The organism is Saccharothrix sp. NRRL B-16348, from assembly GCF_001280085.1.
In the GTDB taxonomy this organism is placed as follows: domain Bacteria; phylum Actinomycetota; class Actinomycetes; order Mycobacteriales; family Pseudonocardiaceae; genus Actinosynnema.
The window spans coordinates 57,672-106,928 of the sequence record NZ_LGED01000180.1; the positions used below are offsets into that span (position 1 = coordinate 57,672).

52 protein-coding genes, 3 tRNA genes, 1 rRNA gene and 1 other RNA gene (1 of these 57 cut by a window edge) are annotated in these 49,257 nt (G+C 70.8%); 19 read left to right on the forward strand and 38 right to left on the reverse strand.

Annotated elements, in window-relative coordinates:
- From ADK67_RS16810 to ADK67_RS16835, 6 genes are all read right to left on the reverse strand, one after another.
- A protein-coding gene (locus tag ADK67_RS16810) for an AAA family ATPase (protein WP_053717377.1) crosses the window boundary here: on the reverse strand, positions 1–555 show its 5' portion. It extends 195 nt beyond the left edge of the window; the window shows 555 of its 750 coding nt (coding positions 1–555); the start codon lies at positions 553–555; the stop codon falls past the left edge of the window.
- Between the two features lie 437 nt (positions 556–992).
- Positions 993–1,065 (reverse strand) — tRNA-Ala (locus tag ADK67_RS16815).
- A gap of 128 nt (positions 1,066–1,193) precedes the next feature.
- Positions 1,194–1,961, reverse strand: a complete 768-nt coding sequence (locus ADK67_RS16820) for a DsbA family protein (RefSeq protein WP_053717378.1) — start codon at positions 1,959–1,961, stop codon at positions 1,194–1,196.
- A gap of 67 nt (positions 1,962–2,028) precedes the next feature.
- The gene (locus tag ADK67_RS16825) at positions 2,029–3,345 is read right to left on the reverse strand and encodes an MFS transporter (protein ID WP_053717379.1); all 1,317 of its coding nucleotides are present in this window, start codon (positions 3,343–3,345) and stop codon (positions 2,029–2,031) included.
- Between the two features lie 61 nt (positions 3,346–3,406).
- The gene (locus ADK67_RS16830; protein WP_053717380.1) at positions 3,407–4,219 is read right to left on the reverse strand and encodes a GNAT family N-acetyltransferase; all 813 of its coding nucleotides are present in this window, start codon (positions 4,217–4,219) and stop codon (positions 3,407–3,409) included.
- Positions 4,220–4,223: 4 nt separating this feature from the next.
- The gene (locus tag ADK67_RS16835) at positions 4,224–5,324 is read right to left on the reverse strand and encodes a glycosyltransferase (RefSeq protein ID WP_082403533.1); all 1,101 of its coding nucleotides are present in this window, start codon (positions 5,322–5,324) and stop codon (positions 4,224–4,226) included.
- 29 nt (positions 5,325–5,353) lie between these two features.
- Here ADK67_RS16835 and hrpB point away from each other — a divergent pair, with 29 nt between their 5' ends.
- The 3 genes from hrpB to ADK67_RS16850 are packed head-to-tail and all read left to right on the forward strand — an operon-like array spanning position 5,354 to position 8,764.
- On the forward strand, positions 5,354–7,675 hold the full coding sequence (hrpB, locus tag ADK67_RS16840) for an ATP-dependent helicase HrpB (RefSeq protein ID WP_053717382.1): 2,322 nt from the start codon (positions 5,354–5,356) through the stop codon (positions 7,673–7,675).
- Positions 7,676–7,730: 55 nt separating this feature from the next.
- A complete protein-coding gene (locus tag ADK67_RS16845) occupies positions 7,731–8,156 on the forward strand; it encodes a hypothetical protein (RefSeq protein WP_231648218.1) in 426 nt (141 codons plus the stop codon).
- Positions 8,153–8,764: an alpha/beta fold hydrolase gene (locus tag ADK67_RS16850; RefSeq protein ID WP_053717383.1), complete on the forward strand. Its 612-nt coding sequence runs from the start codon at positions 8,153–8,155 to the stop codon at positions 8,762–8,764. Before ADK67_RS16845 ends, ADK67_RS16850 begins: the two co-directional genes overlap by 4 nt.
- Here ADK67_RS16850 and ADK67_RS16855 read toward each other — a convergent pair.
- Positions 8,761–9,138: a RidA family protein gene (locus tag ADK67_RS16855; protein ID WP_231648219.1), complete on the reverse strand. Its 378-nt coding sequence runs from the start codon at positions 9,136–9,138 to the stop codon at positions 8,761–8,763. The genes ADK67_RS16850 and ADK67_RS16855 overlap by 4 nt on opposite strands.
- A gap of 257 nt (positions 9,139–9,395) precedes the next feature.
- Positions 9,396–9,768, reverse strand: a transfer-messenger RNA (tmRNA) gene (gene ssrA / locus ADK67_RS48230).
- 166 nt (positions 9,769–9,934) lie between these two features.
- Here ssrA and ADK67_RS16860 point away from each other — a divergent pair.
- Together ADK67_RS16860 and ADK67_RS16865 are read left to right on the forward strand one after the other, a co-directional pair.
- Complete coding sequence (locus ADK67_RS16860) at positions 9,935–11,182, forward strand: sensor histidine kinase (RefSeq protein ID WP_053717385.1); 1,248 nt, start codon at positions 9,935–9,937, stop codon at positions 11,180–11,182.
- Positions 11,170–11,814 (forward strand): response regulator transcription factor, encoded by a 645-nt coding sequence (locus ADK67_RS16865; RefSeq protein ID WP_053717386.1) that lies wholly within the window; start codon positions 11,170–11,172, stop codon positions 11,812–11,814. Before ADK67_RS16860 ends, ADK67_RS16865 begins: the two co-directional genes overlap by 13 nt.
- On the opposite strand, the gene ADK67_RS16870 is transcribed toward ADK67_RS16865, so the two are convergent.
- The 6 genes from ADK67_RS16870 to ADK67_RS16895 all read right to left on the reverse strand — a co-directional run bounded on the left by ADK67_RS16870 (position 11,801) and on the right by ADK67_RS16895 (position 16,527).
- On the reverse strand, positions 11,801–12,646 hold the full coding sequence (locus tag ADK67_RS16870) for an amidohydrolase family protein (RefSeq protein WP_269436003.1): 846 nt from the start codon (positions 12,644–12,646) through the stop codon (positions 11,801–11,803). The two genes, ADK67_RS16865 and ADK67_RS16870, sit on opposite strands and share 14 nt — an antisense overlap.
- A gap of 8 nt (positions 12,647–12,654) precedes the next feature.
- Positions 12,655–13,131 carry an SsrA-binding protein SmpB gene (smpB, locus tag ADK67_RS16875; RefSeq protein ID WP_053717387.1) on the reverse strand — a complete coding sequence of 159 codons (477 nt, stop codon included), beginning with the start codon at positions 13,129–13,131 and terminating at the stop codon, positions 12,655–12,657.
- Between the two features lie 30 nt (positions 13,132–13,161).
- Positions 13,162–14,064, reverse strand: coding sequence for a permease-like cell division protein FtsX (gene ftsX / locus ADK67_RS16880; protein ID WP_053717388.1), 903 nt, complete (start codon positions 14,062–14,064; stop codon positions 13,162–13,164).
- Positions 14,065–14,117: 53 nt separating this feature from the next.
- The gene (ftsE, locus tag ADK67_RS16885; RefSeq protein ID WP_053717389.1) at positions 14,118–14,807 is read right to left on the reverse strand and encodes a cell division ATP-binding protein FtsE; all 690 of its coding nucleotides are present in this window, start codon (positions 14,805–14,807) and stop codon (positions 14,118–14,120) included.
- 67 nt (positions 14,808–14,874) lie between these two features.
- Entirely contained in the window at positions 14,875–15,975 is a 1,101-nt protein-coding gene (prfB, locus tag ADK67_RS16890; protein ID WP_053717390.1) for a peptide chain release factor 2, read from the reverse strand.
- 51 nt (positions 15,976–16,026) lie between these two features.
- Positions 16,027–16,527 carry a PadR family transcriptional regulator gene (locus tag ADK67_RS16895; protein WP_053717391.1) on the reverse strand — a complete coding sequence of 167 codons (501 nt, stop codon included), beginning with the start codon at positions 16,525–16,527 and terminating at the stop codon, positions 16,027–16,029.
- A gap of 379 nt (positions 16,528–16,906) precedes the next feature.
- Between ADK67_RS16895 and ADK67_RS16900 the strand changes: the two genes are divergently transcribed.
- On the forward strand, positions 16,907–17,104 hold the full coding sequence (locus ADK67_RS16900; protein ID WP_053717392.1) for a hypothetical protein: 198 nt from the start codon (positions 16,907–16,909) through the stop codon (positions 17,102–17,104).
- Positions 17,105–17,156: 52 nt separating this feature from the next.
- On the opposite strand, the gene ADK67_RS16905 is transcribed toward ADK67_RS16900, so the two are convergent.
- The 3 genes from ADK67_RS16905 to ADK67_RS16915 all read right to left on the reverse strand — a co-directional run bounded on the left by ADK67_RS16905 (position 17,157) and on the right by ADK67_RS16915 (position 20,683).
- Positions 17,157–17,233, reverse strand: a tRNA-Met gene (locus tag ADK67_RS16905).
- Between the two features lie 303 nt (positions 17,234–17,536).
- Positions 17,537–17,610, reverse strand: a tRNA-Met gene (locus tag ADK67_RS16910).
- Between the two features lie 94 nt (positions 17,611–17,704).
- Entirely contained in the window at positions 17,705–20,683 is a 2,979-nt protein-coding gene (locus ADK67_RS16915; RefSeq protein WP_053717393.1) for a UPF0182 family protein, read from the reverse strand.
- 105 nt (positions 20,684–20,788) lie between these two features.
- On the opposite strand from ADK67_RS16915, the gene ADK67_RS16920 reads away from it, so the two are divergent.
- Positions 20,789–21,331 carry a PPA1309 family protein gene (locus ADK67_RS16920; RefSeq protein ID WP_053717394.1) on the forward strand — a complete coding sequence of 181 codons (543 nt, stop codon included), beginning with the start codon at positions 20,789–20,791 and terminating at the stop codon, positions 21,329–21,331.
- Between the two features lie 147 nt (positions 21,332–21,478).
- Here ADK67_RS16920 and ADK67_RS16925 read toward each other — a convergent pair whose 3' ends face one another.
- Positions 21,479–22,564, reverse strand: a complete 1,086-nt coding sequence (locus ADK67_RS16925) for a YlbL family protein (RefSeq protein ID WP_053717395.1) — start codon at positions 22,562–22,564, stop codon at positions 21,479–21,481.
- 81 nt (positions 22,565–22,645) lie between these two features.
- Here ADK67_RS16925 and ADK67_RS16930 point away from each other — a divergent pair, with 81 nt between their 5' ends.
- Entirely contained in the window at positions 22,646–23,965 is a 1,320-nt protein-coding gene (locus ADK67_RS16930; protein ID WP_053717396.1) for a zinc-dependent metalloprotease, read from the forward strand.
- Between the two features lie 75 nt (positions 23,966–24,040).
- Here ADK67_RS16930 and ADK67_RS16935 read toward each other — a convergent pair whose 3' ends face one another.
- Entirely contained in the window at positions 24,041–24,568 is a 528-nt protein-coding gene (locus ADK67_RS16935) for a M48 metallopeptidase family protein (protein WP_053717428.1), read from the reverse strand.
- A 203-nt stretch (positions 24,569–24,771) separates the two neighbouring features.
- Between ADK67_RS16935 and ADK67_RS52575 the strand changes: the two genes are divergently transcribed.
- The 4 genes from ADK67_RS52575 (at position 24,772) to ADK67_RS16950 (ending at position 28,102) form a co-directional block, all read left to right on the forward strand.
- Entirely contained in the window at positions 24,772–24,927 is a 156-nt protein-coding gene (locus ADK67_RS52575) for a DUF5679 domain-containing protein (protein WP_015098458.1), read from the forward strand.
- Positions 24,928–25,058: 131 nt separating this feature from the next.
- Positions 25,059–26,069: a ThiF family adenylyltransferase gene (locus tag ADK67_RS16940; RefSeq protein ID WP_053717397.1), complete on the forward strand. Its 1,011-nt coding sequence runs from the start codon at positions 25,059–25,061 to the stop codon at positions 26,067–26,069.
- An 86-nt stretch (positions 26,070–26,155) separates the two neighbouring features.
- Entirely contained in the window at positions 26,156–27,466 is a 1,311-nt protein-coding gene (locus ADK67_RS16945) for an ABC1 kinase family protein (RefSeq protein ID WP_053717429.1), read from the forward strand.
- An 81-nt stretch (positions 27,467–27,547) separates the two neighbouring features.
- The gene (locus ADK67_RS16950; protein WP_053717398.1) at positions 27,548–28,102 is read left to right on the forward strand and encodes a hypothetical protein; all 555 of its coding nucleotides are present in this window, start codon (positions 27,548–27,550) and stop codon (positions 28,100–28,102) included.
- Positions 28,103–28,295: 193 nt separating this feature from the next.
- Here ADK67_RS16950 and ADK67_RS16955 read toward each other — a convergent pair whose 3' ends face one another.
- From ADK67_RS16955 to ADK67_RS16980, 5 genes are all read right to left on the reverse strand, one after another.
- Positions 28,296–28,478, reverse strand: coding sequence for a hypothetical protein (locus ADK67_RS16955; protein ID WP_053717399.1), 183 nt, complete (start codon positions 28,476–28,478; stop codon positions 28,296–28,298).
- Positions 28,475–29,392 (reverse strand): class I SAM-dependent methyltransferase, encoded by a 918-nt coding sequence (locus tag ADK67_RS16960; protein WP_053717400.1) that lies wholly within the window; start codon positions 29,390–29,392, stop codon positions 28,475–28,477. The genes ADK67_RS16955 and ADK67_RS16960 overlap by 4 nt, the downstream gene beginning before the upstream one ends.
- A 316-nt stretch (positions 29,393–29,708) precedes the next feature.
- Entirely contained in the window at positions 29,709–29,933 is a 225-nt protein-coding gene (locus ADK67_RS16965; protein WP_053717401.1) for a hypothetical protein, read from the reverse strand.
- Positions 29,930–30,328, reverse strand: a complete 399-nt coding sequence (locus tag ADK67_RS16970; protein WP_053717402.1) for a WhiB family transcriptional regulator — start codon at positions 30,326–30,328, stop codon at positions 29,930–29,932. Before ADK67_RS16970 ends, ADK67_RS16965 begins: the two co-directional genes overlap by 4 nt.
- 724 nt (positions 30,329–31,052) lie before the next feature.
- The gene (locus ADK67_RS16980; protein WP_053717404.1) at positions 31,053–33,116 is read right to left on the reverse strand and encodes an ATP-dependent DNA helicase UvrD2; all 2,064 of its coding nucleotides are present in this window, start codon (positions 33,114–33,116) and stop codon (positions 31,053–31,055) included.
- 63 nt (positions 33,117–33,179) lie between these two features.
- Here ADK67_RS16980 and ADK67_RS16985 point away from each other — a divergent pair, with 63 nt between their 5' ends.
- Positions 33,180–33,920: a DUF4191 domain-containing protein gene (locus ADK67_RS16985; RefSeq protein ID WP_053717405.1), complete on the forward strand. Its 741-nt coding sequence runs from the start codon at positions 33,180–33,182 to the stop codon at positions 33,918–33,920.
- Between the two features lie 79 nt (positions 33,921–33,999).
- On the opposite strand, the gene ADK67_RS16990 is transcribed toward ADK67_RS16985, so the two are convergent.
- Positions 34,000–34,548, reverse strand: a complete 549-nt coding sequence (locus ADK67_RS16990; protein WP_231648220.1) for a DUF1062 domain-containing protein — start codon at positions 34,546–34,548, stop codon at positions 34,000–34,002.
- Between the two features lie 359 nt (positions 34,549–34,907).
- Positions 34,908–35,381: an RDD family protein gene (locus ADK67_RS16995; protein ID WP_053717407.1), complete on the reverse strand. Its 474-nt coding sequence runs from the start codon at positions 35,379–35,381 to the stop codon at positions 34,908–34,910.
- Between the two features lie 194 nt (positions 35,382–35,575).
- On the opposite strand from ADK67_RS16995, the gene glnA reads away from it, so the two are divergent.
- Positions 35,576–37,000 (forward strand): type I glutamate--ammonia ligase, encoded by a 1,425-nt coding sequence (gene glnA, locus ADK67_RS17000; RefSeq protein WP_053717408.1) that lies wholly within the window; start codon positions 35,576–35,578, stop codon positions 36,998–37,000.
- A 127-nt stretch (positions 37,001–37,127) separates the two neighbouring features.
- Here glnA and ADK67_RS17005 read toward each other — a convergent pair whose 3' ends face one another.
- The 4 genes from ADK67_RS17005 to ADK67_RS17020 are packed head-to-tail and all read right to left on the reverse strand — an operon-like array spanning position 37,128 to position 39,232.
- The gene (locus ADK67_RS17005) at positions 37,128–37,862 is read right to left on the reverse strand and encodes a DUF6338 family protein (RefSeq protein ID WP_157620475.1); all 735 of its coding nucleotides are present in this window, start codon (positions 37,860–37,862) and stop codon (positions 37,128–37,130) included.
- Positions 37,863–37,864: 2 nt separating this feature from the next.
- Positions 37,865–38,134: a hypothetical protein gene (locus tag ADK67_RS17010; RefSeq protein ID WP_053717410.1), complete on the reverse strand. Its 270-nt coding sequence runs from the start codon at positions 38,132–38,134 to the stop codon at positions 37,865–37,867.
- A gap of 39 nt (positions 38,135–38,173) precedes the next feature.
- On the reverse strand, positions 38,174–38,599 hold the full coding sequence (locus ADK67_RS17015; RefSeq protein ID WP_053717411.1) for a YkvA family protein: 426 nt from the start codon (positions 38,597–38,599) through the stop codon (positions 38,174–38,176).
- A complete protein-coding gene (locus tag ADK67_RS17020) occupies positions 38,600–39,232 on the reverse strand; it encodes a hypothetical protein (RefSeq protein ID WP_053717412.1) in 633 nt (210 codons plus the stop codon). It lies immediately after the preceding gene.
- Between the two features lie 189 nt (positions 39,233–39,421).
- Between ADK67_RS17020 and ADK67_RS17025 the strand changes: the two genes are divergently transcribed.
- On the forward strand, positions 39,422–39,637 hold the full coding sequence (locus tag ADK67_RS17025; RefSeq protein ID WP_053717413.1) for a hypothetical protein: 216 nt from the start codon (positions 39,422–39,424) through the stop codon (positions 39,635–39,637).
- Between the two features lie 45 nt (positions 39,638–39,682).
- Here the strand turns inward: ADK67_RS17025 and ADK67_RS17030 are convergent, their stop codons facing one another.
- The 6 genes from ADK67_RS17030 to ADK67_RS17055 all read right to left on the reverse strand — a co-directional run bounded on the left by ADK67_RS17030 (position 39,683) and on the right by ADK67_RS17055 (position 46,285).
- Positions 39,683–40,612 carry an NADP-dependent oxidoreductase gene (locus ADK67_RS17030; protein ID WP_053717414.1) on the reverse strand — a complete coding sequence of 310 codons (930 nt, stop codon included), beginning with the start codon at positions 40,610–40,612 and terminating at the stop codon, positions 39,683–39,685.
- Between the two features lie 12 nt (positions 40,613–40,624).
- Positions 40,625–43,567, reverse strand: coding sequence for a bifunctional [glutamine synthetase] adenylyltransferase/[glutamine synthetase]-adenylyl-L-tyrosine phosphorylase (locus ADK67_RS17035; RefSeq protein WP_053717415.1), 2,943 nt, complete (start codon positions 43,565–43,567; stop codon positions 40,625–40,627).
- A gap of 40 nt (positions 43,568–43,607) precedes the next feature.
- On the reverse strand, positions 43,608–43,832 hold the full coding sequence (locus tag ADK67_RS17040) for a hypothetical protein (protein WP_053717416.1): 225 nt from the start codon (positions 43,830–43,832) through the stop codon (positions 43,608–43,610).
- Positions 43,829–44,962 carry an inorganic phosphate transporter gene (locus ADK67_RS17045; RefSeq protein ID WP_053717417.1) on the reverse strand — a complete coding sequence of 378 codons (1,134 nt, stop codon included), beginning with the start codon at positions 44,960–44,962 and terminating at the stop codon, positions 43,829–43,831. The genes ADK67_RS17040 and ADK67_RS17045 overlap by 4 nt, the downstream gene beginning before the upstream one ends.
- 126 nt (positions 44,963–45,088) lie before the next feature.
- Complete coding sequence (locus ADK67_RS17050) at positions 45,089–45,826, reverse strand: type 1 glutamine amidotransferase (RefSeq protein WP_053717418.1); 738 nt, start codon at positions 45,824–45,826, stop codon at positions 45,089–45,091.
- Positions 45,827–45,841: 15 nt separating this feature from the next.
- Positions 45,842–46,285: a rhodanese-like domain-containing protein gene (locus ADK67_RS17055; RefSeq protein ID WP_053717419.1), complete on the reverse strand. Its 444-nt coding sequence runs from the start codon at positions 46,283–46,285 to the stop codon at positions 45,842–45,844.
- 79 nt (positions 46,286–46,364) lie between these two features.
- Here ADK67_RS17055 and ADK67_RS17060 point away from each other — a divergent pair, with 79 nt between their 5' ends.
- From ADK67_RS17060 to ADK67_RS17075, 4 genes are read left to right on the forward strand one after another with little or no spacing between them, the layout of a single operon-like run.
- Positions 46,365–46,829, forward strand: a complete 465-nt coding sequence (locus tag ADK67_RS17060; protein WP_053717420.1) for an Lrp/AsnC family transcriptional regulator — start codon at positions 46,365–46,367, stop codon at positions 46,827–46,829.
- Between the two features lie 30 nt (positions 46,830–46,859).
- The gene (locus tag ADK67_RS17065) at positions 46,860–47,462 is read left to right on the forward strand and encodes a hypothetical protein (RefSeq protein WP_053717421.1); all 603 of its coding nucleotides are present in this window, start codon (positions 46,860–46,862) and stop codon (positions 47,460–47,462) included.
- A 2-nt stretch (positions 47,463–47,464) separates the two neighbouring features.
- Positions 47,465–48,058, forward strand: a complete 594-nt coding sequence (locus ADK67_RS17070; protein ID WP_157620477.1) for a DUF2975 domain-containing protein — start codon at positions 47,465–47,467, stop codon at positions 48,056–48,058.
- A complete protein-coding gene (locus tag ADK67_RS17075) occupies positions 48,055–48,261 on the forward strand; it encodes a helix-turn-helix domain-containing protein (RefSeq protein ID WP_053717423.1) in 207 nt (68 codons plus the stop codon). Before ADK67_RS17070 ends, ADK67_RS17075 begins: the two co-directional genes overlap by 4 nt.
- Here ADK67_RS17075 and ADK67_RS17080 read toward each other — a convergent pair.
- Positions 48,242–49,096 carry a GNAT family N-acetyltransferase gene (locus tag ADK67_RS17080; protein ID WP_157620479.1) on the reverse strand — a complete coding sequence of 285 codons (855 nt, stop codon included), beginning with the start codon at positions 49,094–49,096 and terminating at the stop codon, positions 48,242–48,244. The two genes, ADK67_RS17075 and ADK67_RS17080, sit on opposite strands and share 20 nt — an antisense overlap.
- A 76-nt stretch (positions 49,097–49,172) precedes the next feature.
- Positions 49,173–49,257 (reverse strand): 5S ribosomal RNA (rrf, locus tag ADK67_RS17085); the annotation flags it as partial.

Genomic DNA, 49,257 nt, shown 5'->3' on the forward strand with positions numbered 1-49,257 from the left:
GTCGTGCAGGAGGTTGACCAGCCGCAGGCAGGACGTGAACGACAGCGCCGCCTCGGGCTCGTCCATGAGGTAGAAGCCGGGTTCACGGAACATGGTCGCCAGCACGGTGAGGAAACCCTCGCCGTGGCTCATCTCGCTGGTGTCCTCTTCCCAGTAGCCGCGCATCCCGCTGACCGCTTCCATGAACCCGAACGCCGTCTCGGCCCGCAGGAAGTACCCCCGGCGCTTGGTCCGCGGCCCGCTCTTCTGCCGGGCACCCGCGGCCGTGGTCTCCCAGCGGAGCAGGTCACCCAGCACCGTTTTCGGCCGGTCGTTGACGTACTTGCGACCCGCTCGCCCGCCGCGCGCGTCCAGTCCCCACGCCTCGGCGAACGCCTCGACCAGGGTCGACTTCCCCGACCCGTTCTCCCCCACCAGGAAGGTGACCGACCGCTCGAAGACCATGCCTTCCTCGGCCATCTGCGCCACGCACGGCACGGTGAGCGGCCACGGACGTGAACCCGGAAGACCGGAGGGCAGCAGGTCGTCGGGGATGTACGCGCGGCGGGCAAGCATGGGCTGTCCTTGATCAGTACTCGGTCGGGACGCATTTCCCCTTGGGCGTGCAGTTGCCCCGCAGGGTTGCACGCCGGGCCACAACTCGGCCCACACTGCGGGTCGCACATGTTCGGCACACACGGCGACACCGGTCGTTGCGCGAACTGCTCGGCCAACGCCGCGCCCGTTGACGGCCGTTCGGGACCATTGCGGGGTCGGTACACCGGAGCCGGGCATCGGCAGCCGCTACGGCCGTCGAAAAGTCACCGGCAGAATCACCCGGCCGGGTCACCGAGACCTGGAGCACAGCGCTGACAACATTTCGTGCGGAACGACCGCCTGCTCCAGATTTGCTCCAGACCGACCACCGCAGTCCACAGTGGACGAGAAAGCAAGATCGCCCGCCACCTGCATTACCGCAGGTCAGCGGGCGATTCATGTGCTTTATTCGATTGTGGAGCTGAGGGGACTCGAACCCCTGACCCTCACACTGCCAGTGTGATGCGCTACCAGCTGCGCCACAGCCCCGTGCCTGCACGTTTCCCGGCGGTTGGGCCGCCGTTCTCGTGTGGCAATACCGTACAACACGGCACCCGCTGGGACGAAATCGGGGGGCACCCTACGGCATCCGGGCTGCTGAGCGGGGGTGTGGAGGGCTACTTGAGGAGGTTGGTCAGCCAGTCGCGGTCGTCCCACTGGACGATCTGGCCATCCCTCATGACGGTGGGGGTGCCTTCGAACTTGCCGGTCGCGCGCACGGCGTCCAGCTCGCCCTGCGCCGCCTGCTCGTGGGTGCCGCTCTCGACGCACTGCTTGAACGCGTCACCGGTGATGCCGAGGTCCGTGCCGAGCTTCACCAGCTCCTCCTTGGTGTGCCCCGGTCCGCCTTCCTCGGGCTGCCGGAGGAACAACGTCTCGTGGTACTCCCAGAACTTCTCCTCGTCGGCCGCGCACAACGCCGCGTTCGACGAATCACGCGAGTAGCCCTCGGGGTCGGAGAGCCGGTTCAGGTAAGGCAGGGCGTGGTAGCGGACCTTGAGCCTGCCCGCCTCGATCTCCTGCTTGATCTGCTCGCCGTACGCCTTCTTGAAGCTGCCGCACGCGGGGCAGAGGAAGTCCTCGTACAGGTCGATGGTGACCTTCGCGTCGTCCTTGCCGACGACGACCGCGCCACCCTCGCGGACGATCGGCGCCGACACGCCGGTGACCGCGGGCGGGTTGGCCAGTGAGTCGTCCGAACCCGAACCCGAGTCGGAGGACGACCAGATGACACCGCCGATCACGGCCACGGCGAGCACCACGACGACCACGACCCCGATGATGACCTTGGTCCGGTCTCCCGACGCACCACGCGCCGAGGCCACCGCCTTGGTCGCCCGCTGCTGCTGCTTCTTCTTCCGAGCGTTGCGCTCCGCGCCACCCACAGCACTGCCCTCCCGGTCAAAACCCGGCCCGCAGGCTATCGAGAGATGCTGAGCAGAACCTGAGCGCTCACGCGTCCGGTTGACGCGGACGACCCGACACGCGCTCGCCGACGGGCACCTCAGGGCCCTCGTCGAGGCACCCGGACTCCCCGGCCACCTCCGCCGCGACGTGCGTCTCGTCCTCCCGGGGCAGGGTCTCGGGCGAGAACAGCCAGAACACCAGCGCCACCGCCGCCATCGCACCCGTCAGGGTGAACGCCGCCTGGTACGAGAACTGGTCGACCAGCACGCCGGCGAGCAGCGGCCCGACGATGGCACCGCAGTCGGCGACCATCTGGAACGCCGCCAGCACCGGCCCGCCCTTGGCCTTCGTCCCGATCACGTCGGCCACGACGGCGTTCTGCGGCGGGTTGAGCAGACCGGCGCCGATGCCCGCCACCAGCGAGGCCACCATGAACATGGGCACGCCGACGCTGAACCCGAGCCACACCGTGCCCACCGCGGACACGGCGAGCCCGGCGATGGCGACCGGTTTGCGGCCGATCGTGTCGGACAGCTTCCCGGAGATCATCAGCACGGCGGCGTTGCCGGCCGCGAACACCGACAACGAGATGCCGGCGATGGCAGGCGTGCTGTGCAGGGCCTCCACCACGAACAGCGGCACCAACGAGATCCGCACGCCGAACACGGCCCAGCCGTTGGCGAACCCGGAGGCCAGCGCCGCCCGGTACGCCGACAGCCGCACGGCCGCGCGCACCGGCATCGACTCCTGCTCGACCGACTTGTCCAACGTCGCGGCGAGCGTGGACCGGCGCAGGAACCACCACACGAAGACCGCGGCCACGACGAGCGCCACCGCGTAGGTGACGAACGGCACCTGGATGGAGATCTCCACGAGCGCCGCGCCGACGATCGGGCCGCCGATGTTGCCGAGCAGGAACCCGGTCGCCCACAGCCCGGACGCCCGGCCGCGCATCGGCGCGGGTGTGATCCGGATCAGCAGCCCGACGGCGGCCACGGTGAACATGGTCGACCCGACGCCCGCGAACGACCGGAACACGATGAGCTGCCAGTACGCGGTGGCGAAGCCGCACGCGCCGGTGCCGAGGGCGACGATGAGGATGCCGACGATGTAGACCCACGTCTCGCCGAACCGGTTGACCAGTCGGCCGCTCATCGGCGCGAACAGGAGCCTGACCAGGGCGAACGAGCTGACCACGGCGGACACGGCGAACGTGCCGACGTCGAAGCTCTTGGCGTACGCGGGCAGGACGGGCGCCACGATGCCGAACCCGAGGGCGATGATGAAGCTCGCCACGACGAGCACCCACACCTCGCCGGGTAGCCGGGGTTTGACCTTCACGTCGGACCCGGTCCCCAGCACTGTGCGCCCCTTCCGATCTCCGTTAGCTGTGCTAAGGATATGCGGTACGGCAAGTAATTACTCAATCGAGCAGTTCGTCAACTCTGCGTGCATAGGCCGTTACGGGATAACAAACGTCGAAGCCGCACGCCTCCACGAACCGCTCCCCCGCACCGCCCTCGGCCACGTGCGAGGCCACCAGCAACGCGCCTGCCTCCCGCAACTCCGCCACCACGCCGTCGACCAACGCCTTGCCCAGGCCGCGACGACGACGGGCCGGCCGCACGACCGCGTGCTCGACCAACCCGACCCGGCGCTCGCCGAACCCGGACGCGAACCCGCCGATCCGGTCGCCGTCGTCCACCACGACGAACACGCACCGCGGGTCGTCCAGCCGCTGCCCGAGGTGCCGCAGCAGCCGCGGCCCGTCCACGCCCAGGTCGTCGGCCAGCAGTTCGGCGATGCCGGGCAGGTCCGTGTCCGACGCCGGCCGCACGAGCGGTGACCGCGGCGCCGAGCCCCGGTGCACGACGGCCAGCGACTCCTCCACCGCGTGCCACCCGGTGTCGTCGGCGATGCCCTCGATCTCGGCCACCGTGGTCGGCGACGCGTACAGCACGGCCTCGGCTCGGCCCACGTCGGCGAACGTCTGCTCCAGCCGCATCAACGTGCCCGCGACCTCGGCCGACGACCCGTACACGCCGCACGCGTGGTTGCCGCCGGGCAGCGGGTTGTCGCGGTTCACCACGACCTGGGCCACGCCGACGCGGCCGACCTTGCCGTACCGGACGGCGCCGGCGGCCAGCCGGGCGGTTTCCACCAGTCCGGCCAGGTCACGGGCCCGGTACGGGTCGAGCAGCTCGGGGTCGTCGGGATCGCGCAGCGGGTCAACCACGACGTCAGCCTCGCACGTCCCGGCCCTTCCACCGGGTTGTGCCGCGCAACGCCTGCCACGCCGCCTCCAGCGACATCGCGCCGAACGTGACGTAGGCCAGCGGCGCGAGCACGGCCGCCGACTGCCGCTGCCGCGACCGCCGCAGGAAGATCCACTCGGCGAGCGACTGCCCGACCCACGCCAGCAGCCCGAGCTTCGACCCGCGCAACGCCGTCACCACCGGCACGACCCCGTACGCGATGTGCGCGAGACCGGTCGACCCGAGTGACAGGAACGCGCTGGCCGGCCCTTTCGCGTACAGCGACGTGCCCGCGACCATGCTCTTGCGCATCGACGCCCAGGTGGCGCCGAACGTGTCCAGGCCCGTCGTGGTCAGCGAGTCCGCGCCGTCCACGTACCGCGTCCGGCCGCCGGTGTCGCGGACGAGCGTGGCGAAGCCGACGTCGTCCGCGCGCGACCCGGCGATCGCGGCCCAGCCGCCCGCCCGTTCGTACGCCGTGCGGCGGACCAGGATGCAGTGCCCGACGGCCAGCGCCATGCCGCGCCGCCCGTCCACGGTCGTCGTCTCGAACAGCAGCTGGTTCACCGGTGGCAGCAGGAGCCACCAGCCTGCGTTCGGCCTCGCGGCCCGCCCGGACGTGGACACCAGGTCGAGGTCGTCGCGCCGGGCGCCCGCGAGCAGCCTGCCGACCAGGTCGGGGGCGGCCTCGGTGTCGGCGTCCATGAACAGCAGCCAGTCGGTGTCGACGTCGGCGGTGCCGACGTGCAGCGCGTGCACCTTGCCCGCCCAGCCGGACGGCGGCCCGGAGCTGCTGACCAGCCGCACGCGCGGGTCCTCCGCGGCGTGCCGCCGCACGATGTCGGCGGTGCGGTCGGTCGACGCGTCGTCCACGACCACGATCCGCAGGTCCGCGTAGTCCTGTTTCCGCAGGCCGTTGAGGCACCGGTCGATCGCACGCTCCTCGTCGCGCGCGGGCACGACGACGGTGACGGGACCGGCGTCGACCTGCGCCGCGGGCAGCCGCTCGACCTCTTGCCACACCTTGATCGTCACGGCCGCGCGGGCCAGGGCCACCGTCGCGCCGAGGACACCCCATTTCCCCATGAGTCCACAGTGGCACAAGACTGGACGCCGTGGAGCTGCCGAACCTGCCGATCCGACCGCTGCTCGGCGACATCGCGGCCACGCTGACCGCGCACGGCTCGGCGGTGCTGGTCGCGCCACCGGGAACGGGCAAGACGACGTTGGTGCCGTTGGCGCTGGAGGGTCGCGTGGTCGTGGCCGAACCACGTCGGCTCGCCGCCCGTGCCGCCGCCGCGCGGATGGCGAGCCTGCTCGGCGAACCGGTCGGGCAGACGGTCGGCTACTCGGTGCGCGGCGACCGGAAGACGTCGAGGAACACCCGCATCGAGGTGGTCACCTCCGGCTTGCTGGTGCGGCGGCTGCAGCACGACCCCGAACTGGCGGGCGTCGGCACGGTGCTGCTGGACGAGTGCCACGAACGGCACCTGGACGCGGACCTGCTGCTGGCGTTGCTGCTCGACGCCCGCGCCGGGCTGCGGCCGGACCTGAAGCTGCTGGCCACGTCCGCGACCGTGGCGGCCGACCGGCTGGCCCAGCTGCTCGGCGACGCGCCGGTGATCCGGGTCGAGGCGCGGACCTTCCCGGTGGACATCGCCCACACCCCGCCGGCGCGCAAGGAACGGGTCGAGGCCACCGTCGCGCGGGCGATCCGCCAGGCGTTGTCCGAGGTGGACGGTGACGTGCTGGCGTTCCTGCCGGGCGTGGCGGAGATCCGGCGGTGCGCGGCGCTGCTCGGCGACGACGTGGACGTGCTGCCGCTGCACGGTCGCCTCGCCACCACCGCGCAGGACGACGCGTTGCGGCCGGGCGCCAGGCGCCGCGTCGTGCTGGCGACCGCGATCGCCGAGTCGAGCCTGACCGTGCCGGGTGTGCGTGCCGTCGTGGACTCGGGGCTGTCCAGAGTGCCGCGGGTCGACCACCGGCGCGGGTTGTCGGGCCTGGCGACGGTCCGGGTCAGCGCGGCGGTGGCCGACCAACGCGCGGGCCGGGCGGGACGCGAGGCGCCGGGCCGGGTCTACCGGTGCTGGCCCGCGCACGAGCACAGCACGTTGCCGCGCTACCCGGAGCCGGAGATCCGCACCGCCGACCTGACCCGGCTGGCCCTGGAACTGGCCTGCTGGGGCGTGCCGGACGGCGAAGGGCTCGGCTGGTGGGACGCGCCGCCGCAGGGCGCGCTGGACGCGGGCCGCTCGGTGCTGCGCGCGCTGGGCGCGTTGGACTCGAACGGCGCCACGGACCGCGGCCGCCGGATGGCCGACCTCGGCCTGCACCCCAGGCTGGCGCGGGCGTTGTTGGACGGCGCCGCGGCCGTGGGCGCGCGCCAGGCCGCCGAGGTGGTGGCACTGCTGGACGACGACCGGGCGAGCTCCGGGGTCGAGCTGTCGACCCGGGACGCCGACCCGCGCGAGGTCCGCCGCCTGGCCGCGATGGTCGAGGGCACGGGCCGCGGCGACCCGGCGCTGGTGGTCGCCCTCGCCTACCCGGAACGGTTGGCGCGCAGGCGTTCCCCCGGTTCACCGGTGTACCTGATGGCCGGCGGCACGGCGGTGGAACTGCCGCCGGGCAGCCGGCTGGACGACGCCGAGTGGCTCGCCGTGGCCATCGCCGACCGCGAGGCGGGACGTGCGCACGGCCGCATCCGGTTGGCCGCGCGGGCGGACGAGGAACTCGCCGTGACCGCCGCGGCGTCCCTGCTGTCGTTCGAGGACGACGTGCGGTGGGACGGCGACGTGGTGGCGAACCGGCTGCGCAAGCTGGGCGCGATCACGTTGTCCAGCAAGCCGTTGCACGACCGCGAGGCGATCCGGCGCGCGCTCCTGGCAGGCCTGCGCGCGGAGGGCGCCGGTCTCCTGCGCTGGGACGCGGACGGTTTGCGCACGCGTGAGCGGATGGCGTTCCTGCACCGCGTGCTCGGCGACCCGTGGCCGTCGGTGGACGACGAGGCGCTGCTCGCCGTGGTCGACGTGGGCGACGCGCGGCGCAAGGCGGACCTGGCCCGGATCAGCGGCGAGCAGGTCGCGCGCCGACTCCTGCCCTGGCCCGCCGCCGCGCGGTTCGACGAGCTCGCGCCGGACCGCTTGGAGGTGCCTTCGGGTTCCCGCATCCGGGTGGACTACTCGGGACCCGAACCGGTCCTGCCGGTGAAGGTCCAGGAGGTCTTCGGCTGGATCGACACGCCCCGCCTGGCCGACGGCCGCGTGCCGGTCGTCCTGCACCTGCTCTCCCCCGCCGGCCGCCCGACCGCCGTCACCGGCGACCTCGCGTCGTTCTGGCGCACGGGCTACCCCCGAGTCCGCTCCGAACTCCGCGGCCGCTACCCCAAGCACCGCTGGCCGGAGGACCCGCTGACCGCCCGCCCCGCCCGCCGCTAGCTACTTGACGGAACGCGTCAAGTACTTGACGATAGCCGTCAAGGAGGTGACGCGAGTGCTCAGCGAACAGATCGCCACGATCATCCGCACCCGGTTGCTCGACCCGTTGGAGATCCTCTTCGACGACGTCGGCGACCTGCCGGCCCGTGCCGACGAGGTGGCGCGGCGGATGGCCGCGACCATCCAAGGCGACGACGACGCGGCGGCCGTTCACGCCATCGCACGGCTCATCGGCGCGCTGTACCCCGGTGACGCGCCGTTCGACCCGCCCGCCGACTGGTGGCGCACGCCGCTCGGTCAGGTCGTCGCCCGTCGGATGGGCCACCCGGCCGCACGAGCGGTGTCGTACTCGGTGGCCGGCGCGATGCTCGGCGTCACCAAGCAGGGCGTCCACGACCTCGTGCGACGCGGGAAGTTGGAGCGGGACTCGGACGGCGGCGGCGTGACCGTCGCCTCGGTGAGAGCGAGGTTGGGCGCATGAAGGTACTCGCGCTGCACGGCGCGGGCGGTTCACCGGCCGACTGGGATCCGGTCGTCACGGCCCTGGACGGCAGCCACGACGTCGTCCCGCTGTCGTTGACCGGCCCGTGGGACTGGGAGTCGGTCCTGGACCGGATCGAGCCGCACGCCACCGACAACCCGGCCGTGCTGGGCATGTCCATGGGCGGCATGGTCGCCGCGCTGTGGGGTCGACGGCACCCGGAGTGCCCGGCGGTGATCAGCATCGACGGCCACGGCGTGCCGACCCAGCCGCAGCGCTACCTCGACCCGGCCGCCGTCGCACCGGAGATCGAAGCGCTGCGCGAGGCGTTCCGGGGCTACGGCCAACCCGAACTCCAACAGGCACTGGAAGACCTGGACTGCTTCGAGGTGTTCCGCGACCTGCGCTGCCCCATGCTGCTGGCCCTGGCCACCAAGCCGATGCCGGGCCACCCCTTGTTCGAGCAGTACCAGGAAGGCCTGGCCCGGGACGTGCCGACGCTGCCACCGAACATCGAGGTGACACGCGTCGACGCGACCCACGCCATGGCCTCCGACGACCCGCTCATGGTCGCCGCCCTGATCAAGGACTACCTGGACGGCCGCTAGCCGGCGGCCACGATCTCCAGTTCGACCAACCACTCCGGCGACAGGGTCTGCACCACGATCGCCGTCGTGGGGATCACCCGCCCGCCCAACGCCCGGGTGCGCGCCGCGGCGTTCGCCTGGGCGTAGTCGACGTCCCGCAGGTAGCTGGTCAACCGCACGACGTTGTCCACGGTCATGTCCGCCGCCGCCAGGATGGCCCGCAGGTTGTCCCACAACAGCGTCAGCTGCTCGTCCAAAGTGGCGCCGGCCACGCCTGCCGGGTCGAGCCCCATCGTCCCGGACACGAACAGCAACCGCTGGGCCCCACTCACCTCGATCGCGTGCGCGTAGTCCGCCGTGGGCGCGTATGCCCCGTCAACCGCCGTGTGCGTCACAGTCTCCACCCCGCGACACAACCACAGCCCGCAACCACATTTCCGCCCATGGCCCACCTGACCCAGCCACCGACCCAACGAGGTGCCCGACACCCTCGACCACCTACGGATGGGGGCCAAAGCGAGGTACCCGACACCCTCGGCCACCTACGGATGGGGGTCCGGGGGCGAAGCCCGCCGGGCGGGGTCCGGGGGTCGCACCCCCGGAGAAAATCCGGAGCGAGGTGGTCCGCGCGTTCCGCGGACACACCTCGCCCGAGTGGAGGTGCCGGGAATCGAACCCGGGTCCTCTGCCGCATCATCAAGGCTTCTCCGTGCGCAGTCCGCTACATCTCTACTCGGCCCCGGTGATCACGCGGACAAGTCACCGTGATGAGCCCAGCCACTGTGGGTGTCCCGACCGTCCCCCGTGGCCGGGGACGGCGGTGAGCCTCCTAGCTGATGCCGGCGACCGGAGCGGAGGCGCCTCCGGGCCGACAGCGTCGCTCCTAGCCTCAGGCGGCGAGGGCGAACGCGCGCTGGTCGTTAGACTCGGCGCTTATTGGTTTGCGATGACGCTTACGGTGGTCTCTCGCCTGCACCGGCACGCTTCCCTTGAATCAACGCACAAAGTCGAAACCGTTCACCCCCGTGTCGTGGGTCTTGCTCCGCACAGCATAACGCCCCGCCGACCCCGGTTCATTCCCATTACCTTGGTAGGGCTGTCCCCACCCCTCGCTGACCGGCGGACCTGATGGTTCCCGCCACCCGTTCGAGCGATGCTGGTCGGGCAACATCGGGCGTGAAGGTGGGGAACATGACGACGCGGGTCAACCCGAACATCGGCCGGATCAGCGGGTACTTCCTGCTGAACCTGGTCACAGGGCTCTTCTGGTTCGTCCTGCTGGTGACGCTGGGCGCGGTGAGCATCGGCACCGCCGTGATCTGGGTCGGCGTGCCGCTCGGCGTGTTCACGCTGGTCCTGGCGCGCGGCGCGGCGACGGCCGAGCGGGCCTGGCTGCGGGCGGCACTCGGCGTGGACATCCCCCGGCCGTACCGGGAGCTGCCCGACGGCGCCACCGCCCGCGCGAAGACGATCGTGAAGGACCCGGCGACGTGGCGCGACATGGCCTACTGGCTGCTCATGCTGCCGCTGGGCGCGCTCGAGTTCTCGCTCACGGTGGCGCTGTGGGCCGCCGTCGCGGGCACCGTGTTCCTGCCGTTCTACCTGCACTGGCTCCCGATGACGTGGGAGGTCACGTTCAGCGAGGGCAACGTGTGGCTGATCGACTCGTTCGCGAAGGCGATCCCGGTGAGCGTCCTGGGCCTGCTGCTCGGCGTCCTCGCGTACCGGCTGCTCAAGGCCCTCGGCCGGGGTCACGCGCTGCTCGCCCAGTCCCTGCTCGGCCCCTCCCGCTACGGCGTGCTGTCGGCGAAGGCGGAGCACCTGTCCGCCAGCCGGGCACGGGGCGTGGAGGCCGCCGAGGCGGAACGCCGGCGCATCGAACGCGACCTGCACGACGGCGCGCAGCAACGCCTGGTCGCCGTGGCCATGGGTCTCGGCCGGGCGCGCAGCAAGATGGAAACCGACCCGGACGGCGCGCGTGAGCTCATCGCCGAGGCGCACGCCGACGCCAAGCTCGCCATCTCCGAACTGCGCGACCTGGCCCGCGGCATCTACCCGTCGGTGCTGGGCGACCGCGGGCTGGACGCGGCGCTGTCCTCGCTGGCCGCGCGGTCCCCGATCCCGGTCGAGGTGGAGGTGGACGTCGAGCCGCGCCCGCCGACAGCCGTGGAGAGCACCGCGTACTTCACCGTCGCCGAGACGCTGACCAACGCCGCCAAGCACTCCGGCGCGACCCAGGCGCACGTGAAGGTCACCCGCACGGAGAACTCCGTGGTGGTGGAGGTCACCGACAACGGCCGCGGCGGGGCGGAGGTGCGTCCGGGTGGTGGCCTCGCGGGGCTCGCGGACCGTGCTGCGACGATTGACGGCGTGGTCGTCGTGGTGAGCCCGATCGGCGGGCCGACCGTGATCCGGACGGAGCTGCCGTGCGCGTGGTGATCGCGGAGGACTCGGTCCTCCTGCGGATGGGTGTGCAACGCCTGCTGGCCGACGAGGGGATCGAGACGGTCGCGGCGGTGGACGACGGCGAAGCGCTGCTCGCCGCGATCGAGGAACACCGCCCCGACCTGGCCCTGGTGGACGTGCGGATGCCGCCGACGTTCACCGACGAGGGGCTGCGGGCGGCGATCGAGGCGCGCAAGCGCATCCCGAACCTGCCCGTGCTGGTCCTCTCGCAGTACGTGGAGGAGCGGTACGCGGTGGAGCTGCTGGCCGGCGGCGCGAACGGCGTCGGCTACCTGCTCAAGGAACGCGTGGCGGACGTGTCGGAGTTCGTGGCCGCGGTCCGCCGGGTCGCCGACGGCGGCACGAGCATCGACCACGAGGTCATCACCCAGCTGATGGTCCGGTCCAAGCGCAACCCGGTCGATTCGCTCACCCAGCGTGAGCGCGAGGTGCTCGGGCTGATGGCGGAGGGCCTGTCGAACGCCGCCATCGCGGCCTCGCTGGTCGTGTCCGACGGCGCGGTGGAGAAGCACGTGGGCAACATCTTCGCCAAGCTCGGCTTGGAGCCGAGCACGAGCGAGCACCGCCGGGTGCGCGCCGTGCTGGCCTACCTCAACCTGGGCTGAGGCCGAGCAGCCGGGCGCCGTTGTCGTGCAGCACGGCCCGCAGGAACGGCTCGCCGAGCCGGTCGTCGGCGGCGGCCCAGCCCTCGATCGCGTTCAGCTGCGCCGAGTAGTCGTACGGGATGTTCGGGAAGTCCGAGCCGAGCACCACCCGGTCGGCCACGTCGACCAGCCGTGCCGCCCAGTCACCCGGCAGCGCCGCCCGCGCCTCGGTGAACGGCACGCCCACCATCGTGGTGTCCAGGTGCACCCCGTCGTACCGGGCGACGAGGTCCAGCGCGCCCAGGTAGTCGGGCATCCCCGCGTGCGCCACGACCGCCACCAGCGACGGGTGCCTGCGCAGCACGTCCTCGAACACGTCCAGCCCGGTGTGCGCGCCCGGCACCGGCCCGTGCCCGCAGTGCACCACCACGGGCACCCGTGCGTCGGCCAGCAGGCCCCACGCGCCATCGAGCGAACGCGGGTCGTAGCCGCCGACCTGCACGTGCGCCTTGAAGCACCGCGCACCGGCCGACAGTGCCCGCGCCACGTACGCCTCGACGCCCGGCTCCGGGTACAGCGTCGCGGTCGGCACGGCGCCGTCCACGCGCGAGCCGAAGTCCAGCGCCCAGTCCGTCAGCCACTCGCCCATGCCCGGCTTGTGCGGGTACACCAGGGGCGCGAAACCGACCACCCCGAACGAGCGCAGCGCGGCCAGCCGCTCCGCCTCGGGCAGCCGGTACCGGATCGACCAGTCGACGCCGTAGTGCCGCGACGCCTCGTCGAAGAACGCCCACACCTTGTCCAGCACGCGCTGCGGCATGAAGTGCACGTGCACGTCGACCAGACCGGGCACGGCGGCGTTCAGTAGCGGCCCTTCAACGCGCGGCCGTGCGCCTTCTGGATCTCCCGCTCCGCGTCCCGCTTGGCCAGGTCCTGGCGCTTGTCGTACGACTTCTTGCCGCGCGCCAGCGCCAGCTCGACCTTGACGTACCCGTCCTTGAAGTACATCGACAGCGGGATGAGCGACAGACCGCTCTCCTTGGTCTTGCCGATCAGCCGCTCGATCTCGCCCTTGTGCAGCAGGAGCTTGCGCTTGCGGCGCACCTCGTGGTTCGTCCACGTGCCCGCCACGTACTCCGGGATGTGCAGCGCGTGCAGCCAGATCTCGCCGTCGTCCACCTGGGCGAAGGCGTCCACCAGGGACGCCCGGCCCATGCGCAGGCTCTTCACCTCGGTGCCGACGAGCACGACACCCGCTTCGAAGGTGTCGAGGATGGTGTAGTCGTGCCGAGCCTTGCGGTTCGACGCGATCACCTTCTGACCGCGTTCCTTGACCATGACGGAAACCTTACGTGAGCACGCCAGCGGTTATAGGCGCACGTAGAGACGCAGCGTGACGTAGCCGGTCAGCGCCGAGATCGCGATCGCCACACCGACCAGGATCGGTGAGAGGAACAGGATCTCCACCATGCTCACTTCCGGGATGATGTTGGCCGAGAACAGCTCGCCGAGCACCCGGTTGAGCAGGAAGAGCTTCGTCACCACGAGCAACCCGATCGAGGCGACGGCACCGATGACGCCGGCGACCACCGCCTCGATGAGGAACGGCAGCTGCGTGTACCAGCGGGTGGCGCCGACCAGCCGCATGATGCCGACCTCCGTGCGCCGGGTGAACGCCGACACCTGGATCGTGTTGGAGATCAACATCAGCGCGGCGAACGCCTGGAGCAGCGCCAGCGCCAGCGCGGCGTCACGCACGCCGTTCAGGAAGCCGAACAGCCGGTCCAGGTCCTCGCGCTGGTCGTCGACCTTCTTGACGCCCGCCTTGCCGGTGAACGCCTGCACGATCACGTCGGACCGCTGCGCGTCCTCCAGCTTGACCCGGAACATCGCCGGGATCGCCTCCGGACGGGCCAGCTTCGCCAGCTCCGGCTGCGACTCGAAGACCTTCTTGAACCGCTCGAAGCCCTTGTCGCGGTTCTCGTAGACGACCGTCTCGACCCCGGACGTGGTCTCCAGCTGGCTGCGCAGGCTCGCACAGGGCTGCTGCGTGCAGTCCTTGTCGTTCACGCTGATGTCGTTGGTGAGCATGACCGCCACCTCGAGCTGGCCGAGGTAGTCGTCCTGCATCTTGCCCACCATGTTGACGACCAGCAGGCCGACACCGAGCAGGAAGAGCGAGATCGCGGTCGTGAGGATCATCGCGATGGTCATCGTGACGTTCCGGCGCAGGCCGGTGACGACCTCGCTGAACACGAAGCTGGTACGCATCGGGGGGAACGTTCCTCAGTGTCGGGGGATGAGGGGGTCCGGCGGCCTCGGGCTCAGCGGCCCACGCCGTAAACACCCCGCGCGTCGTCGCGGATGATCCGGCCGTGGTCCAGCTCGACCACGCGACGGCGCATGGAGTCGACGATGCCGTGGTCGTGGGTGGCCATCACCACCGTCGTGCCGGTGCGGTTGATCCGCTCCAGCAGCAACATGATGTCCTGGCTGGTGTCGGGGTCCAGGTTCCCGGTCGGCTCGTCGGCCAGCAGCACCAGCGGCCGGTTGACGAACGCGCGGGCGATCGCCACCCGCTGCTGCTCACCGCCCGACAGCTCGTGCGGCATCCGGTCCGCCTTGCCGTCGAGGCCGACCAGCTGCAGCACCTCGGGCACCACCTTGACGATGGTGTTGCGCGGCTTGCCGATCACCTCCAACGCGAACGCGACGTTCTCCGCCACGGTCTTGTTGCTCAGCAGCCGGAAGTCCTGGAACACGCAGCCGATGGACTGGCGCAGGCGGGGGACCCTGCGCCGGGACATCTTGGCCACGTCGAAGTTCGACACGTACACGCGGCCCTTGCTGGGCACTTCCTCCCGCAGCAGAAGCCGCAGGAACGTGGACTTCCCGGAACCGGAAGGCCCGATGAGGAACACGAACTCACCCTTGTCCATCTCGACCGAGACGTTGTCGAGCGCGGGACGCGCGGAGCTCTTGTAGACCTTGGACACGTGTTCGAGGCGAATCACGAGGCGCGAGTGTACTCGCGGGCCGGGTAAAGCCCTCGTCTCGCCCGCCGGTTGGCGGCTTGACCGATCAGGACTGGTGCTGCTTGCGCCAGCGGATGCCCGCTTCCAGGAAGTCGTCGATCTCGCCGTCGAGCACCGCGGACGGGTTGCCGACCTCGTGCTCGGTGCGCAGGTCCTTGACCATCTGGTAGGGGTGCAGCACGTAGGAGCGCATCTGGTTGCCCCAGCTCGACCCGGTGTCCTTGAGGGCGTCCATCTTCGCCTGCTCCTCCTGCCGCTGGCGCTCCAGCAGCTTGGCCTGGAGCACGGCCATCGCGGTGGCCTTGTTCTGCAGCTGGGAGCGCTCGTTCTGGCAGGAGACCACGATGCCGGTCGGGATGTGCGTCAGGCGCACCGCCGAGTCGGTCGTGTTGACGCCCTGGCCGCCGGGGCCGGACGAGCGGTAGACGTCGACCCGCAGTTCCTTCTCGTCGATGTCGACGTGGTCGGTCGTCTCGACCACGGGCACCACCTCGACGCCCGCGAACGACGTCTGCCGGCGGCCCTGGTTGTCGAACGGCGAGATGCGCACGAGGCGGTGCGTGCCCTGCTCGACGCTGAGCGTGCCGTAGGCGTACGGGGCCGTGACGCGGAACGTGGCGGACTTGATGCCCGCCTCCTCGGCGTAGGACGTGTCGAACACGTCGACGCCGTAGCCGTGCCGCTCGGCCCACCGGGAGTACATCCGCAGCAGCATCTCGGCGAAGTCGGCCGCGTCGATGCCACCCGCCTCGGCACGGATCGTGACCAGGGCGTTGCGCTCGTCGTACTCGCCGGACAGCAGCGTGCGGACCTCGAGCGAGGAGATCTCGTCGCGGAGCTTCGCGCGCTCGGTGTCGGCCTCGGCGAGGCTGCCCGCGTCACCCTCGTCCTCGGCCAGCTCGTACATGATCGACAGGTCGTCGAGCCGGTCCCGGAGGTTCGTGATGCGACGCAGCTCACCCTGCTTGTGCGAGAGCTTGCTGGTGACCTTCTGCGCCTGCTCCTGGTCGTCCCAGAGGTCCGGCCGGGCCGCCGCCTGCTCCAGCTCCGCGACCTGGGCGCGCAGCGCATCGAGGTCCATCACCGCCTCGATGCTCGTGAGCGTGGCGGAGAGGTCCTTGATGTCTGCTTCGACGTCGGGATTCACGTCCCAAGATTACGCCGGCACCGGTCGCGGAGTGCGACCGGTGGGCGCGATTCAGGCCGTCGGGATGGCGTCGAGCAGCTTGAGCACGGCCTTGGCGTGCGCCAGGCCGAATTCGGCGACCGCCTTGGCGTAGGCGTCCTCCGCGGTCTTGACCGCCGTCCTGGCGGCCTCCTGCTCGGCGCCGTAGCTCGCGCGGGCGGAGTCCACGAGCCCTTGCCGCTGTTTTGCGGTCAAGGAGCCCGCGTGCACCAACCGCAGGATCAGCGGGCTGCGCAGGTGGTCCGGTCCCGGCTCGGAGAGCAGCCAGTTCTTGAACGCCTTCTTGCCCGCCGCGGTCAGCACGTACTGCTGGCTGGATCGCGGGCCCTGCTTGCCGAGGCGCAGCAGGCCTGCGTCCGCCAACGCGGGCAGCTCGCGGTAGACCTGGCTGCGGGTGACGCTGAAGAACGCGCCGAAGCGCTCTCCGGCCTCAGCCACGAGCTGGCCACCGGTCTTGGGTCCGTCGTGCAGCAGCCCGAGCAGGGCAGCCGCCGTCGCATTCAGGTCCGACACACCACCAACGGTGCCACGCTCACCGGTCGCTGTCCACAATGGTCAGCCGTTCTGTCCACTGTGGCTGATCACGGGCTAGTGGAGCTGGGCCAAGCGGAGCAACGCAAAGCATCGCTGCGTAACCACTCGCTGATCAACGCCACGCGTTCGGCCTCTTGACCCGGGCTGTCCACGCGAAGTGGAAATCCATTGAGCCGCAAGGGAAACCGCACTTTTGCGTTCACTCGAACGGCAGCGCGGTGTCACGCGGCGCGTCCGGCGCGCCCCGCCGGCCCCATCGGGCGATAGCACAACCCGGTGATGTCGGGCTCTCGACGTGGCAAACACGTCGGGTGGTGGGACCATTACGGCGGGTGTTCGTACGACTGGGAGGTCAGCTGTGGGCATCAAATGGACGACGGGAACGAAGGTAGTCCGCAACGCCCGCGCCTGGGCGTCCGGCACGATCCCGGAGCAGGCGGGCAAGGACGAGTGCATGGTGTGCGGCAAGCAGATCCGCCGGCATCGCACGGTCAGCGGCGAAGGCCGGGTGTGCTCCCTCACGTGCGCCCAGTACTGGGCCGAGAACATGACCTGAGCACAGACAAAGCGAAAGGCCCCCGGAGTCGGAACTCCGGGGGCCTTTCACGTGGTAGCGGGGACAGGATTTGAACCTGCGACCTCTGGGTTATGAGCCCAGCGAGCTACCGAGCTGCTCCACCCCGCGCTGTAAGGACAACTATACACGCCCCCAGAACCCCTTTTCACCGGGGTCCCCTAACCGCATATCCCCAGCTCACCCGCCCAACAACCAGCGAGACCCTCACCCACACCCTAACCACCCCGCCTACCTACCTATCCACCCGCACCTGCCGCACTCAACCGGCACCGGGCGGGGGTCCAGGGGCTTCGCCCCCGGTCAGGGGTGCAGGGGGCGAAGCCCTCCTGCCCGGGGTCCGGGGGCCGGGCCCCCGGTGAAATGCGAAAAAGCCGTGTTCATGATTTCCATGAACACGGCTATCCCACTTTGTAGCGGGGACAGGATTTGAACCTGCGACCTCTGGGTTATGAGCCCAGCGAGCTACCGAGCTGCTCCACCCCGCGCTGCATTTAGAACTCTACGCCTGGGGTTAACCGGAATGCAAATCGGGTGGCCCGGAACGTGTCCCAGGCCACCCGATGGCGATATCAGTGCAGGTCAGCCGGTCGGCGTCGTCGGCTGGGTCGTAGTCGTCGGCGGCGTCGTCGCCCCCGCCGCCGTGTTGAACCTCTTCGTCGCGTCGTCCAGCGCCTTGTAGGCGTTGCCGAGCTCGACGAAGTCACCGCTGGACTGCGCCGCCTTGATGCGCGACAGGGCCGACTGGATGTCCCGCACGGCCTGCTGCAGCTCCGTGCCGCCCTGCCCGTCGTTCGGCGCCGTCGGCGTCGTGCTGGGCGTGGACGTCGGCGGCTGGCCGTTGGGGTCCGGTTGCGGCACCTGCGACGACGAGCCGGACAGGACCTCCTCCATCGCCTCGGCCAGCGTCGGCGCGTAGCCCACCTTGTCGCCGAAGCTCACCAGCACCTTGAACAACTGCGGGAACTGGGTGTTCTGGCTGGCCCGTTCGATGTAGATGGGTTCGACGTAGAGCAGGCCGCCGCCCACCGGCAGGGTCAGCAGGTTGCCGTAGACGACCTTCGTCTGCCGCTGGGCGAGCAGGTTCAGCTCACCGCTGACCTCGCCGTTGGTGAGGAAGGTGGTTTGGATCTGCTGTGGACCCTTGACCTCGTTGTTCAAGGTCAGCACGCTCATCTTGCCGTAGTTGTCCGGGTCGGATCTGACCGTCACGTACGACGCCATGAACTCCCGGTTCAACCGCACCAACGCGCTGGTCAGCTGGAAGCTCACCTTGTTCGCGTCGCCGGTCGGGTCGCCCGCCAGCACGTAGAACGGCGGCTGCCGGTCCCGCTGCTGCTGCACGCCCTGCTGCTGTGCCTCGACGGTGGTGGCGTTGTCGATGGTCGGGTCGGACGGCACGTCCCAGAACGAGACGCCGGAGTAGAAGTCACGCGGGTTGTCCACGTGGTACTCCGACAGCATCTCCCGCTGCACCTTGAACAGGTCCTCGGGGTAGCGCAGGTGCTCCTTCAGCGACTGCGACATCTCGCTGTTGGCCTTCACCGTGCCCGGGAAGACACCCATCCACGCCTTCAGCACCGGGTCCTGCGTGTCCATCTCGTACAGCGTCACCGTGCCGTCGTAGGCGTCCACAGTGGCCTTGACCGAGTTGCGGATGTAGCTGATCTCCCGGTTCGGCTGCTGCGCGACGCCCGGCAGCGAGTCGTTCGTGGCGTCACCCAGGGCCGTGCGGCGGGCGTACGGGTAGTTGTCGAGCGTGGTGTAGCCGTCGACGATCCACGTGATGCGGCCGTCCACCACGGCCGGGTACGGGTCGCCGTCCACGGTCAGCCACGGCGCCACGGCCTCGACGCGGTCACGCGGGTTGCGGTTGAAGATGATCCGCGACTCGTCGCCGATGGCCGAGTTGAACAGAATGTTCCGCTCGCCGTACGCGGCGGCGAAGACCACCTTGTTGAACAGGCCGCCGATGCGGACGCCGCCCTTGCCGGTGTAGGTGTAGGACGAGCCGTCGGTGTCGTACTCACCGGGCGCGCCCTCGCCGCGGCCGCCGACGATGGCGTAGTCGGCCGGGCTGCCCAGCTCGCCGTAGTAGGTGCGCGGCTGCTCGACGCCGAACGGGCCGGGCTGGACCTTGCCGTCCTGGCCGACCTGGGCCGCCTCGAACACGGGGTAGCCGCCGTCACCGTCGTCGTCCGCGGTCGAGTTCACCTTGCTGGCCTCGGCGAACACCATGCCGTTGCCGTGGGTGTAGATGAGGTGCTGGTTGATCCAGTCGCGCTGGCCCTGCGGGATGCCCGCGGTGTTCAGCTCGCGGACCGCGACGATGTAGTCCTGGAGCTGCTTGTCCTTCGTGTACCGGTCGACGTCGAGCTTCTCCGGGAACGCGTAGAACGGCCGCAGCTGCTGGAACTGGGTGAACGTCTTGGAGATGACGGCCGGGTCGAGCAGCCGGACGTTGCCGACCGTCGCCTGGTCGTTCTTCAGCTCGTCCAGCGAGACGTTCTGCTTGCCCACGTACGGCTTGTTCTCCACCTTGTCCGGCGTCAGCCCGAAGGCTTGCCGGGTGGCTTCGATGTTGCGGCCGATGGGTTCGGCTTCCTTCTCGATGGCGTTCGGCTTCACCGAGAACTGCTCCAGCACGGCGGGCCACGCGGCGCCGACCAGGATGGAGGACAGCACCAGCAGCACGGTCGCGATCGCCGGCAGCTGGAGGTTGCGCAACACCGCGCCCGCGAAGAACGCGATGGCGCAGAAGACCGCGATGAACAGCAGGATCAGCTTGGCGGGCAGCACCGCGTTGAGGTCGGTGTAGCTCGCGCCGTCGAACTTGTCGTTGCGGTCGGAGAACAGCAGCGTGTACCGGTCGAAGAAGTACGCGACCGCCTTGAGCAGGATGAACACGCCGGCCACGATCGCCAGGTGGGTGCGCGCGGGCCCGGAGAGCTGGCCGCCGCGGCCCGCCAGCCGGATGCCGCCGAACAGGTAGTGCGCCACGACCGCGGCCACGAACGCGACCGCCGTCGCGATGAACAGCCACGACAGGATCCACGTGTAGAACGGCAGTTGGAACGCGTAGAAGCCGATGTCGTGGCCGAACTCAGGATCGTTCACGCCGAACGAGGTGGCGTTGAAGAACAGCTGGACCTGCTGCCAGTCGCCCTGGGCCGAGGTGCCCGCGATGAGGCCGACCAGCACCGGCAGGCCGATGGCGAACAGCTTCATGCGCCTGCTGACGACCGCGCGGTAGCGGGCCACCGGGTCGTCGGGCCCGGACACCGGCACGAAGACCGGCCGGGAGCGGTAGGCGAGGATCAGGTTGATCGCGACGAGACCGCCCACCAGCAGACCCACGGCGAAGAACAACCCGAACCGGGTCGCGAGCACCGTGCCGTAGACGCTGCGGAAGCCGACCTCGCCGAACCAGAGCCAGTTGACGTAGGTGCCGAGCAGCCTTGAGCCGGTGATCAGACCGACCAGGACCACCGCACCGACGATGAGCAGAATCCGGCTGCGACGGGACAGCCTGGGCAGTCCGACCGGGGGCCGTGTGGCCACGGGGCACGCTCCTGGATCGCGGTAGTGGCGTTCGTACGTTCTGTCCAACTCTACGGAGGCCGCCGAGGGTTCCCCGTTCGGTCTTGTCTTTACCTAGATGCGACCATGGCGCACGTGTCAGCCAGTGAAACGCCGCCCGTGGTGCTGCCCGAGGTCGCCCGCGAGGTCGAGGAGTTCGTGTCCACCGCCGGGTGGAACCAGCCGACCCAGCTGTTCGCGCTGGTACCGACGGCCGAGCTGCTGGAGCGGCAACCCGAGCTGGCGGGCCAGCTCGACCCCGCCGCCTCGCCGTTGACGCCGATCGCGCAGGACTCCCTGCCGGACGACGAGCTGGACCGGGCGCTGGCGGGCATCGTCTGGCCCGACGTCGTGCACGGGTGCGCGTTGGCGCAGGAGATCGTGGTGCTGCCGCCGGACGCCGAGGCCCAGCTGACCGAGCAGGACCTGGACGACGAGCAGGCGCGCAAGTTCGCCGCCGAACACCCCCAGCGCCGGGAGGCGCGGCTGGTGGCGGCGGTGCTGCGGGACGGCTCGGCGGCGTGCGTGCTGCGGCTGCGGGGCAACGTGGAGGTGCCCGAGGAAGTCGTGGCACACCCCGAACTGGCCCCAAACCTAACCCGCGCCCTCTTGGAGACCCTCAGGCAGTGACATGGCCGCTGCTCCGCAGACGGCGGCTCGGTCGCCTGGAAGTCGATCGTTCGCGCCCTGATTCCCGACGATCGAAAAGCGTGATCGCCGGGAATGAGGACGCGAACGATCGACGCGACCTCGCGGGTGGGTGCGGAGCGGCGGCAATCAGCAACCCGGCGCGTCGCCGCCCTTGCTCAGGGATTCGAGCGACTGCACGGCGTCGTCCAGCTTCTCGACCTTGACCAGGCGCAGGCCCTCCGGGGCGTGCTGCTTCGCCTCGTCGCAGTTGCCCGCGGGCACGAGGAACACGGTGGCGCCGCCTTCGCGGGCGGCGACCATCTTGAACCCGATGCCGCCGATGCGGCCGACCTCGCCCTTGTCGTTGATCTCGCCGGTGCCCGCGACGGACTGGCCGCCGTTCAGCTCGCCCGGCGTGAGCTTGTCGACGATCGACAACGCGAACAGCAGGCCCGCGGACGGGCCGCCGACGTCCGTCAGGCTGATCTTGATCTCGAACGGCACGTCCGCGCGGTCCAGCGGCAGCACGCCGAGGAAGCCGGTCTCGCGGCCCTCCATGCGGCCCAGGGTGACCGAGGCCGTCTTGCGCTCGGACCCGCGTTCGAACGTCAGCGTGACCCGATCGCCCGGCTTGGTGGCCTCCAGCGCCGCGCGCACGTCCTCGGCGCTGCCGATCTGCTTGCCGTTGACCTCCAGCAGCCGGTCGTTGGGCTCCAGCACCTCGGCGGCCGCGGTGTCGTTGGTGATCTCGGCGGCGACGACCTTCATCGGGTAGTCCAGGTAGCTCAGCGCGGCCACCTCGGCGCTGCTCTGCGAGTCCTGGAACGCCTTCACGTTCTGGTCGCGGACCTGCTGCTCGGACTCGCCGGGCCGGAAGAACTCCTCGCGCGGCGCCAGCGCGTACCGGCCGCTGATCCACAGGCCGAGCGCGCCGAACAGCGACACGTCGTCGGTGAGCGACACGGTGGTCATGGTGAGGCTGCCGCCGGTCGGGAAGGTCTCCTGACCGTCCACCGACACCACGTCACCACCGTTGACCTGGCCCAACGTGTCGTAGGTCGGGCCGGGACCCAGCGCGACGTACGGCACGCGGGCGAACCCGCCGAGCAGGCCGAGCGCCAGCACGACCGTGAGGCTGACCACGAGGGTCCACGTCCGCCGGGTCAGGCCGCGCCGCGGCGCGTGCGGTGGGGGTGGTGCCTGGTCCACGACGGTGTCGGTGCCTTCGGTCACGCCAGACAGGGTACGACCACGGCGTCACGCTGCCGGCGAACCGGTCCCACGCGGGGCTGCCGTGCCGCGTACCGTGGACCCATGAGTGACCTGCCCTTCGGGTTCAGCCCGCAGGACCCCGACGACCGCAACCGCAAACCCGGAGACCAAGGGGACAACCCCTTCGACTTCAACCAGCTCGGCGCGATGCTGAGCCAGCTCGGTGCGATGTTCAGCAACGCGGGCACGTCGTCCGGGCCGGTCAACTACGACCTCGCGAAGCAGATCGCGCTCCAGCAGCTCGCCGGCAAGGGCGGCACCGGTTTCGCCCCCGACCAGAGCGGCGCGGTGGCCGACGCCGTGCACCTGGCGGAGATGTGGCTCGACCCGGTGACGGCGCTGCCCGCGGGCGCCCGCACGTCCCAGAGCTGGACCGCGCGCGACTGGGTGGAGCGCACGTTGCCCACGTGGCAGCGGCTGTGCGACCCGGTGGCCCAGCGCGTGTCCGGCGCTTGGGTCGACGCGATGCCGGCCGAGGCGAAGGAGGCCGCCGGACCGCTGCTGTCGATGCTCGGGCAGATGGGCGGCATGGCGTTCGGCTCGCAGCTCGGCGGCGCGCTGGCGCAGCTCGGCGCGGAGGTGCTGACGTCGACCGACGTGGGGCTTCCGCTCGGGCCGGAAGGCACCGCCGCGCTGCTGCCGGACAACATCGAGAAGTTCACCGAGGGCCTGGAGCGGCCGACCAGCGAGGTGCTGGTGTTCCTGGCCGCGCGTGAGGCGGCGCACCAGCGGCTGTTCAGCCACGTGCCGTGGCTGCGGCAGCGGCTGCTGGACACCGTGGAGGAGTTCGCCCGCGGCATCACCGTCGACACCTCGGCGCTGGAGCAGCTGGCCGGCCAGATCGACCCGGCGAACCCGGCGAGCATCGAAGAGGCGATGAAGTCGGGGATGCTCGAACCCCAGACCACGCCCGAGCAGAAGGCCGCGCTGACCCGCCTGGAGACGCTGTTGGCCTTGGTCGAGGGCTGGGTGGACGTGGTGGTGAACGAGGCGGTCGGCGAGCGGCTGCCCGGCGCCGACGCGCTGCGGGAGACGCTGCGCAGGCGGCGTGCGTCCGGCGGGCCGGCGGAGCAGACGTTCGCCACGCTGGTCGGCCTCGAACTGCGGCCGCGCCGGCACCGCTCGGCGGCGGCGCTGTGGAAGCTGCTCACCGACCAGCACGGCATCGAGCAGCGCGACAGCGTGTGGGAGCACCCCGACCTGGTGCCGTCGGCGGAGGACCTGGACGACCCGATGGAGTTCGCCGAGCGGTTCGGCCAGACGCGCAAGGCGCTGGAGGACCCGATGGCGGAGCTGGAGCGCACCCTGCGCGACCAGGACGACAAGGGCGAGGGCGACGAGCCGAAGAAGGACGACGCCTAGCCTCACCGACCGGCGAAGAGCGGCCCTCAGCCGCCTCCGACCTCGCCCGCGACGTCGGAGGCGGCGCGATCCGACTCAGTCCTCCTCCGTGATGCCCAGGCCCGCCGCGGCCGACAGGCCTTCCAGGTACCCGATGGCGCGTTCCGCCTTCGGGTACCTGTGCACGAGCAGCCAGAAGTCCTTGCCGTGCCCCGGCACCTCCAGGTGCGCCAACTCGTGCACCAGCACGTAGTCGAGCACCCACGCGGGCACGTCGCGCAGCCGTTCGCTGATCCTGATCGTGCCCTCGCTCGGCGTGCACGACGCCCACCGCGTGCGCATCGGCGGCACCCACCGCACGCTGCTCGGCTGCACGCCGTCCAGGTACCTGTCCGCCAGCTCCTCGCACCGCGCCAGCAGGGCGGCGTCGGACGTGCGCGTGGGCGAGCGCCTGCGGGTCTCGCTGCGCTGCAGGCGGCTCAGCATCTCCGCCACCCAGTGCTTCTCCTCGGTCTTGCTCATGCGAGCCGGCAGCAGGACGACGACCGTGTCCCCCTCGCGGTACGCGCTCACCATGCGACGGCGCCGGGCGCTGCGCCGCACCTCCACCTGCGGTTCGGGCATGGCGTTCACGGTAAGGCCAGGGACCGACAATCCGCGGCGGCCAAGCGGCGGTCTGTGGAGGGACGGACCAGCAGGTTCCACCGAAAGGCGGCTGGACACGCTCGACGCGGCGTGCAGCGGACGCGCGTTCCCGGAGGTAGCGTTCAGCGCAACCCCCGAGTGTGGCGCAGATCGCTCCGCACTCTCGAAGCGAGGAGGAAGCCGTGGCCGAGACCTACAACGGCTACTGCGTCAAGTGCCGTGAGAAGCGCGACTTCACGGGCGAGGTGCACGAGAGCAACAACCGCAGGATGGCCAAGGGAAAGTGCCCGGTCTGCGGAACCACGGTGACCCGAATCCTCGGCAAGGCGAAGGTCTGATTCGCGGACGGGCGGCCGGGCCCTTCGCGGCGCCCAGCCGCCCGTCAAGGCCCTTCGTGGCCTCTGTGGACAACCGGCAAGCCTGTGGACAGGCGTTTTGCCGTACCGGCCGCCGCGGGCAGGCTGCCGGTGTGGATCTACCCAATCGCCCGAGGGTCCTGCCCGGCCTGCCGCTGCTGCGCCGCCGGGCCGACGTGGTCCAGATCGGCACGGACCCGCGGCACGCCATGCTGGTCGAGGACGTGCCGGAACCCATGGCGTCCGTCCTGCTCGGCCTCAACGGCCGACACACCCTCGCTGACCTGCGTGAACGGCTCGCCGAACACGGTCGGCAGGCGGCCGAGTTCGCAGGCGTGCTGCACGGCCTGGCGCGGGCCGGGCTGGTCGAGGAATCCGTGCCCGTGCCGCACCCCCGGCTGGCCGCCGAGGTGACCGGGTGGGCGCTGCGCACCCGTCGTTGTGCCGTCTCGCTGCCCGCCGACCGTGCCGCCAGATCCGTCGTGGTGCACGGCGAGGGTCGGCTCGCGGTCACCGTCGCCACGCTCCTCGCGGCCTCCGGAGTGGCACACGTTCGGGTGGTCGCGCGGGGTCGCGTCGGCCCCGAGGACACCGGATCGGGGTACCTCGAATCGGATGTCGGCCGACCGCGCGCCGAGGCCGCCCAGGACGCCGTGCGGCGGGTCTGCGGGACCGTGCGGCCGGTGGGGCGCGCCGTGGACCTGGTGGTGCTGGCCGACGCCCTGGTGCCCGCCCCGGAGCTGCTGCACCAACTCGTCTCGGACGGCACACCGCACCTGGCCGTGCGGGTCCGGGAAGGGCTCGGCGTGGTCGGCCCGCTGGTCGTGCCCGGTCGCAGCAGCTGCCTGAGGTGCGCGGACCGGCACGCGACGGACACCGACCCGGCGTGGCCGAGGATCGCCGCGCAGCTGGTGGACCGCGCCCAGCACGCCGACCTGGCCACCGTGACGGCGACGGCGGGCGTGGCGGTCGGTCAGGCGCTGCTGGCGCTCGACCGGTCCGAGCCCGCCGCGACCAGGCCACCCACCTGGGACGCGACCCTGGAGGTCGACGCGTTCACCGGGGTGGTCGAACACCGGATCGCGCCGGTGCACCCGCGCTGCGAGTGCCGTTCCGCGACGTGATCCACCCTCAGCCAGGCCTGTGTAGGTTTTGTGGCAGGGGCGTGCACCACTGCGACCACGTGATCGGGCGGGAGGAGAATCACCGGGTGAGCGAGATCCCGCGCAAGGCCGTGCAGCGCACCGCCAAGCTGGCCAGCCTCCCGCTCGGGGTGGCGGGCCGGGTGGTGGGCGGCTGGGGCAAGCGCCTGGCAGGCCGCAGCTCCGAGGAGGTCAACGCCGAGGTGTCGGCGAAGACCGCGGAGCAGGTGTTCGCGGTGCTCGGGCAGCTCAAGGGCGGCGCGATGAAGTTCGGCCAGGCCCTGAGCGTGTTCGAGGCGGCGGTGCCGGACGAGCTGGCCGAGCCGTACCGCGAGGCGTTGACCAAGCTCCAGACGGCCGCGCCGCCGATGCCCGCGCGCACCGTGCACCGGGTGCTGGCCGAGCAGCTCGGGGCGGGGTGGGCGAAGCGGTTCGCGTCGTTCGACGACTCACCCGCCGCGTCGGCGAGCATCGGGCAGGTGCACCGGGCGGTGTGGCACGACGGCCGCGACGTGGCGGTGAAGGTGCAGTACCCGGGCGCGGACGAGGCGTTGCAGAGCGACCTGAGCACGTTGCTGCGGTTCAGCCGGGTGTTGCAGGCGGTGATGCCCGGCACCGAGGTCAAGCCGCTGCTGGAGGAGCTGCGGGACCGGTACCTGGAGGAGTTGGACTACCGGACCGAGGCGGACAACCAGCGGATCTTCGCGAAGGCGTTCGACGGCGACGAGCGCGTGCTCGTGCCGCGCGTGGTGGCCAGTTCGCCGAAGGTGATGGTCACCGAGTGGACCGAGGGCACGCCGCTGTCGAAGATCATCCGAGCCGGTGAGCGCGACGAGCGCGACCTGGCCGGGCAGTTGCTGTCGGAGTTCCACTTCTCGGCGCCGAGCCGGTCCGGGCTGCTGCACGCCGACCCGCACCCCGGCAACTTCATGCTGGGCGCGGACGGCCGGTTGCGCGTGCTGGACTTCGGCGCGGTCGCCCGGCTGCCCGACGGGTTGCCCAAGACGCTCGGCCTGATGACCAGGCTGGCGCTGGACGGCCGGTCGGCGGACCTGGTGGAGCTGCTGCGGTCGGAGCGGTTCATCCGTCCCGGGACCGAGCTGCACGCCGAGGACGTGCTGAACTACCTGGCGCCGTTCGTCGAGCCGCTGCGCGCCGAGACGTTCCACTTCACCCGGCGGTGGCTGCAGAAGCAGGCGGAGCGCGTCGGCGACCTCCGCAGCCCCGATTCGCAAACGGGAAGGTCCCTGAACCTGCCCCCGCAGTACCTACTTATCCACAGGGTGACGCTGGGCGCGACGGGCATCCTCTGCCAGCTCGACGCGAACGTGCAGGCCAGAGCCATCGTCGCCCGCTGGCAACCGGGGTTCGACGACTGAGTTGTCCACAGGTCCGCGACTTATCCACAGATCACGAACACCCCCTGGCCGACCCTCCGGAACCCCCGGAAGATCGACCCCATGGACCAAGTGATCAAGGCAGCGGACCTGAAAGCCGCCGGCGTGCCCGGCTACCTCATCGACCTGAAGTGCCGCCCCGGCGGGCCGTGGCAGCGCATCCTGCCGGGCGTGGTGCTGCTCAGCGCGAGCCCACCGACCCGCGCCCAACGCCTCCAGGCCGCCCTGGCCTACGCGGGCCCGAAGGCCGTGGTCACCGGCGTGGACGCCCTGCACGCCCACGGCCTGCACACCCTGCCACCCCCAGCCCGCATACACCTGCTGCAACCGGCCACCAACCGCCGCTCGTGCGCCGAGCACGTACTGCTGGAACGCACCACCCGCCCGCCGAAGGTGGTCGTGGAAGCCGGCTTGCCCCTGGCCGAACCAACGAGAGCCACCCTGGACGCCGCCCGCCACGAACCGGACCCGCTACGCCAACACCACCTGCTGTCCACCGCCGTCCGCTCCGGCCTGTGCACGCTCACCAGCCTGACCAGAGAACTGAACGCGGGCAGCAAACGCGGCACCGCCACCCCCCGAGCAACCCTGAAACTCCTCTCCGCCCTCCTCCGCTAACCCCACCGCCCCACCAACCCGCACACGAACCCACCACCCAGCCTCACCACGGACCCCACCCACCTCCGCGCCGCACACAGGTATTCACACCTCACCGCACCCAGACCCGCACCTGGCCGGGGACCGCAGAGGTCGTCCTACCCGGCGAACAAGCCTTCCTCACACGTGCTCGTCCTCAACCGACTCCAGCCGCCTACCCGGCGGTCCAGTAGTCGGTGGGCAGCTTGCCTTCGATGTCCCGAACATGCGCACGCGCGCAGACGTGGCACAGCCACTGGTCGGTGCCGCGCTCCCGCTCCCGCACCCAGGCCAAGAGCTGGGCCGGGTCCGTGACGGACGAACGCGTCCGTCCGCAGCGGGCACAGGTGTCGGTCACGGTTTGCGGCCCAGGTACACGGTGTTGGCAGTCAGGAGGAACACGTCGTCGCGCAGCCCGAGGAAGGCCGGGTCACGCGGGTCGAGGAGTTGCTTCACCGTGCGGCGGTCGGCGGGGTGGAGCACGTCGCCGGCGACCTCGTCGAACCACGTCAGCTGGTTCACCGCCCAGTCGCGCACCGCCTGCTTGGGCGGCGCCGGGTGGTCGATCAGGTAGCTGAACGCGGTCACGTCCACCAGACCGGCGTCGGAGAGCACGAGGTTCCAGCCGCCGTGCATGCGAACGGCCCCGGCCGTGTTCTCCCGCATCCGCACGAACCACTGGTCACGCGCGGCCAGCAGCCGGTCCTGCAGGCCGGGCTCACCGATGCCCAAGTCGAACGGGAGGAACTTGCCGCTCAACCCGCCCTCGGCGAGCGCCAACCACCCGCCCGGCGCGACCGCCTCGACCAACCGCACCACAGCCGCACGCTGATCAGGGAGGTGATGCACGACGTTCGAAGCCCACACCAACTGCGCGGGCCCGGCGATCTCCACCGGCCGTTCGGTGGCCAGGTCGGCGAGCACCGGCCGGACGCGCACGGTCGCCGTGGACGTGTCGGTCTCGTAGGTGGCCGCCGACCGGGCAACGCTCGTGGCCGCGTCCAACAGCTCGGGCACGGCGTCGACCAGCACGACGGTGCCGCCGCCACGAGCGGACAGTGCCTCGACGAGTGCCACGCTCATCCCACCGGCACCACACCCGACGTCCAGGACGGTCGGCTTGTCGGGCAGCCCGCGGACGAGTCTGCGCGCGACGACGCGCCGCGGCTCGGCGTCCAACTCGTCTGCCTGCCGCAACGCGGTCAGCCGGGACGACCAGTCGATCCCGTCATGGGTGTGGGCATGGGCGTGGTTGTGAGAGTGAGCTGCCACACGACGAACGGTACCCACGCCAAGCCGAACCCTCCCACCGAAATCGCACCCGCCGCGCGGTCGCCGGCATCGAGCACGTCGCAGCGGCGGGGCGCGACGGGATTGCGGCAAGCGAGTGGGGCGAGGCGGTGGCGGCAAGCAAGTGGCGGCGAGGGCGGCGAGCACGCGGCCGAGAAGTGGCGGCGAGGGTGGTGGCGGCACAAGTGGCGGCGAGGTAGCGGAGAGGGTGGCGGTGAAGTCCTGCCTTCCGGGTGCGGATACGGCGAAGGGCCCGCCCTCCCCGTCGTGGGACGAGGAGGGCGGGCCGCTCCGTGCATCAGATCGCGCGGGCCTTCATGGCAGCCCTGCGCTGGGCCCATCCGGCCAGCCGACGCCACCTGCGGGCGACGACCAGGCGGTGGGCCAGCCGATGCTGTCGCGCGAATATCTCCGCGTCATGCATTCGGGATCTGGCGAGATTTTCTTCGAGCAGCATGGGGTTCCCCTTGGGGTTGACTTCGATCAGCATGGATTCGTCTGCGGTGGATCGGTACGTGGTCACGCGGCGGCCTCCTGGTCGTTAGCCCCCCGGACAACGGTCGCGGCGGGTGCCGCGGGAACAACTGGTGCTGCGTCCTTGCGGGGGCGCCCACGGGGACGCTTCCGCGCGATCACGGTTCCGCGCTCGAAGATCTCGCCGCCCCAGACCCCCCAGGGCTCGTGACGAGCAAGCGCACCGGCCAGGCACTCGGCGATGACGGGGCAGGTGGCGCAGAACCTCTTCGCCTCCTCCAGCTCCGCCGGCGCGTCGGCGAACCACAGGTCCGGGTTGTTGGTACGGCAAGGAAGTTCCAAGCCGGCGTCGGGCGCGGTGTCGATCAAGGTCGCGACACCCGCCCCGGAGAGCTCCGGCTCGGTGGACAACGTCCCGTTTATGGGGACGGTCGCGGTCAACATCAGGTGGACTCCTGTCAAGGGTCTTGCATGGGGTTTTTGTTTGTCGTTCGAACCGCAAAACGGGTCGGAACAGCACGAAGGCCGCGGATCCGGTTACGGGTCCGCGGCCTTCGTGAGCTTGGTGGCCTGACTACATGGTGGTCAGGTACTTCGCTCGTGCGCGGACGGCGCAACGTTCTGAGTCGGGACGAGGGTCGACGCGTGCGGCGTCGGCACCTGGATCAGCTGAACTCGCTCAGCACCCCACTTGAGGGCGTGGCGATCGCGGGCAGACTTCTCCCCCGCGACATGAGCAGCGCCTGCGGCCAAGGCCACCCCGGACTTCAGGTAACCGGGCGTCTCGAAGCACATGAGAGTGTTCACGACCGGTCACCTCCTCGGGTGTCTCGACTCGACTGCTAGCTCTTGAATCCCCAGCGGGCGCTTCGCGCCCGGCCTGAGCAGGTTATGACCCCGCGCGGGACGCGTGCAACAGGTTTTTCCAAATACCTGTCGATTGAGTGAAAATTCAGCGTTTGCCCTGCACAGAGCGCTAGGGCGCGACCACTCGTCCGGACGAAGCCGCTCGCGGGCGAGCCGGTCGGGGTCACCGACCGCGGATCAACGCGAGATCAACGCCGGATCAACACGGCCCACACGCACGCCCCACGCAGCCCTCACCCGACCCCGACACGGCCACCGACACGGCCACCGACGTGGCGGCGGCACGGCGTCAACGCGGAGGTCAACGCCCGCCGCGCACGAGGGCCAGCACGTCGTCCCCGAACCGGTCCAGCTTGGCCGCGCCGATGCCCGAGATCGACACGAGCCCCGCGACGTCCTCAGGCCGCTGCTCGGCGATCGCGACCAGCGTCGCGTCGGTGAACACCACGTACGCGGGCACCTTCAGCTCCCGTGCGCGATCCGCCCGCCACGCCCGCAGCTTGGCCAGCAGCTCCTCGTCCAGGTCCGACGGGCACGAGGCGCACCGGCTCAGCTTGACCGCCCGCGCGTCCACCAACGCCGACCCGCACACCCGGCACTGCGGCTTGGGCCGCTTCTGCAGCGGCTCCCGCTTGGCCGTGCGCGACGCCGGGTGGTCCTCCGGCACCAGCCCGTAGAGGAACCGGCTGCGCCGCCGGTAACGACGCCCGCCCGCGGCCCGCGCCAACGCCCACGACATCCACAGGTGCTCACGGGCCCGCGTCACGCCCACGTACAGCAGCCGTCGCTCTTCCTCGATCGCCGCGTCGTCACCGTCGGCGTGCTGGATCGGCAACGTGCCCTCGACCAGCCCGACCAGGAACACCGCGTCCCACTCCAGGCCCTTCGCCGCGTGCAGGGACGCCAGCGTCACGCCCTCCACCGTCGGCGGGTGCTGCGCCTCGGCGCGCAGCTCCAGTTCGGCGACGAACTTCGGCAGGTCCGCCGAGTCCACCGCGGTGACCAGCTCCTCGGCCAGTTCGACGAGCGCGAGCAGCGACTCCCACTTCTCCCGCGCCGTCCCGCCGGCGGGCGGCTCGTCGGTCAGGCCGATACCGGCCAGCACCTCGCGCACCACCTTCGGCAGCTCGCCGGTCGGCTCGTGCGCCGCCGCCGACCGCAGCGCCACCATCGCCTGCCGCACCTCGGCGCGCTGGAAGAACCGCTCGCCACCGCGCACCTGGTAGGGCACGCCGACCTCGGCCAGCGCCTGCTCGAAGACCTCCGACTGGGCGTTGACGCGGTAGAGGATGGCGATCTCGCTGGCCGACACGCCCTCGTCCAGCAGCGCCTTCACCCGCCGCGCGACGGCCGCGGCCTCCAGCGTCTCGTCGTCGAACTCGGTGAACGTCGGCTTCGGCCCGTCCGGTCGCTGCCCGATCAGCCGCAGCCGTGACCCGGAGGGACGGCCGCGCGCCCACTTGATCACCTCGTTGGCCAGGTCGACGACCTGCGGCGTCGACCGGTAGTCACGCTCCAGCCGCACCACGACGGCCTCGGGGAACCGGCGCGGGAAGTCCAGCAGCGGACGCGGCGAGGCGCCCGCGAACGAGTAGATGGTCTGGTTCGCGTCACCGACGACGGTCAGGTCGTCGCGGGCGCCCAGCCACGCGTCGAGCACGCGTTGCTGCAACGGCGTGACGTCCTGGTACTCGTCCACCACGAAGCACCGGTACCGGTCGCGGAACTCCTCGGCGACCTCGCCGTGCTCCTCCAGCGCCGCCGCGGTGTGCAGCAGGAGGTCGTCGAAGTCGAGCAGCTGCGCCTGGTTCTTCAGCTCCTCGTACGTGCGGTAGACCTGCGCGACCTGCTCGGCGGGCGCGGGCGTGTCACGGCTCGTGCGGCCGGCGGCGTTCGGGTAGTCGTCGGGCGCGACCAGCGACGCCTTCGCCCACTCGATCTCGCCGGCGAGGTCGCGCAGCGAGTCCGACTCGGTGGACAGGCCGACCCGGTTCGCGGCCTGGGCGACGAGCCGCAGCTTGTTGCGGTCCATCAGCTGCCACTGCTCGCCGCCGACCACGCGCGGCCAGAAGTAGCGGAGCTGGCGCAGTGCCGCGGCGTGGAACGTCCGGGCTTGCGCGCCGTGCACGCCGAGCGCGCGCAACCGGGTCCGCATCTCACCCGCGGCACGGGCGGTGAACGTGACGGCGAGGACTTGACCTGGGGAAACGTGCCCGCGTTGGACCAGGTAGGCGATGCGGTGCGTGATGGTGCGGGTCTTGCCGGTGCCGGCGCCCGCGAGCACGCAGACCGGGCCGCGCGGAGCTTCCACGGCGGCGCGCTGTTCCGGGTCGAGTCCCTCCAGCAGCCGGTCCATGCGCTGCATCCTCGCAGAGGTCAGCGAGTACTCCCGTCATGGGGCGCGACGGCGCGCCGTATCCTGGTGGGTATGGCTGGTAAGCAGGACAAGGCGGCTGCCAAGGCGGCCTCCAAGGAAGCGGCGAAGGCTCGGCGCGCGGCATCGAAGGCGAAGCGCAGCCAGATCTTCGAGGCGTTCAAGATGCAGCGCCGCGAGGACAAGGCGCTCGTGCCGTTGATGCTGGCGTGCCTGCTCGGCGCGACGGCCGCGGCGTTCCTGATCGGCCTCATCTGGGACATGCAGTGGGTGCTGCTGCCCATGGGCATCGCGGTGGGCGCGCTGCTCGCGGTCATCGTGTTCGGCCGCCGGGTGCAGAAGACCGTGTACGCGAAGGCGGACGGCCAGCCGGGCGCGGCCGCGTGGGCGTTGGACAACCTGCGCGGCAAGTGGCGCGTGACGCAGGCCGTGGCGGGCACGACGAGCGGTGACATGGTGCACCGGGTGCTCGGCCGGCCGGGCGTGGTGCTGGTCGCCGAGGGCGCCCCGCACCGGGTGAAGAACCTGCTCGCGCAGGAGAAGAAGCGGGTGGCCCGGGTCATCGGCGAGACGCCGATCTACGACGTCGTCGTGGGCACCGAGGACGGCCAGGTGCCGCTGCGCAGGCTGCAGAGCCACCTGATGAAGCTGCCGCGCAACATCTCGACCGCCCAGGTCGACACGATCGACAACCGGCTGGCCGCGCTGGCCAGCCGCGGCGCGGCGCTGCCCAAGGGTCCGATGCCCCAGGGCGCCAAGATGCGCAACGTGCAGCGCGCCATGCGTCGGCGCTGACGAACGTCCACCGCGGCGGCGGTGAGTCCCCGGCCGGGGGTTCACCGCCGCCGTCGTGTTTGACGGCCGCCCTCGTGCCCTATTGGGTGACGACGAAGAGGGTGAAGTCTTCGCGGGCCCTCGCGTCCATCTCCACGGGCAAGCGGATGCGGCCGGAATCGACCATTCCCCGCACGACGGACCGGCTCAGACCGAACCCGGCGGTGAGCAGCTTCCCCACCCGGATGGGCGCGGGCAGTTCGAACCGGACGAGGACTTCGAGCGGCGCCGAGTCCTCGCGGTCGATTTCGTAGAACGGCATGTCGGTTTCCAGCTCCCACGTGCCGTTCCAGTCGAGCCGGTGTCCGGCTTTGCCCGCGAATGCCGCGTCCACGACCAACTGCCGCACGAGGGCGGGGTCGTTGCGCTCGAACCCGAGCAGCCGCTCATGCGCTAGTGACTGCACGTGGACGCGCTCGTGGACGGGGACTTTCGACGTGCGGCCGCACTTCGCGCAACCGATCAGCAACCAGACGTCGAGGAGCTTGCCGCTCGCGTTCACCCGGAACTTCCCGGTGGCGTGGTGACGCGTAGACCTGCAGGTCACACACGTTTTGACGATCGCGGGCAGGCCGAGCTCGCGGACCACCCACAGGGCTTTCCGGTCGGCCTCGGGTCGATCACCGTCAGCGGGCACACGGATATCACGGAAATGATTCATGGCGTTGGCGAATTCCCAGCATCACGGCAGCAAGTGGCGTGCGGCCTGCGCCTCGAAGGGCAGACCGACAGGCGCGACGCCGCAGATCACGTCGCGAGTGGGAAGCCCGCACCGATCACGCGGTGCGGGCTTCGAGCAGCACGCCGGAAGGGGACGGGGAGCGACTCGGACCCGTCTTCACTGCCGCACGTGCGTCACTTGTGCGTCACTTACTGAATCATGTTCGCCATGGTGGTCACCCGGACGACTTCCGGGCAACGCATTTATCGCCGGGACGGCCCGAGGGGTCAGCGGACCCGGATGACGACGGTGCCCGCGGCCTTGTCGTGCAGACCCCTGCCGTCGGCGTCCCACACCACGGCGGGGATGATGGGGAAGATCAACACCGTCCGCAGCGCGGCGCGCGGCACACCGACCGTCCCCGCGCCGTCCAGCCGGGCGACCCGCAGCCCGAACAGCGCGTGACCAGGGGTGAAGCCGAAGAAACCGACCGCGATGACGGTGATGGAGAACCAGGCCAGCAGGCTCCAGTTCTGCGGCAGGTCGGGCATCGTGAACAGGCCCGCCACGCCACCCGAGAGCGCGAAGTCCACCAGGATGGCGATCGCGCGGCGGCCCGTGGACGCGACCGAGCCCGGACCGGACTGGGGCAGGCCGAGGCGTTCACCACGCCACCGCTGCCCGGTACCGTCACCGGAGTCGGCGCCGGGTTCCAGCGCCGAGCGAGGTCCTGACAGCCACGAACCGGTCCACTTGCTCACCCCACCAGAGTAAGGCCGTGCTCAGCGGGTGAGGAGCGGCGGTCGGGTTGCCCGACCTGGGAGGCCCGTTAACACTGGCGAAACACGCGGGTGACGGCTGGGCAACACCACGGTCTTAGTTTCGCCACGATGGCAGGCCGCACCACGCAGCGGCGTACAACCACGCCCCCACCGCAGTGAAGGAGTCGACGAGGGTGTTCAAGAATCCCGACGAGGTCCTGAAGTACATCTCCGACGAGGGCGTGAAGTTCGTCGACGTCCGCTTCAGCGACCTGCCCGGCGTGATGCAGCACTTCACGCTCCCCGCCGCCGCGTTCGACGCCGACGCCATCGCCGAGGGCCTCGCGTTCGACGGCTCGTCGGTCCGGGGCTTCCAGTCGATCCACGAGTCGGACATGCTGCTGCTGCCCGACCTGTACACCGCGCGCCTCGACCCGTTCCGGATCGAGAAGACGCTGATCGTCAACTTCTTCGTGCACGACCCGTTCACGCGTGAGGCGTACAGCCGCGACCCGCGCAACATCGCGCGCAAGGCCGAGCAGTACATCACCGAGTCGGGCATCGCGGACACCGCGTACTTCGGCGCCGAGGCGGAGTTCTACATCTTCGACTCGATCCGCTTCGACACGACCGCGAACGCGTCGTTCCACGAGATCGACTCGATCTCCGGCGCCTGGAACACGGGCCGTGAGGAAGAGGGCGGCAACCGCGGCTACAAGGTCAAGTACAAGGGCGGGTACTTCCCCGTCTCGCCGACCGACCACTACGCGGACCTGCGCGACAAGATGGTCCTCAACATGCAGGCCCAGGGCTTCTCGGTCGAGCGCGCGCACCACGAGGTGGGCACCGCCGGCCAGTCCGAGATCAACTACAAGTTCAACACGCTGCTGCACGCCGCGGACGACTTGATGCTGTTCAAGTACATCATCAAGAACACCGCGTGGCAGGCCGGCAAGACCGTGACGTTCATGCCGAAGCCGCTGTTCGGCGACAACGGCTCGGGCATGCACACCCACCAGTCGCTGTGGAAGGACGGCCAGCCGCTGTTCCACGACGAGTCCGGCTACGCGGGCCTGTCGGACACGGCGCGCCACTACATCGGCGGCATCCTGCACCACGCGCCGTCGCTGCTGGCGTTCACCAACCCGACGGTGAACTCCTACCACCGCCTGGTGCCGGGCTACGAGGCCCCGGTGTCGCTGGTCTACTCCCAGCGCAACCGGTCGGCGTGCGTGCGCATCCCGATCACCGGCAACAACCCCAAGGCCAAGCGCATCGAGTTCCGCTGCCCCGACTCGTCGGGCAACCCGTACCTGGCGTTCTCGGCCATGGTGATGGCCGGCCTGGACGGCGTGAAGAACAAGATCGAGCCGCCGGCCCCGATCGACAAGGACCTCTACGAGCTGCCGCCCGAGGAGGCCCGCGACGTCAAGCAGGTGCCGGCGTCCCTGGACGCGGTGCTGGACAGCCTCGAGGCGGACCACGAGTTCCTGCTCGAGGGCGGCGTCTTCACGCCGGACGTCATCGACACCTGGATCTCGTTCAAGCGGGAGCAGGAGATCGACCCGCTGCGCCTGCGCCCGAACCCCTACGAGTTCGCGCTGTACTACGACGTGTGATCGGCGCGGGGCTCTGACCAGCCGTTCCACGGTCTGAAGCCCCACTCGCACCTCCACAGGCCGAAGGCCGGGTGACTGCCACAGTCACCCGGCCTTCGGCCTTTCCGCACCACGACCCGGCGCGTGGTCAGGTCGGTGACGGGGTGGACTCGCGGAGGCGGGTGTCGAGCAGGTGGCCGGACTCGCGGTCGCGGTACTGGACGCGCAGGTACTTGATCTGGGTGGCCGGGATGACGACGCGGGCCCAGCGTTCGCCGATGACGTCCTCGACGTGGGCCTCGTCGCCGTCCAGCGGTTTGCCCAGGTAGGTCATGGAGACGCCTTCCAGGACGATCTCGCGCTCCTCCGGCACGCCCGACGCGGTGTGGGAGCGGAGGAAGCCGAAGAACGACGTGCCGTCCACCAGGTGCACGTGCACCCACGGCACGCTGCCCGGCGGGCGGTCGCGGCGGAAGACCTGGTGCCATGCGGTCTGCTGCTGCACGGACGTGATCTCGCTCCGGCGACGGGCCAGCAGCAGGTCGAGGAGGGCGGCCAGGGCGCAGGCCAGCACCAGTTCGGCCACCACGGAGACGACAACGAGGACCAGGTGCGCCCGCACGTACGCCGCACCACCGCTGACCAGGCGATCCAGCCCGACGACGACGTCCACGCCGAACAACGCCCGCACCGCGGCGCCCACTGCGATGAGCAGCGCGCACGCGGTCAGCGTGAACGCGAGGCTGCCGAGCGCGACCCGGGACGCCTCGCGGAACGGTGACTCCTTGAAGCCCGCACGCCTGCGTTCCCGCAGCAGCTCGAACACGATGCCGGGCGCGACCAGCGCGAGGAACGACGCCACCGCGCCCAGGGTCTGCGGCACCACTACCGGGTGTCCCCGCGCACCGGCGGCGGATCGCCCGGTTCGGAGTCGAGGTAGGTGAACGGCCCCGTCGTGTCCAGCGGGTCGTCGGCCACCTTGTACGGCCCGCCGACCGGCGTGCCGAAGTCCACGTCGGACGGCGGCAGCAACGGCGGATCATCGTCGCCCCGCGTCGTCGTGCCGTCGACCAGTCGTGGCGCGGCGTCGTCCTCGATGGCGTCGATCTCCTCGATCAGGACCCGTTCGGCGTCGGTCCCGCGATCGTCTCCCATGGCGCGGCCTCCCTCTACATCGGAAGTCGCGCAGCGTACCTAGGGCGTTACTCCACGCTCGCCCCGACCACCGCGGTCCACGCCGACGAGCCGGCGCACCACGGCCAAGCCCTCCGGTGTGCCCGGCCAGTGCTCGGCCACCACCTCGGGCCCGGCGGAGCGGATCACCGAGCGCAGCACCCAGCTCACCACGATCGCGTCGTCCGCGTACCCCAGCACGGGGATGAAGTCCGGCACCAGGTCGAACGGCAGGGCCAGGTACCCGAGCAGCAGCCACAGCCGCACGCGTGCCGACCGCGGCACGCGGGGATCGCGGGCCAGGCGGGTCACCAACCGCAGCACGTCCGGCAGCAGGCGCAGGATCAACCGCAGCGCCACGCCCCGCGGTCGGACCAGGAACAGGCCCAGGAGCAGCGCCAGCCACAGGCCCAGGAGCCCGAGGGCGACACCGAGGAAGACGTCCACCTACCGGGGGATCGGGATCCCGGTCACGGTCACCGCACCGCCGGTCGGCGCGAGTTGGCCGATGATCCCCGCGAACGTCAGCGAGAACGACGTGCTGTCGGCGCCGGCCTTCCGGTCCAGTTCCACGTACCCGGTGATGCCGGAGTTCTTGGCGATCGACGCCGGCCACCGGCTGGCGGACGGGGACGCCGCGTAGTCGCGCTGCGCGTCGTCGACCGCCGAGACGGACGCGACGGGCAGGTCCATCTTCGCGTTGCTGGCGTTTATGGCGGTGACGAACACCTTGAGGCGGCCACCCACGTTCTCCACCTTGGTGATCTCCACGGTGAGCAGGCCGCGCGCCTGCTTCCACGACCCCGTGGTCACCTTGGCGTCCGCGCTGGGCGGCGCCTCTTCCTCGGCCGAGGTGCCCACCGCGCCGTCCAGGCTGCCGGCGGTGTCGTCCGAGGTCGGCGTGGAAGTGGAGGTGGGCGTGGTCGAAGAAGTGTCGCGCAGGGTGACGCTCAACGCGCCGACGCCGACCGTGCCGGCGGTGACCGCCTGGATCACGCCGAGCAGGACCAGCACGCCGAGCATGACCAGGCTGATCTTCAGAGCAGCGCTGCTCTTCTTGCGATGGGTCTCGTCGTCCATGACGTCCTTCGTCCGGGCGCACGCGTGCGAACGTGAATCTCCCCCAGGAGTGTCGCTAGTCTCGACATAAGGAACACCAATAGTCAATGCGTGGCGACCCTAGATCGACGGTGCGTAGTCCCCGATCAACACGCCGTCCACACCAGGGCTGCTCCTCCCCCGATCGAGGAGGGCGGTTAAGGTCGCGCCGTGTCTGATGACGTCGCAACCCCCGCCCAGGTGCTGTCCACCAACATCTTCGACTCCGCCGCCGAGGCGATCGAGGCGATCGGCGCCGCCGACGTGCTCGGTCTCGGTGTCCGGGTGTCGAACCGCCTCGTCCAGGACGAGGAGTCCGACGACACGCTCGTCGAGGAGTGGATCGTCGAACTGCTCACCACGGTCCCGACCGTCGACGAGGAGTAGGCAGCCGGAGGGCCCTCGCCCTCGACGGGGGCCCTTCACCACAGGTCACACGGTGAGCACGACCTTGCCCCGCACGTGCTTGCCCTCCAGCAGCCGGTGCGCCTCGGCGGCCTGCGCCAGCGGGAACGTCTGCTGCACCTCCACCTTCAACGCGCCCGAGCCCGCGTGCCCGGCCAGCCAGTCCAGGTCCTCCCGCACGGGCTTCGCGTACGCGTACCGGCCGCCCAGCTCCAGCACGTTCGTGTCCACAATGGACACGATCCGGGCCGGGTCGCGCACCAGCGCGGGCGAGTCGTTGAGCGCCGCGCCGCCGACGCAGTCGAACGCCACGTCGACCAGCCCGTCCCCGCCGACGAGTTCGGCCACGTTGTCCACCAGCGCGTCCCCGTAGGCCACCGGGTCCACGCCGAGCGACCGCAGGAACCCGTGGTTGCGCGTCGACGCCGTGCCGATCACCCGTGACGCGCCGAGGATCCGCGCCACCTGCACGGCCAGGTGACCGACACCGCCCGCGGCGGCGTGCACGAGCACCGTGTCGCCGGACGACACCCCGACCTTGCGCAACGACTGCAACGCCGTCAGCCCGGTCAGCGCGAGCCCGCCCGCCTCCTCGAACGACAGCGACGCCGGCTTGTGCGCCAACCCGCGCTCGGTGGCCGCGATCAGCTCCGCGTACGCGCCGTGCTGCACGTGGTCCTTGCGCTGGTAGCCGAACACCTCGTCGCCGACGGCGAACCCGTCCACAGCGGGCCCGACCGCACGCACCACCCCGGCCACGTCCCAGCCCGGGACCAGCGGGAAGTGGTGCGGCATCGAACCCGCCGCGTACCCCATGCGCACCAGCCGGTCGACCGGGTTCACCCCGGCGGCACGCACCTCGACCAGCACCTGGTCCAGCGCGATCGGCGGGTCCGGCAGCTCCCGCACCACGAGGACTTCGGCGTCTCCGAATTCGGTCTGCGCGATCGCTTTCACGAACCCCAGTGTTCAGGACCCGTAGAAGATGCGCTCGATCACGGCCCGCGCCCGCCGCGTCGTGCGCCGGTACGAGTCGAGGAACCCGCCCGGGTCGCCCGCGTGCCCCATCGCCGACGCCACCGCGGCCAGGTCGCGCCCGGCCGTCGGCAGCTGGTCGCCCGCCTTGCCCCGCACCAGCACGACGGCGTTGCGCGCCTCGGTCGCCATCACCCAGGCGTCCATCAGGGCCGACGCGTCGTCCGCGGACATCAGTCCCGCCTCGGTGGCCGCACGCAGCCCGCGCACGGTCGACGGCGTGCGCAGGCCGGGCACCTCGCACGCGTGCTGCAGCTGCAGGAGCTGCACGGTCCACTCGACGTCGGCGAGCCCGCCCCGGCCGAGCTTGGTGTGGGTGGACGGGTCGGCGCCGCGCGGCAGCCGTTCGGCTTCGACGCGCGCCTTGATGCGCCGGATCTCGCGCACGGCGCCGGCGTCCAGGCCGTGCTCGGGGTAGCGGACCGGGTCGATCATCTCGATGAACCGCGCGCCGAGGTCCGCGTCGCCGCCGATGAACCGCGCCCGCAGCAACGCCTGCGCCTCCCACAGCTCGGCCCACTGCGCGTAGTAGGCCCGGTAGGAGTCGAGCGTGCGGACCAGCGGCCCCTGCCTGCCCTCCGGCCGCAGGTCGGTGTCCACCTGCAACGGCGGGTCCTGGCTGGGCGCGCTGAGCAGCCGCCGCACCTGCTCCACCACCGACGACGCGTACCGGGCGGCGTCCGCGTCGGTCACGCCGGACGCGGGCTCGCACACGAACATCACGTCGGCGTCCGAGCCGTACCCCAGCTCACGCCCGCCGAGCCGGCCCATGCCGATGACCGCGATCGACGCCAACGGCTCACCGGCCGACCGCACCACCGCGTCCAACGCCGCCTGCAGCACCGCCACCCACACCTCGGACAGCGACACGCACACCGTCCGCAGCGGCACCAGCCCGAGCAGGTCCGCCGACGCCACCCGCAGCAGCTCCTGGCGGCGCAGCGACCGGGCGGCGGTGACCGCGCGGTCCAGGTCGCGGTACCGGGACACGGCGCTGCGCAGCGGGTTGCCGATGGTCATCGGGTCGCGGCCGACGAGCGCGTCGGTGTCGGCCAGCAGCGGCAGCACCTCGGGCGCGCGCACCAGCAGGTCCGGCACGAACTTCGACGTGCCCAGCAGCGCGGCCAGCCGGTCGACCACCGTGCCCTCGTCCCGCAGCAGCCGCAGGTACCAGGGCGTCTCGGCCAACGCCTCCGACACCTTCCGGTACGCCAGCAGCCCGCGGTCCGGGTCCGGTGTGGTCGCGAACAGGTCCAGCAGCACGGGCAGCAGCGCCGTCTGGATCCGCGCCCGCCGGGAAACGCCCCTGGTCAGCGCCTCGATGTGCTTCAACGCGCCGTCCGGCGCCGCATAGCCTAAAGCGGCGAGTCGCGCCGCGGCCTGGGACGTGGTCAACCGCAGCCCTTCGGTCGGCACCTTCGCGACGGCCTCCAGCAGCGGCCGGTAGAACAGCTTCTCGTGCAGCCGGCGCACCTGGTTGGCGCGCTTGCGGAACTCGGCGAGCAGCACCTGGCTCTCCGACAGCCCGCCCTCGGCCTGCAACCCGGACGCGCGCGCCAGCCAGCGCAGCGCGGTCACGTCGTCGTCGGCCGGGAACAGGTGCGTGCGCAGCAGCCGCTGGAGCTGCAACCGGTGCTCCAACGTGCGCAGGAACCGGTAGGCGCGGCCGAAGTCGGCGGCGTCCGCGCGGCCGACGTACCCACCGCGCCCCAACGCCGTCAACGCCTGGGTGGTCGTGGTGATGCGCAGCTCCTCGTCACCGCGACCGTGCACGAGTTGCAGCAGCTGCACGGCGAACTCGACGTCGCGCAGCCCGCCGCGGCCCAGCTTCAGCTCCCGGTCGGTCAGGCCCACCGGCACGTGGTCCTCGACGCGGCGGCGCATGGCCTGCACGTCGGGCACGAAGTTCTCCCGTTCGGCGGCCGTCCACACCAGGGGCCGCACCACGTCCATGTACCGCCGGCCCAGCTCCTCGTCACCGGCGACCGGCCTGGCCTTGAGCAGCGCCTGGAACTCCCACGTCCGCGCCCACCGCTGGTAGTACGTGGCGTGGCCGTCCAGCGTGCGCACCAACGCGCCCGCCTTGCCCTCCGGCCGCAGCGCCGCGTCCACCTCGAAGCACGCCTGGCCCGCGACCTGCATCACCGCGCCGGCCAGCCGGGTCGCCACGGCCAGGTCGCCCTCGCCGACGAACACCACGTCGACGTCGCTGACGTAGTTCAGCTCCCGCGCGCCGCACTTGCCCATCGCGATCACCGCGAGCCGGCACTCGTCCGACCGCGGCACCTGCCGCCCGGCGACGCCCAGCGCCGCCCGCAACGCGGCCACGGCCAGCTCCGACAGCAGGTCGGCGACCTCGTCGTAGTTGACGTACGGCTGGTCGGGCTCGACCACGTGCGCCAGGTCGTCGGCGGCGATCCGGCACAGCAGCGCCCGGTACTCCACGCGCAGCGCCCGCACCGCGTCCGCCCCGGTCAGCCCGTCGACCGCGGCGACGAGAGCGGGCGCGAACGACTCGGCGGCCACCGGCTCGGCGTCGACCAGGCCGTGCCAGCGGTCGGGGTTCGCGACCAGGAAGTCCGACAGCGCGGTCGACGAGCCGAGCACCGCCAGCAGCCGACCGCGCAACGCCTCGCCGTCCCGCAGCGCCCGGTCCAGCTCGGGCCACCGGTCGCCGAGCGCGACGCGCAGCCGGTCGACCCCGCGCAACGCCAGGTCCGGGTCGGGGCTTCGGGACAACGCGACGAGGACCGGCTCGTGGCCCTCGGTCGGCCGCCGCCCTTCCCACCACCCGGCGGCCCGCAGGTGCTCACCGCCGCGCGCCTCGGTCAGGCCGAACCGGGCGGGAGACGTGGGGTGACGGGCTGGATCGGTCATCGACGAACACCGTAGCCCGCCTGCATGCCCGGAGAAGCGTTCAGCCCAGCACGATCAAGTAGATGCCGAACAACACTACGGTCACGCACGCCAGCAGGCACGCGCCCGCCGCGACCGTCGGCAACGCCGTCGATGCCTGCCGCTCCCGTGCCGCCTCACGGGCCGACAGCGCGCGCAGCCCGCCGGAGAACAGCACGACCAGCCCCAGCACCACCGCGAGGCTCACCCCGAACACGGCGCCCAACGCCGCCCAGTCGATCTTCACGCTGCCACCTTGTGCGTCTCGGCCTGCGCCGCGATCTCGTCCACCACGTGCTCGGGCCGCACCGGCTCACGCCGCGACAGCACCCAGATCACCGCGGACACGCCGATGCCGACCACCGCCACGGCCACCACGCCCGCCGTGCCCAGCGACGCGACCTTGCCCGCGAGCGCGCCGACCAGGCCCGCCGCCGGCAGCGTCAGCCCCCAGGCCGCCGCCATCCGACCCGCGACGCCCCACCGCACGCCGTCCCGCTGCCGGCCGAGACCGGAGCCCATGATGCCGCCGGACGCGACGTGCGTCGTGGACAGCGCGAACCCCAGGTGCGAGGACGCCATGATCACTGTCGCCGCGCTGGTCTGCGCGGCGAAGCCCTGCGGCGCCTCGATCGTGGTCAGGCCCGAGCCGAGGGTCTTCGTGATCCGCCAACCGCCCAGGTAGGTGCCGAGCGCGATGGCGATCGCCGCGCTCAGGATCACCCAGAGGGGCGGTTCCGAACCCGGCGCGAGCGTCCCGGCGGTGATCAGCGTGAGCGTGATGATGCCCATCGTCTTCTGCGCGTCGTTCGTGCCGTGGGCCAGCGACATGAGCGCGGCGGACGCGATCTGGCCCGCCTTGAAACCCTTGTCCGTCACGGACTTCCGGGCCCGCTTGGTCAGCCGGTAGGTCAGGTAGGTGGCCAGCAGCGCCACGATGCCCGCCACCAGCGGCGCGGCGATCGCGGGCGCGACGACCTTGTCCACGACCTTCGCGAAGTGCACCGCGTCCGCGCCCGCCGCGACCCAGGCCGCCCCGATCAGGCCGCCGAACAGGGCGTGCGACGAGCTCGACGGCAGCCCGACGTACCAGGTCACCAGGTTCCACATGATCGCGCCGATCAGCCCGCCGAACACGATCGCGGGCGTGATTCTCGCGTCGTCGACGATCCCGCCGGAGATGGTCTTGGCCACCTCGACCGACAGCAACGCTCCCACCAGGTTCAACACCGCGGAGAACGCGACGGCCGTGCGTGGCCGTAGGGCGCCGGTGGCGATGGAGGTCGCCATCGAGTTCGCGGTGTCGTGGAAGCCGTTGGTGAAGTCGAAGACCAGAGCCGTGATGACCACGATGATGACGAGGAGCGAGGCATCCACGCTGATTCCTCCAACTGAATCGACACAGTCGAAGGTAAACGCTACCCGTCTGGCCGATGAACACTCACGACGACAAGGTGAACGCTACCTGTCCGAACGATGAACGCTCACATCGGCGGAGGTTCATCACACCAGCGGCAGGCTCCGGTGGATCGTCAGCTCACCGGTCGCCAGGCGCACGAATCGTTCGGCAAAGGGCTGCCACACCTCCCGGATGTCCTCGTGACCTGCCGCGAGGCGCTCCGGGTCGAGCACGCCCGGACGCACGTTCGCCACCACGTCGGGGTACCCCGCGGCCCAACCCAGAACCATGTCCGGCGTGGTCTCGATGTGGAACTGCACCCCGTAGGCGCGGTCACCCACCCGGAACGCCTGGTTCGCGCACTTCGGCGAGGACGCGAGCAGCAACGCCGTCGGCGGCAGAAGCCCGACCTCGTCCTCGTGGAACTGCAGCACGTCCGGCGTCCACGGCAGCTCGCCGAACAACGGGTCACCGCTCGCCGCGTCCCGCTTGGCCACCAGCTGCACACCGATCTCGGGCCCCTGCGGGCTGCGCCGCACCTGCCCGCCGGTGGCCGCGGCCAACAGTTGCGCGCCGAGGCAGACCGCGAGCAGCGGCACCCGCTTCGACACCGCGTGGGACAGCAGCTTGCGCACGTCCGCGAGCCACGGGTGCGTTACGTCGTCCAACGCGCCCATCGCGCCACCCAGGCACACCACGCCCTGGTAGCCATCGAGCGTGTCCGGCACCGGTTCCTCGTACGGTTTCACCACGTCCAGCACCGCCCCGGCGGTGGTCAACCACTCGCCGAGGCGGGCGGGCGGGTCGTCACGGTCGGGTTGCAGCACGAGCAGGCGGGTCACCCTTTCGAGGGTAGATCAGCAGTCGCAGGCGATTCCGTGCAGGCTCGTGCCACCGCCCTCCACCGCGTCACCCTCCACCGGGTAGCCCGCGGCGTGCCAGGTCCGGATGCCGCCGGCGAGCCGCTTCACCTTGAACCCGAGCCGCGACAGCGCGAGCGCGCCCTTGGTGGCGGCGTTGCACTCGAAGCTCTCGCAGTAGCAGACGTAGACGAGGCCGCGGTCCCAGCCGGCGGTCGTGGTCTCGTCCGCGTCCCGGTACGGGAGGTTGATCGCACCGGGGATGCGGATCCGCGCGAACGCCTCGGGGCTGCGCGTCTCGACGAGCTGGAAGCCCTCGGTGGCACCGGCGGTCAAGTCGCGGACCACGTCGTCCGGGTCGGCCTCGAAGGCCAGCTCCGCGGCGAAGAACGCGGCGGCGGCAGCGGGGTCGGCGGCGGGGAAGCGGAGCGTGTTGGTCATGGGTAAATGGTGGCTGACCAGCGTGTTCTTCCCCATGCACATCTCCAGGCGTTGCGCCGGTTCCGCTTACGATTCCACGGTGGAACTGGACGATCTGGATTGGAAGTTGTTGGACCTGCTCCAGCGGGACGGTCGGATGACGTTCACCGAGCTGGCCAAGCGGGTGTCCCTGTCCGCGCCCGCGACGACCGAGCGCGTGCGGCGGCTGGAGCAGGCCGGGATCGTCACCGGGTACGTGGCGGTGGTCGACCCTCAGCGGCTCGGGCTGCCGATCGAGGCCATCGTCCGGGTGCGGGTGCGCAGCCTGGACACGCCCCGGTTCCGGGAACGGGTGGTGACGCTGGCGCAGGTGCGCGACGCCGACCACGTGACCGGGGACGACTGCTGGCTGCTGCGCGTGGTGTGCCGGTCGATGGTCGAGCTGGAGGAGTTCGTGGAGCAGGCCCAGCGGTACGGCGACACGACCACGTCCCTGGTGTTCTCCTCCCACGCCCGCAACCGGCCCGTGACGCGCGACGTCCTGGAGGGTATCGTTTCTCGATAACATCGATAAACGATATGCGGGGGGCATGTCATGTCGAAGGCGAACCCGTTGGAGCCGTTGACCGGTCTGGCATCGACCGTGTTGGCGATGAGCGTGATCGTGTTCGGGGCGGGCACCGCGATCCGGCTCACGTTCGGCTTGTTCGACCCGGTGTGCTTCACCGCCAAGTACTGGCCGCACGACACCGTGGCCCGTGACCTGGCCGCGAACGTGCGGGTGGACGACGTCGACCGGGTCAGGCTGTGCGTCGACGACCCGGCGCCGTGGCACCACGTGCTCGACCTCCTGTCCGACGCACCGGTGCCGCTCGGGCAGATCGCCGCGTTGCTGCTGCTCGTGCTGCTGCTGCGGAACGCCGCCCGGCACGGCATCTACACGCCCGGCACGGCGGCCGACGTGCGCCGCTTCGGCCACTACCTGCTGTGGGTGCTGCCGACGGCGGCCATGGTCGAGTCCATCGGGCGGACCACGCTGGTGCACACCGCCGTCACGTTCGACGCCGGTTTCCTGGCGTTCTTCGGCGAGTGGGAGACGCCGTGGTGGGCGGTCATCACGGGCATCGCGCTGCTGTCGCTGGCGAAGATCGTGCGGACCGGCGCGGAGATGCGCGCGGACCTCGAAGGGACGGTGTGACGGTGGCGCGCGACCCGTTGCAGCCGTTGACCGGGATCGTCCGGCTCCTGTGGTCGGTGACCACCGTCCTGTCCCTGACCGCGATCACGTTGGTGACGGTGGCCTCGTACGGCACGTCCGTGTGCTTCACCTCGCAGGTGGGCACGGAGCTGATCCGCACCGTTCCGCACGGCGAGGTCGGGTACGTGAGCGCGGGGTCGTTGCGCGTCTGCCTGAGCGAGCCGAGCGGGTGGGAGCGCGTGCTCTACCTGGTCGACGTCGCGTTGCCGATGGTGAGCTACGCCGTGCTGTTCCTGCTGCTCATGGGCCTGCTCGAACGAGGCGCCGTCGAGGGCGTCCACACCGTCGCCACCGCGGACCGGCTGCGCCGCCTCGGGTGGTTCACGCTCGTCGCCGTGCCGGTCGCGACCCTGGGCGAAGCCGCCGCCCGGATCCTGGTGCTGGCGGAAGTCCGGCCCGAGACCGACCTGACGTCGCTGACCGCCGAGTGGGACGTCCCGTGGTGGGCGGTGGTCAGCGGGTTGGGGTTGCTGGCGCTTGGCAAGATCATGCGCACGAGCGCGGAGATGCGCGCGGACCTGGAGGGAACCGTGTGAGCATCCAGGTGCACCTCGACCGGCTGCTGGCCGAGCGCGGGATGACCTTGACCGAGTTGGCGGACCGCGTCGGCGTGACCGTGGTCAACCTGTCGATCCTCAAGAACGGCCGGGCCAGGGCGATCCGGTTCAGCACGCTGACCGCCCTGTGCGAGGCGTTGGACTGCCAGCCGGGCGACCTGCTCAGCCACCGGCCGGGGTGAACACGAACTCCGCCGAGTCGACCACCGGCCGGAACCCGATCCGCTGGTAGATCGAGTTCGACGTCGGGTTCGCCAGGTCGGTGTAGAGGACGACGTGCTCGGCGCCGTTCTCCCGTGCCCACGACGCGCAGGCCGCGGTGACCGCCGCGCCGTAGCCGTGCCTGCGGTGCTCGGGTGGGGTGTAGACCGGGCCGATGCGGGACATGCCGGACGCCGGCGCGTTCGCCGCCGCCCACGCCACCGGGGTGTCGCCGACGTACCAGATCAGGTGACCGTGCCCGGCGGCCAAGCCGACGCGCAGCATCAGCCGGGAGCGGTCTTCGCTCTTCTCATCACGGGCCTGCGCGGTCGCTTCGACGGCGAACCTCAAGTGCCAGTGGCTGAGCAGGTCGAGGTCGTCCATGGTCGCCAAGCGCGCGGTGCCGGGAACGTCGGGGGTGACGAGCTCGCCCAGCTCGTACAGGCGCAACGCCATGTGCTCCCGCGCGTTGCAGCCCGTGCGGGCCGCCCACGCGACGACGAACGCCTCCACCGACTCACGCGGTCCGTTGACGCCGGGGAGTTCCACGTCGCCCGCCAACGCGTCCGCGACGGTCTCCGCCCACTGCGGCGCGACACCGCTCAGGGTCAGCGGCCACGGTGGTGTGCGCAGTGCCGCGGCCACCAGGACGCCGTCCTCGGAGACGCTGACCAGCAGCGGTGGTTCGTCCTCCGGGTCGGCGTGGTTGAGCCTGCGGTCGACCGCCGCGATCGGGATCGTGTGGAACACCGGGTCGGCGTTGAAGAAGTCCCCGGTCAACGCCCAGAACTCCGCCAGGTCGTCGTGTCTCGTCACCTCGGCCACGATCGGACCGTAACGCAAAAAGCCCTCAGGGGCACTCGAGTAACGAGTGCCCCTGAGGGAAAGAATTGTTCGGCGGCGTCCTACTCTCCCACACCCTCACGAGTGCAGTACCATCGGCGCTGGAAGGCTTAACTACCGGGTTCGGAATGGGA

Bases quoted from the DNA above. Each gene is read 5' to 3' on its own strand.
- ADK67_RS16835 (WP_082403533.1), bottom strand. From the start codon at position 5,324: ATGGGGAAATGGGGTGTCCTCGGCGCGACGGTGGCCCTGGCCCGCGCG.
- ADK67_RS16850 (WP_053717383.1), top strand. From the start codon at position 8,153: ATGAAGGTACTCGCGCTGCACGGCGCGGGCGGTTCACCGGCCGACTGG.
- ADK67_RS16860 (WP_053717385.1), top strand. From the start codon at position 9,935: ATGACGACGCGGGTCAACCCGAACATCGGCCGGATCAGCGGGTACTTC.
- smpB (WP_053717387.1), bottom strand. From the start codon at position 13,131: ATGGTCAAGGAACGCGGTCAGAAGGTGATCGCGTCGAACCGCAAGGCT.
- ftsX (WP_053717388.1), bottom strand. From the start codon at position 14,064: ATGCGTACCAGCTTCGTGTTCAGCGAGGTCGTCACCGGCCTGCGCCGG.
- ADK67_RS16920 (WP_053717394.1), top strand. From the start codon at position 20,789: ATGGCGCACGTGTCAGCCAGTGAAACGCCGCCCGTGGTGCTGCCCGAG.
- ADK67_RS16930 (WP_053717396.1), top strand. From the start codon at position 22,646: ATGAGTGACCTGCCCTTCGGGTTCAGCCCGCAGGACCCCGACGACCGC.
- ADK67_RS16935 (WP_053717428.1), bottom strand. From the start codon at position 24,568: ATGCCCGAACCGCAGGTGGAGGTGCGGCGCAGCGCCCGGCGCCGTCGC.
- ADK67_RS16950 (WP_053717398.1), top strand. From the start codon at position 27,548: ATGGACCAAGTGATCAAGGCAGCGGACCTGAAAGCCGCCGGCGTGCCC.
- ADK67_RS16970 (WP_053717402.1), bottom strand. From the start codon at position 30,328: ATGTTGACCGCGACCGTCCCCATAAACGGGACGTTGTCCACCGAGCCG.
- ADK67_RS16980 (WP_053717404.1), bottom strand. From the start codon at position 33,116: ATGCAGCGCATGGACCGGCTGCTGGAGGGACTCGACCCGGAACAGCGC.
- ADK67_RS16985 (WP_053717405.1), top strand. From the start codon at position 33,180: ATGGCTGGTAAGCAGGACAAGGCGGCTGCCAAGGCGGCCTCCAAGGAA.
- ADK67_RS17010 (WP_053717410.1), bottom strand. From the start codon at position 38,134: ATGGGAGACGATCGCGGGACCGACGCCGAACGGGTCCTGATCGAGGAG.
- ADK67_RS17020 (WP_053717412.1), bottom strand. From the start codon at position 39,232: ATGGACGACGAGACCCATCGCAAGAAGAGCAGCGCTGCTCTGAAGATC.
- ADK67_RS17035 (WP_053717415.1), bottom strand. From the start codon at position 43,567: ATGACCGATCCAGCCCGTCACCCCACGTCTCCCGCCCGGTTCGGCCTG.
- ADK67_RS17055 (WP_053717419.1), bottom strand. From the start codon at position 46,285: ATGACCAACACGCTCCGCTTCCCCGCCGCCGACCCCGCTGCCGCCGCC.
- ADK67_RS17065 (WP_053717421.1), top strand. From the start codon at position 46,860: ATGTCGAAGGCGAACCCGTTGGAGCCGTTGACCGGTCTGGCATCGACC.